Source organism: Streptomyces sp. NPDC051243, from assembly GCF_044455405.1.
Taxonomy (GTDB): domain Bacteria; phylum Actinomycetota; class Actinomycetes; order Streptomycetales; family Streptomycetaceae; genus Streptomyces.
Genome location: NZ_JBITES010000012.1, coordinates 226,523 through 284,193 on the forward strand (window position 1 = coordinate 226,523; position 57,671 = coordinate 284,193).

General features: G+C 70.8%; 46 protein-coding genes (2 of these 46 running past the window's edge). 33 read left to right on the plus strand and 13 right to left on the minus strand.

Going from position 1 to position 57,671, the window contains the following annotated elements:
• Positions 1–1,038, plus strand: the 3' portion of a protein-coding gene (locus tag ACIBAG_RS30075; protein ID WP_399109247.1) for a sigma-70 family RNA polymerase sigma factor. Its footprint begins 675 nt before the window's first position; 1,038 of the gene's 1,713 nt are visible here — the last part of the coding sequence; its start codon lies beyond the left edge, outside the window; its stop codon occupies positions 1,036–1,038.
• On the opposite strand, the gene ACIBAG_RS30080 is transcribed toward ACIBAG_RS30075, so the two are convergent.
• Positions 1,020–1,391: a winged helix-turn-helix transcriptional regulator gene (locus ACIBAG_RS30080; RefSeq protein WP_399109249.1), complete on the minus strand. Its 372-nt coding sequence runs from the start codon at positions 1,389–1,391 to the stop codon at positions 1,020–1,022. The two genes, ACIBAG_RS30075 and ACIBAG_RS30080, sit on opposite strands and share 19 nt — an antisense overlap.
• A 40-nt stretch (positions 1,392–1,431) precedes the next feature.
• On the opposite strand from ACIBAG_RS30080, the gene ACIBAG_RS30085 reads away from it, so the two are divergent.
• Complete coding sequence (locus ACIBAG_RS30085) at positions 1,432–2,034, plus strand: NADPH-dependent F420 reductase (RefSeq protein WP_399109251.1); 603 nt, start codon at positions 1,432–1,434, stop codon at positions 2,032–2,034.
• Positions 2,035–2,285: 251 nt separating this feature from the next.
• On the opposite strand, the gene ACIBAG_RS30090 is transcribed toward ACIBAG_RS30085, so the two are convergent.
• Together ACIBAG_RS30090 and ACIBAG_RS30095 are read right to left on the minus strand one after the other, a co-directional pair.
• The gene (locus tag ACIBAG_RS30090; RefSeq protein ID WP_399109252.1) at positions 2,286–2,969 is read right to left on the minus strand and encodes a glycerophosphodiester phosphodiesterase; all 684 of its coding nucleotides are present in this window, start codon (positions 2,967–2,969) and stop codon (positions 2,286–2,288) included.
• 17 nt (positions 2,970–2,986) lie between these two features.
• Complete coding sequence (locus ACIBAG_RS30095; RefSeq protein ID WP_399109254.1) at positions 2,987–4,048, minus strand: adenosine deaminase; 1,062 nt, start codon at positions 4,046–4,048, stop codon at positions 2,987–2,989.
• A 951-nt stretch (positions 4,049–4,999) separates the two neighbouring features.
• Here ACIBAG_RS30095 and ACIBAG_RS30100 point away from each other — a divergent pair.
• Complete coding sequence (locus tag ACIBAG_RS30100; protein ID WP_399109255.1) at positions 5,000–5,230, plus strand: DUF4190 domain-containing protein; 231 nt, start codon at positions 5,000–5,002, stop codon at positions 5,228–5,230.
• Positions 5,231–5,342: 112 nt separating this feature from the next.
• Here the strand turns inward: ACIBAG_RS30100 and ACIBAG_RS30105 are convergent, their stop codons facing one another.
• On the minus strand, positions 5,343–5,897 hold the full coding sequence (locus tag ACIBAG_RS30105) for an NADAR family protein (RefSeq protein WP_399109257.1): 555 nt from the start codon (positions 5,895–5,897) through the stop codon (positions 5,343–5,345).
• Between the two features lie 200 nt (positions 5,898–6,097).
• Here ACIBAG_RS30105 and ACIBAG_RS30110 point away from each other — a divergent pair, with 200 nt between their 5' ends.
• The 8 genes from ACIBAG_RS30110 (at position 6,098) to ACIBAG_RS30145 (ending at position 15,805) form a co-directional block, all read left to right on the plus strand.
• The gene (locus tag ACIBAG_RS30110) at positions 6,098–7,678 is read left to right on the plus strand and encodes a gamma-aminobutyraldehyde dehydrogenase (protein WP_399109259.1); all 1,581 of its coding nucleotides are present in this window, start codon (positions 6,098–6,100) and stop codon (positions 7,676–7,678) included.
• A gap of 70 nt (positions 7,679–7,748) precedes the next feature.
• Positions 7,749–8,996, plus strand: coding sequence for a spermidine/putrescine ABC transporter substrate-binding protein (locus ACIBAG_RS30115; protein ID WP_399109261.1), 1,248 nt, complete (start codon positions 7,749–7,751; stop codon positions 8,994–8,996).
• A complete protein-coding gene (locus ACIBAG_RS30120; protein WP_399109263.1) occupies positions 8,993–10,156 on the plus strand; it encodes an ABC transporter ATP-binding protein in 1,164 nt (387 codons plus the stop codon). The genes ACIBAG_RS30115 and ACIBAG_RS30120 overlap by 4 nt, the downstream gene beginning before the upstream one ends.
• Positions 10,156–11,085 (plus strand): ABC transporter permease, encoded by a 930-nt coding sequence (locus ACIBAG_RS30125; protein ID WP_399109264.1) that lies wholly within the window; start codon positions 10,156–10,158, stop codon positions 11,083–11,085. Before ACIBAG_RS30120 ends, ACIBAG_RS30125 begins: the two co-directional genes overlap by 1 nt.
• Positions 11,086–11,886 (plus strand): ABC transporter permease, encoded by an 801-nt coding sequence (locus ACIBAG_RS30130; protein ID WP_399109266.1) that lies wholly within the window; start codon positions 11,086–11,088, stop codon positions 11,884–11,886.
• 22 nt (positions 11,887–11,908) lie between these two features.
• Positions 11,909–13,336 (plus strand): NAD(P)/FAD-dependent oxidoreductase, encoded by a 1,428-nt coding sequence (locus tag ACIBAG_RS30135; protein WP_399109267.1) that lies wholly within the window; start codon positions 11,909–11,911, stop codon positions 13,334–13,336.
• A gap of 113 nt (positions 13,337–13,449) precedes the next feature.
• Positions 13,450–13,902, plus strand: a complete 453-nt coding sequence (locus tag ACIBAG_RS30140) for a hypothetical protein (RefSeq protein WP_399109269.1) — start codon at positions 13,450–13,452, stop codon at positions 13,900–13,902.
• A 112-nt stretch (positions 13,903–14,014) separates the two neighbouring features.
• Positions 14,015–15,805 (plus strand): chitinase, encoded by a 1,791-nt coding sequence (locus ACIBAG_RS30145; protein ID WP_399109271.1) that lies wholly within the window; start codon positions 14,015–14,017, stop codon positions 15,803–15,805.
• Between the two features lie 24 nt (positions 15,806–15,829).
• Here the strand turns inward: ACIBAG_RS30145 and ACIBAG_RS30150 are convergent, their stop codons facing one another.
• Both ACIBAG_RS30150 and ACIBAG_RS30155 read right to left on the minus strand, forming a co-directional pair.
• Positions 15,830–17,506, minus strand: coding sequence for a PucR family transcriptional regulator (locus ACIBAG_RS30150; RefSeq protein ID WP_399109272.1), 1,677 nt, complete (start codon positions 17,504–17,506; stop codon positions 15,830–15,832).
• Positions 17,507–17,601: 95 nt separating this feature from the next.
• Positions 17,602–19,695 (minus strand): ATP-binding protein, encoded by a 2,094-nt coding sequence (locus ACIBAG_RS30155; RefSeq protein WP_399109274.1) that lies wholly within the window; start codon positions 19,693–19,695, stop codon positions 17,602–17,604.
• Between the two features lie 206 nt (positions 19,696–19,901).
• On the opposite strand from ACIBAG_RS30155, the gene ACIBAG_RS30160 reads away from it, so the two are divergent.
• From ACIBAG_RS30160 to ACIBAG_RS30175, 4 genes are all read left to right on the plus strand, one after another.
• On the plus strand, positions 19,902–20,981 hold the full coding sequence (locus tag ACIBAG_RS30160) for a hypothetical protein (protein ID WP_399109275.1): 1,080 nt from the start codon (positions 19,902–19,904) through the stop codon (positions 20,979–20,981).
• A gap of 93 nt (positions 20,982–21,074) precedes the next feature.
• Positions 21,075–22,409, plus strand: a complete 1,335-nt coding sequence (gene gabT / locus ACIBAG_RS30165; RefSeq protein ID WP_399109276.1) for a 4-aminobutyrate--2-oxoglutarate transaminase — start codon at positions 21,075–21,077, stop codon at positions 22,407–22,409.
• A 221-nt stretch (positions 22,410–22,630) separates the two neighbouring features.
• A complete protein-coding gene (locus tag ACIBAG_RS30170) occupies positions 22,631–23,437 on the plus strand; it encodes a phosphatase PAP2 family protein (protein ID WP_399109429.1) in 807 nt (268 codons plus the stop codon).
• A gap of 163 nt (positions 23,438–23,600) precedes the next feature.
• Complete coding sequence (locus tag ACIBAG_RS30175; protein WP_399109278.1) at positions 23,601–25,046, plus strand: aldehyde dehydrogenase family protein; 1,446 nt, start codon at positions 23,601–23,603, stop codon at positions 25,044–25,046.
• A 118-nt stretch (positions 25,047–25,164) separates the two neighbouring features.
• Here ACIBAG_RS30175 and ACIBAG_RS30180 read toward each other — a convergent pair whose 3' ends face one another.
• On the minus strand, positions 25,165–28,005 hold the full coding sequence (locus ACIBAG_RS30180) for a glycoside hydrolase family 3 C-terminal domain-containing protein (protein ID WP_399109279.1): 2,841 nt from the start codon (positions 28,003–28,005) through the stop codon (positions 25,165–25,167).
• A 328-nt stretch (positions 28,006–28,333) separates the two neighbouring features.
• Here ACIBAG_RS30180 and ACIBAG_RS30185 point away from each other — a divergent pair, with 328 nt between their 5' ends.
• The 7 genes from ACIBAG_RS30185 (at position 28,334) to ACIBAG_RS30215 (ending at position 39,286) form a co-directional block, all read left to right on the plus strand.
• The gene (locus ACIBAG_RS30185) at positions 28,334–30,013 is read left to right on the plus strand and encodes an extracellular solute-binding protein (protein ID WP_399109281.1); all 1,680 of its coding nucleotides are present in this window, start codon (positions 28,334–28,336) and stop codon (positions 30,011–30,013) included.
• Entirely contained in the window at positions 30,013–31,065 is a 1,053-nt protein-coding gene (locus ACIBAG_RS30190) for an ABC transporter permease (RefSeq protein ID WP_399109282.1), read from the plus strand. Before ACIBAG_RS30185 ends, ACIBAG_RS30190 begins: the two co-directional genes overlap by 1 nt.
• Positions 31,062–31,988 carry a carbohydrate ABC transporter permease gene (locus ACIBAG_RS30195; protein WP_399109284.1) on the plus strand — a complete coding sequence of 309 codons (927 nt, stop codon included), beginning with the start codon at positions 31,062–31,064 and terminating at the stop codon, positions 31,986–31,988. Before ACIBAG_RS30190 ends, ACIBAG_RS30195 begins: the two co-directional genes overlap by 4 nt.
• Positions 31,989–32,096: 108 nt before the next feature.
• A complete protein-coding gene (locus ACIBAG_RS30200) occupies positions 32,097–34,298 on the plus strand; it encodes a 1,4-beta-glucanase (RefSeq protein ID WP_399109285.1) in 2,202 nt (733 codons plus the stop codon).
• Positions 34,298–36,277, plus strand: coding sequence for a beta-galactosidase (locus tag ACIBAG_RS30205; RefSeq protein WP_399109287.1), 1,980 nt, complete (start codon positions 34,298–34,300; stop codon positions 36,275–36,277). The genes ACIBAG_RS30200 and ACIBAG_RS30205 overlap by 1 nt, the downstream gene beginning before the upstream one ends.
• Positions 36,274–38,532: a glycosyl hydrolase family 95 catalytic domain-containing protein gene (locus tag ACIBAG_RS30210; RefSeq protein ID WP_399109289.1), complete on the plus strand. Its 2,259-nt coding sequence runs from the start codon at positions 36,274–36,276 to the stop codon at positions 38,530–38,532. Before ACIBAG_RS30205 ends, ACIBAG_RS30210 begins: the two co-directional genes overlap by 4 nt.
• A gap of 37 nt (positions 38,533–38,569) precedes the next feature.
• Positions 38,570–39,286: a hypothetical protein gene (locus ACIBAG_RS30215; protein ID WP_399109290.1), complete on the plus strand. Its 717-nt coding sequence runs from the start codon at positions 38,570–38,572 to the stop codon at positions 39,284–39,286.
• Between the two features lie 36 nt (positions 39,287–39,322).
• Here ACIBAG_RS30215 and ACIBAG_RS30220 read toward each other — a convergent pair whose 3' ends face one another.
• From ACIBAG_RS30220 to ACIBAG_RS30230, 3 genes are all read right to left on the minus strand, one after another.
• On the minus strand, positions 39,323–40,510 hold the full coding sequence (locus ACIBAG_RS30220) for a sulfotransferase family protein (protein ID WP_399109292.1): 1,188 nt from the start codon (positions 40,508–40,510) through the stop codon (positions 39,323–39,325).
• A gap of 108 nt (positions 40,511–40,618) precedes the next feature.
• Positions 40,619–42,670, minus strand: coding sequence for a TIM-barrel domain-containing protein (locus ACIBAG_RS30225; protein ID WP_399109293.1), 2,052 nt, complete (start codon positions 42,668–42,670; stop codon positions 40,619–40,621).
• A gap of 78 nt (positions 42,671–42,748) precedes the next feature.
• Positions 42,749–43,765: a LacI family DNA-binding transcriptional regulator gene (locus ACIBAG_RS30230; protein WP_399109294.1), complete on the minus strand. Its 1,017-nt coding sequence runs from the start codon at positions 43,763–43,765 to the stop codon at positions 42,749–42,751.
• Between the two features lie 494 nt (positions 43,766–44,259).
• On the opposite strand from ACIBAG_RS30230, the gene ACIBAG_RS30235 reads away from it, so the two are divergent.
• The 9 genes from ACIBAG_RS30235 to ACIBAG_RS30275 all read left to right on the plus strand — a co-directional run bounded on the left by ACIBAG_RS30235 (position 44,260) and on the right by ACIBAG_RS30275 (position 54,294).
• Positions 44,260–46,194, plus strand: a complete 1,935-nt coding sequence (locus ACIBAG_RS30235) for an acyl-CoA dehydrogenase family protein (protein WP_399109295.1) — start codon at positions 44,260–44,262, stop codon at positions 46,192–46,194.
• A 42-nt stretch (positions 46,195–46,236) separates the two neighbouring features.
• Positions 46,237–46,473, plus strand: a complete 237-nt coding sequence (locus tag ACIBAG_RS30240) for a helix-turn-helix domain-containing protein (RefSeq protein ID WP_399109297.1) — start codon at positions 46,237–46,239, stop codon at positions 46,471–46,473.
• Positions 46,474–46,656: 183 nt separating this feature from the next.
• Entirely contained in the window at positions 46,657–47,913 is a 1,257-nt protein-coding gene (dxr, locus tag ACIBAG_RS30245) for a 1-deoxy-D-xylulose-5-phosphate reductoisomerase (RefSeq protein ID WP_399109299.1), read from the plus strand.
• Between the two features lie 8 nt (positions 47,914–47,921).
• Complete coding sequence (locus ACIBAG_RS30250; protein WP_399109431.1) at positions 47,922–49,214, plus strand: M50 family metallopeptidase; 1,293 nt, start codon at positions 47,922–47,924, stop codon at positions 49,212–49,214.
• Positions 49,215–49,383: 169 nt separating this feature from the next.
• Positions 49,384–50,541, plus strand: coding sequence for a flavodoxin-dependent (E)-4-hydroxy-3-methylbut-2-enyl-diphosphate synthase (gene ispG / locus ACIBAG_RS30255; RefSeq protein WP_399109300.1), 1,158 nt, complete (start codon positions 49,384–49,386; stop codon positions 50,539–50,541).
• A gap of 214 nt (positions 50,542–50,755) precedes the next feature.
• Positions 50,756–51,604 carry a GNAT family N-acetyltransferase gene (locus tag ACIBAG_RS30260; RefSeq protein ID WP_399109302.1) on the plus strand — a complete coding sequence of 283 codons (849 nt, stop codon included), beginning with the start codon at positions 50,756–50,758 and terminating at the stop codon, positions 51,602–51,604.
• A 26-nt stretch (positions 51,605–51,630) separates the two neighbouring features.
• The gene (locus tag ACIBAG_RS30265) at positions 51,631–52,197 is read left to right on the plus strand and encodes a GNAT family N-acetyltransferase (RefSeq protein WP_399109304.1); all 567 of its coding nucleotides are present in this window, start codon (positions 51,631–51,633) and stop codon (positions 52,195–52,197) included.
• A 94-nt stretch (positions 52,198–52,291) separates the two neighbouring features.
• Positions 52,292–53,995, plus strand: a complete 1,704-nt coding sequence (locus ACIBAG_RS30270) for a proline--tRNA ligase (RefSeq protein ID WP_399109306.1) — start codon at positions 52,292–52,294, stop codon at positions 53,993–53,995.
• Positions 53,996–54,111: 116 nt separating this feature from the next.
• Complete coding sequence (locus ACIBAG_RS30275) at positions 54,112–54,294, plus strand: hypothetical protein (RefSeq protein WP_399109308.1); 183 nt, start codon at positions 54,112–54,114, stop codon at positions 54,292–54,294.
• 203 nt (positions 54,295–54,497) lie between these two features.
• Here the strand turns inward: ACIBAG_RS30275 and ACIBAG_RS30280 are convergent, their stop codons facing one another.
• The 3 genes from ACIBAG_RS30280 to ACIBAG_RS30290 are packed head-to-tail and all read right to left on the minus strand — an operon-like array spanning position 54,498 to position 56,493.
• Positions 54,498–55,397 (minus strand): aminoglycoside phosphotransferase family protein, encoded by a 900-nt coding sequence (locus ACIBAG_RS30280; RefSeq protein WP_399109310.1) that lies wholly within the window; start codon positions 55,395–55,397, stop codon positions 54,498–54,500.
• A 50-nt stretch (positions 55,398–55,447) separates the two neighbouring features.
• Positions 55,448–55,912, minus strand: a complete 465-nt coding sequence (locus ACIBAG_RS30285) for a ferritin-like domain-containing protein (RefSeq protein ID WP_399109311.1) — start codon at positions 55,910–55,912, stop codon at positions 55,448–55,450.
• Entirely contained in the window at positions 55,909–56,493 is a 585-nt protein-coding gene (locus tag ACIBAG_RS30290) for a hypothetical protein (protein WP_399109313.1), read from the minus strand. The genes ACIBAG_RS30285 and ACIBAG_RS30290 overlap by 4 nt, the downstream gene beginning before the upstream one ends.
• Positions 56,494–56,724: 231 nt before the next feature.
• Here ACIBAG_RS30290 and rimP point away from each other — a divergent pair, with 231 nt between their 5' ends.
• On the plus strand, positions 56,725–57,222 hold the full coding sequence (rimP, locus tag ACIBAG_RS30295; RefSeq protein WP_399109315.1) for a ribosome maturation factor RimP: 498 nt from the start codon (positions 56,725–56,727) through the stop codon (positions 57,220–57,222).
• 2 nt (positions 57,223–57,224) lie between these two features.
• Positions 57,225–57,671, plus strand: partial view of a transcription termination factor NusA gene (gene nusA / locus ACIBAG_RS30300; RefSeq protein ID WP_399109317.1) — the 5' end (the start) only. It continues 540 nt past the right edge of the window; only the first 447 of its 987 coding nucleotides appear in the window; its start codon is at positions 57,225–57,227; the stop codon falls past the right edge of the window.

A 57,671-nucleotide genomic window follows, 5' to 3' on the forward strand; every position in this document is an offset into this window, starting at 1 on the left:
AGGGGCTGCGGCTACTGCGGCGACACCCGCGAGTCCGTCGTACCGGCCGAACGCCTCCTCGTCGGCATCGCGCTCGTCCCGGTCCCCGTCGGCTTCACCATCTCCCTGGCCTTCGGCGGCAAGACGGCGGTCGCGGCGACGGCCACGGCGACGTCCGTCGGCTGGTCTGCGAAGGTCATGGCGGCCCTCACCCAGCCAGCCGTGACGGTGGCGGCAGGCGCGACCTTCGTCGCGGGCGGCGCGTACGTCGTCACCCAGACGCCGGACGGCCCGCCGCGCGCGGTCGCGCCCACGACGTCGAGCACGGCCCGCCCGCCGTCGCCCACCCCGTCCGCGTCACCCTCGGCCGTCCCCTCGTCGTCACCGTCGCCCTCCCCGTCGGCGACGAAGAAGGTCGAGCTGTACGGCACGGTCGTCGACGCCGTCGACCGGGCCCCGGACCCGAACGCCTGGCCCGCGGCCCTCCCGCACCGCCCCGAATCCGGCATCACCAGCACCGGCGGCCGGCAGGCCGTGATGCAGCACCGCGGCGACAGCGTGACCCTCAGCGGCCAGGGCTATGTCCTGGTGCGCTGGCAGATCTCGCCGCACTCACGGCCCGGCGCGCTCGTCATGCCGGCCTGGACCGGCCTGAAGGGCAAGATCTTCCATGTCGCCTCCGGCGGCGGCCGCCGGATGGATGACGTCGTCGGGGACGGGTCCGAGGCTTCCAACGGCTACGTCACCGGCATGGGCGGCCCGGACATCGGCTACACGGTCCTGCCGGACGGCGCTCAGCAGATGTGGCAGAACGAGTACTTCTACATCGACGGCACGGTCACCCTCACCCAGAACGAACGAGGCGCCGACTACGGCATCACCGTCTTCCCGACGACCTGGCAGGCGGCGAACGAGGATGTCCTGACCGGCCCCGACCAGGGCGCCATCCGCTACGGCCTGGTCCGCGACAACGGCAAGGACACCGCACCGGTCCCGCAGTACGTCACCCGCGGGACACCGGCCGATCCGGCGACGGTGCCTCAACGCTCCCGCGTGTGACGGCTTTCGGCGCGCTCCTGCGCCGCCATCACCTCGTCGCCGTGCTCGAAGGCCCAGGAGCCGAAGGCCTCGATGGGGCCGAGCAACGACCCGCCCAGTTCGGTGAGTTCGTACTCGACCCGAGGCGGCGCACCGCCGTACGCCCGCCGCGCGACGAGCCCGTTGAACTCCAGTCGGCGCAGGGTCTCCGTCAGCACTTTCTGGCTGATCCCGCCGATGCGGTCCCGCAGTTCGCCGTGCCGCACGGGCCCGTGCCGCAGTGCCCACACCACCACGGCGTTCCAGGTGTTGGCGAGCAGGTCGAAGGCGAGGCGGGCACGGCAGTCGGCTAGGAAGGGCTGGTCGGTGGTCACATACCGAATGGTGCCCGAGCGGTCTCCTACTGTCCTGCACATGCGAATCGGAATCCTTGGAACCGGGGAAATGTCGGACGCGCTGGGCTCGCGGTGGCGGCGGGCCGGGCACCAGGTGCTCGCCGGGAGCCGCTCGGCGGGCGGGCTGCGCGAGGCCGCTGAGTTCGGTACGGACGCGGTGCTGCTGGCGGTGCCGTACGCGGCCGTGGTCGAGGTGGTCGCCGGGCTCGAACCGGCCCTGCGCGGGCGGGTGTTGATCGACTGCACGAATCCCGTGGGGCCCGGCTTCGGGCTGCTCACCTCGGGCGGCCCGGCCGCGGCCGAGCGCATCGCCTCCGCCGCGCCCGCCGCGCACGTGGTCAAGGCCTTCAACCTCTGCCACGTCGACGTCTGGCGGATGACACCGCCGGTCTTCGACGGCCGCCCGCTGGCGGTGCCGCTGTGCGGGGACGACGAGGCGGCCCTGTCCGTCGTACGACGACTTGTGCGCGACCTGGGCTGCGAACCCCTGAACGCCGGGGGACTGGACCGGGCCGGGCTCGTGGAGGCGACGGCGGCGCTGCTGATCGGGCTGTGGGTGGGCGAGGGAGCGGACGCACAGGCGATCGCGCCGCCGCTCGCGTTCGCCGCGGGCCGGGGCTAGGCCCTGTCGTTTGGATCATCCCGGCGTCGCGGGCCCTGGCACGCGCTCCCCCAAGCTCTTCGAGCAGGGGGTACCCCCAGCCGCGTTGTCGTCACTCGCCGACTCCCCCACGCTCGAGCCGGCTTCGCCCGGCTCGCGCGGGGGCACCCCCATCGACCCCGGCTCGGGTCGGCTGAAGGGCGCCGCTCCTCACAGCCGGCCTGATCCAAACGACAGGGCCTAGTCGGGTACATGGCTGGGCCGGTACATGGCTATGCCGGGCGCAACCCCAGGAGGACGTCGACTCGGTTCGTTGTGATCGAGTCGACGCCGAGGTCCAGCAGGCGGCGCATCGAGCGGCGGGTGTCCGGCGTCCAGACCGAGAGCAGGTAGCCGCCGCGGTGGACGCGCTCGGCGAGGGCGCGGCCGACCAGGCCGAAGCGGTAGTTGAGCCAGCGCGGGCGCACCGCGTCCAGGAGCACGGGGCGCGGTGGGGCGAGGGTCGTCCAGGTCAGGGCGATCTCGGCGGCCGGGTCGGCGGCGCGTACGGCGAGCATGGCCCGGGCGCCCGCGCAGTAGTACACGCGGTCCTGGGCGCCGCAGGCGCGCACGACGTCCACGACCCGGCGGGCCGCCCGCACATCGGGCGTGCCCGGAAGGTCCAGCATCACCCGGCTCCCGTCGCACGCGGTCAGCGCCTCCTCCAGCGTCGGCACCCCACCCGCCGTGAGCCCCCGCACCTCGGCCGCCGACAGCCCGAGTACCGGCCGGTCCTGCTCCCACAGCCGCTTCAGCGTCTCGTCGTGCAGCAGCAGGGGCACACCGTCCTTGGTGAGCCGTACGTCGATCTCCACCGCGTCCGCGCCCAGGGCCAGCGCGGAGCGCAGGGAGTCGAGGGTGTTCTCGCGGACGCGGTAGGGGTCGCCGCGGTGGGCGACGGCGGTCACGTTCTGCATGAGGACATTGTGGTGGCTCAGCGTGCGAGCCAGTCGGCGGTGTACGTGTCGATCTCGGCCGCGATCCGGGTCTTGCCGGGCTGGTCGAGGAAGGACGCGTCCACCGCGTTCTTGGCCAGGTCGGCAAGACCCCGCTCGTCGAGGTCGAGGAGGCGGGCGGCGACCGCGTACTCGTTGTTGAGGTCCGTGCCGAACATCGGCGGGTCGTCGGAGTTGATGGTGACGATGATCCCGGCCTTCTCGAACTCCTTGATCGGGTGCTCGTCGATGGTGCGGACCGCCCGCGTGGCGATGTTGGACGTCGGGCACACCTCCAGCGGGATCCGGTGCTCGGCGAGGTGCGCGAGCAGCTTCGGGTCCTGTGCCGAGCTCGTGCCGTGCCCGATGCGCTCCGCGCGCAGGTGGGTGAGGGCGTCCCAGACCGTCTCCGGGCCGGTGGTCTCGCCGGCGTGCGGCACGGAGTGCAGTCCGGCCGCGATCGCCCGGTCGAAATAGGGCTTGAACTGCGGCCTCGGTACGCCGATCTCGGGCCCGCCGAGCCCGAAGGAGACCAGTCCCTCCGGGCGCACCCGGTCGTCCGTGGCGAGCCGCACGGTCTCCTCGGCGGCCTCGAGCCCCGCCTCGCCGGGGATGTCGAAGCACCAGCGCAGCACGGTCCCGAACTCGGCCTCGGCCGCCTTGCGGGCGTCCTCGATCGCGTCCATGAAGGAGCCCTCGTCGATACCGCGGCGGGTGGAGGAGAAGGGGGTGATGGTCAGCTCGGCGTAACGCACCTGCTGCCTGGCCAGGTCGCGGGCGACCTCGTAGGTCAGCAGCCGTACGTCCTCCGGGGTGCGGATCAGGTCCACGACGGACAGGTACACCTCGATGAAGTGCGCGAAGTCCGTGAACGTGAAGTAGTCGGCCAGGGCCTCCGGGTCGGTGGGGACCTTGGAGTCGGGGTGGCGGGCGGCGAGTGCCGCGACGATGCGGGGGGAGGCGGAGCCGACGTGGTGGACGTGCAGTTCGGCCTTGGGCAGTCCGGCGATGAAGGCGTGCAGATCGCGCGGGACGCGGGCGTCGACGAGACGGTCGGTCAAGGTTCCTCCCCGGAACGGCGTCCGCGGCCGGGTGTCGGGCGGCGGGCGCGGGTGATCGGCTGATCGGTGACTCGGGGTCATCGTAGGCCGGGCCCGCGAGGGCGGGGACGGGGCCTTAGCATGACGGCACGTACGAAAGAGGGGGGCCCGAGCATGTCCGACGATGCGGAGACGCCGGGGGTGGCGGAGACGGCGCGGGTATCGGGGGCGCCGGAGGTATCGGGGGCTTCGTCGGAGACGGGTCCGAAGGTGTCGCTCGGGAAGGGCGGCGACGGGGCGTCCGGGGCCTTGGGGGAGCAGGGGGCGATGGGTCCAGGTGGTGTGGCGCCGGGTTCGGGTGGTGTGGCGCCGGGGCGCGGTGGTGCCGGGTCGGGTCCTGAACGGGATCCGTGGGCGCCTCCTGTCGGGGGAGTGCGGGCGGAGTCGTCCGCGCCTGCGGGGGCTGGGCATGCCCCCGCCTCTTACGAGCCGCCGACCTGGCCCCCTCCGTCCGTGCATGACCGGGAGACCGTTGGGTCCGCGCGGCCCGGCGGAGTGACGTCCGAGCCGCAGGATGCCGTTCCGCCGGCCTCGCCGTGGACGAACCCGTCGGCAGCGGGTCCCTCGGCGGGGGCGGGTGCCGCGATGTCCGGGGACGGCCCGGCGGCCAACCCGTTCGCGCCGCCGGACGGCTCGGCGGTGAACCCGTTCGCGCCGCCGGGGGGCGCGTCTCCCACGGTTCCCATGGCTTCCGCGTCGCTCGGGGCGCCGGTGAATCCCTTCGCGCCTCCTGTGGGGCCCGGTCCCTACGCCGGCCATGGTGAGCCCGTGCCGCCGCCGCCCATCGGGCCCGATGGGCCGGGGAGGGTGCCGTACGGCTATCCCGGTGGTCACGGGTACCCGCCGGGGCTGGTGCCGGGTGCGGCGGGTTACTACGGGTGGCCCGGTATGCATGCCCTCCCCAGCAATGGCATGGGTACCGCAGGGCTGGTGCTCGGGATCATCTCGGCCGTGATCTTCTGCCTGTGGCCGGTGGCGATCGTCGTGGGGGTGCTCGCGGTGATCTTCGGGTCGATCGGTATGGGCAAGGCGCGGCGGGGTGAGGCGACGAACCGGGGGCAGGCGCTGGCCGGGGTCATCTGCGGGGTGGCGGGGCTGGTTCTCAGTCTGGTGATGCTGGCGTTCGTGATCGCTACGTCGTAGGAAGCGGCGGAGGGGCTGACCAACCAGCCCGTCGGGGGCCGAAGCGGGGGTCTGGGGGCGGCAGCCCCCAGGGGACGGGAACGGGTAGGGGCGCGGGGGCGAAACAAACCGCCTACCCCCGCAACCGCTCCCGCGCCTCCATCAACGCGAACCCCAGCAAGTTGGGCCCCCGCCACCGCTCCGGATCCCCGGCCCCCTCATCCCTCGCCGCCAACCCGATTCCCCACACCCGATCCACCGGACTCGCCTCCACCAGCACCCGATCCCCCGTGCCCAGCAGAAACCCCCGCAGCTCCGCATGCGCACCGAACTTGTGGACCGACCCCTCGACGACGATCCGGAACCGCTCCCTCTCCCACACCCCGTCGTCGAACCCCCGCACCAGCCGCCCGGCGTTCTTCGCCACCGACGGATGCCCGGCCTCCAGCACCCGCCGCTGCGCCTCCGCATCCCCGAACAGCCGCGCCTTCTCGGCCATCATCCAGTGCTCGGCGGTCGCGTACGCCACCCCGTCCACCGTGAACGGCGACGGCCACCACTGGCTCAGACAGCTCGCGCCCACCCGGCCGTCGGGCAGCGGCCGGTGCCCCCAGAAGTGCAGATACTTGACTCTCGCCCCCGCGCGGACCTCCCTGATCAGGGAGTCCCAAGAATCGATCTTCGCCATGCCACCGAGCATGGCACGCACCACCGACAGTCCGTCCCCTGTTTTTCCGCGCGACTCGACACCTGGTCGACAGATTCCGTCGCGTAACCAAAAGGCAACAACGGAATCACTTGTTGGAGCCCTGTACCTCTGTCAGGATCGGCACTCAAATCGAGCCTGAGCCACGCCGGCCCCACCACGGGGACACGGAGGAGAGCGACATGCAGAACCCGGGCACCGCCATCCCGGAAACCGCACGACCGGACACCACGACCCCGGCAACCGCCACCTCGGAACGATTCCCGGCCCAGGACCGCTTCGCGGACGGCGCGCAGTACATCGCGGGCCGACCGGCGAAGGGGACCTCCGGTCGTACGCACGCCGTCGTCGACCCTGCCACCGGCCGGGAGGTGTACACATACGAGCTGGCCGGCACCGAGGACGTCGACGCCGCGGTCGCCGCCGCGCGCGAGGCCTTCCCCGCCTGGTCCGCCGCCACCCCGGGCGAGCGCTCCGACGCGCTGCACCGCTTCGCCGCCGTCCTCGCCGAGCGCGCCGAGGACTTCGCCCGCGCGGAGTCCCTGCAGTGCGGCAAGCCGCTGAAGCTGACCCGGGAGTTCGACGTCCCGGGGACCATCGACAACACCGCGTTCTTCGCGGGTGCCGCCCGCCACCTCGCCGGCCAGTCCGCGGGGGAGTACTCCGGGGACCACACGTCGTACGTCCGCCGCGAACCCATCGGCGTCGTCGGCTCCATCGCCCCCTGGAACTACCCCCTCCAGATGGCCGCCTGGAAGATCCTCCCGGCGATCGCCGCGGGCAACACCATCGTGCTCAAGCCCGCCGAGCTCACCCCGCTCACCTCGCTCCTCTTCGCGCAGGCCGCCACCGACGCCGGGATCCCCGACGGTGTCGTCAACATCGTCACCGGGACCGGGAAGGAGGCCGGCGAGCATCTCGTCGGCCATCCCGACGTCGCCATGACCTCCTTCACCGGCTCCACCGCCGTCGGCAAGCGCGTCGCCGAGATCGCCACCGGCACCGTGAAGCGGATCCACCTGGAGCTGGGCGGCAAGGCGCCGTTCGTCGTCTTCGACGACGCCGACCTGGAAGCCGCCGTGCACGGCGCCGTCGCGGGCGCGCTCATCAACACCGGGCAGGACTGCACGGCCGCCACGCGCGCGTACGTGCAGAGGCCGCTCTACGACGCCTTCGTGGAGCAGACCGCCGCCCTCATGGAGAGCGTCCGGCTCGGCGACCCCTTCGCCCCCGGAACCGACCTCGGCCCGCTGATCTCGCACGTCCAGCGCGACCGGGTCGCCGGGTTCGTCGACCGTGCGCGTGCCTACGCGCGCGTGGTGACCGGTGGCGAGGCGCCGCAGGGCGACCTCAAGGACGGCGCGTACTACCGTCCCACCCTCGTCGCCGACGCGCCCCAGGACAGTGAGATCGTCCAGTCGGAGATCTTCGGTCCGGTTCTGGTCGTGCTGCCGTTCGACGGCGACGACGAGGGCATCCGCCTCGCCAACGACACCCCGTACGGGCTCGCCGCCTCCGCCTGGAGCCGCGACGTCTACCGGGCGAACCGCGCCACCCGCGAGATCAAGGCGGGCTGTGTGTGGGTCAACGACCACATCCCGATCATCAGCGAGATGCCGCACGGCGGCTACAAGGCCTCCGGCTTCGGCAAGGACATGTCAGCGTACTCGTTCGAGGAGTACACCCAGATCAAGCACGTCATGTTCGACAACACCGCGGTCGCCGCCAAGGACTGGCACCGCACCGTCTTCGGGGACCGATAGCCACCTCAGCGGGAGCGGCCGGCCGCCCGACCACGTCCGGCCGCTCCCCCTCCGAAAGGGCACCATGCGCATGGAGCAGTACGAGCCCGACCGCCTGAGCCCGGCCCAAGTGGCCGCCATGCGGCGCAGCTTCCGCAATGGCCGGGCCGCCATGACCCGGCGGTCACTGTTGCGCGCCTCAGCGGGCGGCGCACTCGCGGTCGGCGGCCTCGGGGCGCTGGCCGGCTGCGGCATCCCCGCGGCCGGCAACACCGAGGGCGGCGTCTCGGCCGAGGACCACTCGGCCGAGGAGAAGGTGGTCAACTTCTCCAACTGGACCGAGTACATGGACGTGGACGAGAGCGAGAAGCACCACCCCACGCTCGACCAGTTCAAGCAGCGGACCGGCATCTCGGTCAAGTACACCGAGGACATCAACGACAACGTCGAGTTCTTCGGCAAGATCAAGCCGCAGCTCGCCGCGGGCCAGGACACCGGCCGGGACATCATCGTCCTCACCGACTGGCTCGCCGCCCGCCTCATCCGCCTCGGGTGGGTCCAGAAACTGGACCCGGCCAACCTGCCGCACGCCTACGCCAACCTGTCGGCACAGTTCCGCAACCCCGACTGGGACCCGGGCCGCGCCCACTCGTACGTCTTCCAGGGCATCTCGACCGTCATCGCCTACAACAAGAAGGCGCTCGACGGCGTGGAGGTGAAGACCCTCTCCGACCTGCTCGACAACCCCAAGCTCAAGGGGCGCGTCGGCTTCCTGTCGGAGATGCGCGACAGCATCGGCATGACCCTGCTCGACATGGGCAAGGACCCGGGGAAGTTCACCGCCGACGACTACGACGCGGCGATCGCCCGTATCCAGAAGGCCGTCGACAAGGGCCAGATCCGCCGCTTCACCGGCAACGACTACACCTCCGACCTGAGCAGCGGCGACTTCGCCGCCTGTATCGCCTGGGCCGGTGACGTCGTCCAGCTGAAGGCGGACAGCCCGGACATCGACTTCCTGATCCCGGACAGCGGCTACATCACGTCGACCGACAACTTCCTCGTCCCGAACAAGGCCCGGCACAAGACGAATGCCGAGAGGCTGATCGACTTCTACTACGAGCCGAAGCCGGCCGCCGAGCTCGCCGCCTACATCAACTACGTGACACCGGTCGACGGTGTGAAGGCCGAGCTGGAGAAGATCGACCCGGATGCGGCGAACAACCCGCTGATCATCCCGGACAAGGCCATGGCCGCGAAGTCCCACGCCTTCCGCTCGCTGAGCTCGAAGGAAGAGACCGAGTTCGAAGAGAAGTTCGCGAAGCTGACTGGGGCGTGACCACCGTGACGAACAAGAACGAAACCGGCGGGGACGTCCGCCTCTCGGGCATCAGCAAGACGTACGACAACGGCTTCACCGCCGTCCAGCCGCTGGACCTGACCGTCCCGCAGGGCTCCTTCTTCGCCCTGCTCGGCGCCTCCGGCTGCGGCAAGACCACCACCCTGCGCATGATCGCCGGTCTGGAGGAACCTTCCTCCGGCACCGTCCACCTCGGCGAGCAGGACGTGACCGCGCTTGCGCCGTACAAGCGGCCGGTGAACACGGTCTTCCAGTCCTACGCCCTCTTCCCGCACCTCGACATATTCGAGAACGTCGCCTTCGGCCTGCGCCGCCGCGGCATCAAGTCGGTGAAGAAGCAGGTCGAGGAGATGCTCGACCTCGTGCAGCTCGGCGAGCAGGCCCGCAAGAAGCCGCACCAGCTGTCGGGCGGCCAGCAGCAGCGCGTGGCCGTGGCCCGGGCCCTCATCAACCACCCCAAGGTGCTCCTCCTCGACGAGCCCCTCGGCGCCCTCGACCTGAAGCTGCGCCGCCAGATGCAGCTGGAGCTCAAGCGCATCCAGACCGAGGTCGGCATCACCTTCATCCACGTCACGCACGACCAGGAGGAGGCCATGACCATGGCCGACACCGTCGCCGTGATGAACGCGGGCCGCGTCGAGCAGCTCGGCTCGCCCACCGACCTGTACGAGAACCCGCGTACGACGTTCGTCGCCAACTTCCTCGGCACCTCCAACTTCATCGAGGCCGAGGTCGACTCCAGGAGCGGCGACGACATCGTGCTGAAGGCGGGCGGGGGCAAGCTCGTCCTCCCCGAGGCGCGCTGCAGCGCACCCACCTCGACCGGCGGCAAGGTGCTGGTCGGCGTACGCCCCGAGAAGATCTCCCTCACGCATGCCGACGAGGCGGGCGAGATCCCCGAGGGCCGCAACCGGATCACCGGGAAGATCGCGGACTCCTCGTTCATCGGCGTCTCCACGCAGTACGTCGTCGACAGCCCGGTCTGCCCCGAGTTCGAGGTCTACGCCCAGAACATCGACCGCGACCCCCGGCTCGTGCCCGGCGCGGACGTCGTCCTGCACTGGAACCCGGCCCACACCTTCGGCCTCGACGCGGCCCAGGACATCGACGCGGGCACCGAGGAAGAGGCGGCGGTCTGATGGCGACCCTCACCGAGGCGCCACCGCCTCTCTCCCCGACGGCACCCGAGAAGAAGCCGCCCCGCAAGCGCGGCCGCCTCGTGCCGTACTGGCTCCTGCTCCCCGGCATCCTGTACCTGCTGGTCTTCTTCGCGCTGCCGGTGATCTACCAGGCCTCCACCTCCGTGCAGACGGGCTCCCTGGAGGAGGGCTACCAGGTCACCTGGCACTTCGCGACCTACTGGGACGCGCTGTCCGAGTACTACCCGCAGTTCCTGCGCTCGGTGCTCTACGCCGGCTCGGCGACGATCCTGTGCCTGGTCCTCGGCTACCCGCTCGCCTACCTCATCGCCTTCCGCGCGGGCCGCTGGCGGAACCTGATCATGATCCTGGTGATCGCGCCGTTCTTCACCAGCTTCCTGATCCGCACCCTCGCCTGGAAGACGATCCTCGCGGACGGCGGCCCGGTCGTCGGCGCCCTCAACGCGCTGCACGTCCTGGACGTCACCAGCTGGCTCGGCATGACCGAGGGGGACCGTGTGCTGGCCACACCGCTCGCGGTGGTGTGCGGTCTGACGTACAACTTCCTGCCGTTCATGGTGCTGCCGCTCTACACCTCGCTGGAGCGCATCGATCCTCGGCTGCACGAGGCGGCGAACGACCTGTACGCCAAGCCGGTCACCACCTTCCGCAAGGTCACCTTCCCGCTGTCGATGCCGGGCGTCGTCTCCGGCACCCTGCTGACCTTCATCCCGGCGGCCGGTGACTACGTCAACGCGGACCTGCTCGGCTCCACGGACACCCGCATGGTCGGCAACGTCATCCAGACCCAGTTCCTGCGAATTCTGGACTACCCGACGGCCGCCGCGCTGTCCTTCATCCTCATGGCCGCCATTCTCGTCATGGTGACGGTCTACATCCGCAGGTCGGGAACGGAGGATCTGGTTTAAATGACCTTCGTCAACTGGCTCAAGCGCAATCTCGTCGTCATCGCCGGACTGCTGACGCTCGCTTATCTCCTCCTGCCGAACATCGTCGTCACGGTGTTCTCCTTCAACAATCCGAAGGGCCGCTTCAACTACGAATGGCAGGAGTTCTCCACGGCCGCCTGGCAGGACCCGTGCGGCGTCTCCGGCCTGTGCGGCTCGCTGTCGGTCAGCCTCCAGATCGCCTTCTGGGCGACCCTCGGCGCCACACTCCTCGGCACGATGATCGCCTTCGCGCTGGTCCGCTACCGCTTCCGCGCGCGGGGTGCCGTGAACTCGCTGATCTTCCTGCCGATGGCGATGCCCGAGGTCGTCATGGCGGCCTCGCTGCTCACCCTGTTCCTCAACATGGGCGCGCAGTTGGGTTTCTGGACGGTCCTGATCGCCCACATCATGTTCTGCCTGAGCTTCGTCGTCACGGCGGTGAAGGCGCGTGTGATGTCGATGGACCCGAGGCTGGAGCAGGCCGCGCAGGACCTCTACGCCGGCCCCTTCCAGACGTTCATCCGCGTGACCCTGCCGATCGCCGCTCCCGGAATCGCGGCGGGTGCGATGCTCGCCTTCGCGCTCTCCTTCGACGATTTCATCATCACCAATTTCAACGCGGGCTCCACCGTCACCTTCCCGATGTTCGTCTGGGGCTCGGCCCAGCGCGGAACGCCCGTTCAGATCAATGTCATCGGTACGGCCATGTTCGTCGTCGCCGTACTGTTCGTCCTGGCCTCCATGGCCGTCAGCAATCGCCGCAACAAACAAAAGGCGTAAACCCCTGTAGGGAGTTGAAATCATGGCCCCAAGCGCCATGAGTCGTGGCAATAGATGGATCAAGGCACTCTCTGAAGCCCAGCCGGTCCCGTACTGGCTGGACGACCCCGGCAGGCCCCACCCCGAACCCGCCCTCACCACCGACGAGACCTGCGACCTGCTGGTCGTCGGCGGCGGCTACAGCGGACTGTGGACCGCGCTCCTCGCCAAGGAGCGCGACCCGCAGCGGGACGTGGTCCTGCTCGAAGGCCGCGAGGTGGGCTGGGCCGCCTCCGGCCGCAACGGCGGCTTCTGCGCCGCCTCCCTCACCCACGGTCTGCCCAACGGGCTCGCCCGCTGGCCGGACGAGATCCACAAGCTGGAGGAGCTGGGCGCCCGCAACCTCGACGAGATCGAGAAGGCGGTCGCCCGCTACTCCCTGGACTGCGACTTCGAGCGCACCGGCGAGATCGACGTGGCCACCGAGACGTACCAGGCGTGGGAACTGCGCGACTGGTACGAGGAATTGCGGGAGAAGGGTCTCGCCGAGGGCATCGAGTTCCTCGACGCCGAGGCGGTGCGGGCACAAGTCGACTCACCGACATTCCAGGCGGGCCTCCACGACCGACGCGGCGTCGCCATGGTCAACCCGGCCAAACTGGTGTGGGGCCTGAAGCGGGCGTGCCGCGACCTCGGCGTCCGCCTCTACGAGCACACCCCCGCCCTCACCCTGAAGCCGTACGGCGCCGGCATGGCCGTACGCACCCCTTACGGCCAGGTCCGCGCCCGCAAGGTCGCGCTCGGCACGAACATCTTCCCGAGCCTGGTCAAGCGCGTGCGCGCCTACACCGTCCCGGTCTACGACTACGCCCTGATGACCGAGCCGCTCACCGAGGAGCAGCTCGCGTCGGTCGGCTGGAAGAATCGCCAGGGCCTCGGCGACTCGGCGAACCAGTTCCACTACTTCCGGCTCTCCGCCGACAACCGCATCCTGTGGGGCGGCTACGACGCCGTCTACCCGTACGGCGGGCGGGTGCGCGCCGAGTACGACGACCGCCCGGAGACGTACGCCAAGCTCGCCGGGCACTTCTTCACCTGCTTCCCGCAGCTGGAGGGCATCCGCTTCACCCACGCGTGGGGCGGCGCGATCGACACCTGCTCGCGCTTCTCGGCGTTCTTCGGGACGGCTCATCAGGGCAAGGTGGCGTACGCGGCGGGATTCACGGGTCTGGGCGTCGGCGCGACCCGGTTCGGCGCGGACGTCATGCTGGACCTGCTAGCGGGGGAGCCCACGGAGCGCACGCGGCTGGAGATGGTCCGCAAGAAGCCGCTGCCCTTCCCGCCGGAGCCCTTCGCCTGGACCGGCATCGCGCTCACCAAGTGGTCGCTGGCCCGCGCCGACGCGCACGGTGGGCGGCGCAATCTGTGGCTGCGGGCGATGGACCGGCTGGGCCTCGGCTTCGACAGCTGAATGTGACTCAGTTCACTTTGAACTGGCGGCGAAAACCCGCGTAATGCTGCCCGGTGACCTCCCTCTTCCACGTGACGCGACCGGCGTCCACGAAGGAAAGGGAGGTCACCGTCATGACAGGGGCGAAGTCGGCGGTCGAGTGGCTGTCATCCGTGGCTCCGGACCCCGCGGCCTGCCGCTGGGAGTGGGAACGCAATCCCCTCGGGGTCGCGCTGCTGCCGGCCGGCAAGGCCTGGGACGTACTCATCCTGCCGGGAGAACTCGGCTACCCGACCCTCGACGTACTCAGCCGCATCATCGACCAACTCGGCCCGGTCCTGGTCGACTTCGGCGACGCACGCATGGGCTTCTTCGTGCCGCCCGGCACGGCCGCCCGCTGGCTCGGCACCGGCATCCGTACGGCCGGAGCGGGCACCTGGATCGTCGTCCCCTACCCGGGCCGCACCGCCGGAGCCGTCCGCTGGCTGATCCCGCCGGACGGCACCGGCACCCTCACCGACCCATCACTCCTCGAACTGGCCATGCACGAGGCGGCGGCGGGGCTGGCCGCGGAGAGGGAGGAGTAGCTGCGATCAGTCCTGAACTGCGAGAACCCTTGACAAGGCGGATTGGTCTGGACCAAATTGTGGGCGACGTCACGTGCCCCACCCTCCAATTCCCCCATGCCTGGAGGCACTTGTGGACCGCTCCAGACCTCTCGTCCTCCTCACCGCCGCGGCCCTGACCCTGCCCGGCCTCACCGCACTCTCGTCGGCCGCCCGTGCGGCCGACGCGGACCTCGCCCGCAACGGCGGCTTCGAGGCGGGTCTCGACGGCTGGACCTGCACGGCGGGGACGACCGTCAACTCACCTGTGCGTAGTGGCAGTTCCGCGCTGCAGGCGACTCCCGCAGGGTCCGACAACGCCCGGTGCGCGCAGACCGTGACCGTGAAGCCGGACTCCCAGTACACGCTGTCCGGATACGTCCGCGGCTCCTACGTCTACCTCGGCGCGAGCGGCACCGGCACCACCGACGTCTCCACCTGGACCCAATCCGCCACCACCTGGCAGCAGCTCACGACGACTTTCCGCACAGGCCCCTCCACCACCCGCGTCACCGTCTACACCCACGGCTGGTACGGCACAGGCGCCTACCACGCCGACGACATCTCCCTCGTCGGCCCCGGCGTCGACGCCGGACAGCCGCCCGCGGCGCCGACCGGCCTGAAGACCGGATCCGTCACCTCGTCCAGCGTCGCGCTGTCCTGGTCGGCGGTCAGCGGCGCGACGAGCTACGCGGTATACCGCGACGGCGCCAAGGTCCAGACGGTGACCGGAACTTCGGCGACCGTCGGCGGGCTTTCGCCCTCGACGGCGTACGGCTTCCAGGTCGCCGCCGTGAACGAGGCGGGCGAGTCCGCGAAGTCGGCCACGGTGACGGCCACGACCACCGCGGGCAGCGGTGATCCCGTCGACCTCCCGGCCCACGCCCTGGTCGGCTACCTCCACGCGAGCTTCGCCAACGGCTCCGGCTACACCCGCCTGGCCGACGTACCCGACAGCTGGGACATCATCGACCTGGCCTTCGGTGAACCGACCTCGGTCACCTCCGGCGACATCCGCTTCGACCGCTGCCCGGCCACCGAGTGCCCGAACGTCGAGAGCGACGCCGACTTCAAGGCGGCGATCCGGGCCAAGCAGGCGGCGGGCAAGAAGGTGCTCATCTCCATAGGCGGCCAGAACGGCCAGGTGCAGCTGACGACCACGGCCGCTCGCGACACCTTCGTCTCCTCGGTCTCGAAGATCATCGACGAGTACGGCCTCGACGGCCTGGACATCGACTTCGAGGGCCACTCGCTCTCCCTGAACGCCGACGACACCGACTTCAAGAACCCGAAGACACCGGTGATCGTCAACCTCATCTCGGCACTGAAGACCCTGAGGGCCCGGTACGGCGACGACTTCGTGCTCACGATGGCCCCGGAGACCTTCTTCGTCCAGCTCGGCTACCAGTACTACGGCACCGGCCAGTGGGGCGGCCAGGACCCGAGGGCGGGGGCGTACCTCCCGGTCATCCACGCCCTGCGTGACGACCTGACACTCCTGCACGTCCAGGACTACAACTCCGGCCCGGTCATGGGCCTCGACAACCAGTACCACTCCATGGGCGGCGCCGACTTCCACATCGCGATGACCGACATGCTGCTCACCGGCTTCCCGGTCGCCGGCAACGCGAACAACGTCTTCCCGCCCCTGCGCCCCGACCAGGTCGCCATCGGCATGCCCGCCTCCACCAACGCGGGCAACGGGTACGTCCCCCCGGCCGAGGTCACCAAGACCCTCGACTGCCTGACGAGGAAGGTCGACTGCGGCTCGTACACCACCCACGGCACCTGGCCCGCGCTGCGCGGCCTGATGACGTGGTCGATCAACTGGGACCGGTACGGCGGCTGGGAGTTCCAGCGGACGTTCGACGGCTACTTCGGCTGACGGCCGGCCCGGCCGGCGGCCGCGTTACTCCGCCGACGTCGCCTTCAACGCCAGCCAGAGCTCCATGCGCACGTCCGCGTCGTCCAGTGACCGCCCCAGGATCTCCTCCACCCGCCGCATCCGGTACCGCAACGTGTGCCGGTGCACCCCGAGATCCGCGGCCGCCGCGTCCCACTGCCCGTGCCGCGACAGCCAGGCCCGCAGCGAGGCCACCAGATCGCCCCGCCCGGTCGCGTCGTGTTCGTGCAGGGCCCGCAGCAGGCCGTCCGCGAACGCCTTCACCGCGTCGTCCGCGAGCAACGGCAGCACGGACCCGGCGGCCAGCTGCTCGTGCTCCACGCACACCCGGCCCCGCCGCCGGGCCACCGACACGGCCTGCTCGGCCTGCTTGTACGCGGCCGCCGCGGCGATGGGCCCGGCCGGTGCCGAGAGCCCGATCACCAGCTCGTCCTCGGCGGCGCCGGGCGCCTCGGGCGCGGCCCCCGCCCGCGCCGCCTCCAACGCCGCCGCGTACTCCGCGCACGCCGCCACCGCCGCACCCCCGTCCGCGGCGAGCACCACGACCCGAGCCGCCTCACCCTCGCCCTCCGGCACCACGAGCACCGCCTCCCCGGCCCGCGCCGCCGCGGACTCCACGACCTCGGCGAGCGCACCCAGTGGATCACCGCCCGACTCGGACGTGGCGGCCAGTACCGCGGTGGACGCCGTGGCGAGCGCCACCCGTGCCCCGGCGTCCACGACCCGCGCCGCCGACACCGGCGCCGCCTCGGCGACCATCACCCGGAAGGGCGCGTCCAGCAGTTCGCCGTACAGGTCCCCCGCCACGGCCCGCGCGTGATCCGGCTCCCCGGCGAGCAGCATCCGCAGCACGGCCGCCCCCACCCGCTGCTCGGCCGCGTGCAGCGACCGCGACCGCTCGGTCGTCAGCGTCAGCAGCGCGATCGCCGAGTGGACGGCGTACCGCTCCGCAGTGCCCGGCGCCGCCGCCGTTCCCACGGCGAGCGCGGCCCGCGGCCGGCGCCCCGTGCCGAGGGTGTGCAGCTCGACCCGGTCCTCGTGCTCGGGTCCGCCCACCACCGACGACGCCGGCGCCGGCCGCTCCCGCAGCCGCTCCACGTCCGCCGTGAGCCGCGCCGCCCGCCGCCCCGCCCACTCGGGCGCCGTCGCGACGACGGCGCCGGACGCGTCGTACAGCGCCGCCCAGCCGTTCACCTGCGACGCCAGCGCGGTCAGCAGCCCCTCCGGCCCGCCGGTCAGGGCCTGCTTCGTCAGCTCCCGTTGGGCCGCGAACCCGGCCGTCACCGCCCGGTACTGGTCCGCCGCGATCGCCGCCGACACGGCTTTGCTGATGGCGAGGAACGGCGTGCGGCGCGGTACCTCCAGCAGCGGCAGATCCTCTTCCTCCGCCGCGTCCACCAGCGCCTTGGGGATCTCCTCGTAGTTGACGCCGACGGCGAAGCCGAGCCCGACCACGCCCGCGCCCACCAGCCGCCGCACATAGCGGCGCATCGCCTCGGGGTCCTCCGCGTCCAGCTTGAGCGCGGTGATCAGCAGCAGCTCGCCGCCCTCCATGTACGGCACCGGATCGGCGAGCTCGCTCACGTGCGCCCAGCGGACGGGAACGTCCAGACGGTCCTCGCCCGCCCGCACGGTCAGCTTGAGCGCGGAGTGGTGGACGAGCGAGGCGAGGGTGGGGGGCATGAGGCCTTCATCGGGAGGTGATCGTCGTGATCTTTGGCCGCAGTGTATGAACGGCCTGTAACGATTCTGCCTCACCGTACGGTCGGCCCGTCACTTCATCCGCGCAGATCCACCAGCAGCGGCGGCGCGTGCTCGCCCTGGACGCTGGTCAGCGACAGCACCGCGTGTCCCGGCGGCACCCCGTGCGCCAGCTCGGACGCCGACCAGCGCTCACGCTCGACCTGCCGCACGGTCACCGCCCGCGCCGTGGGGGCCTTGCCGGTGATCACCCGCCGCAGCGCGTGCACCGCCTTCCCGGCCGGCGTCTCGGCGATGATCTGCCGGTCGGTGACGTCCCGCGCCTCGGTCCACTCCTTGCCCCACACCTCGGCGAAGTCCTGCCCGTCCCACGGCGTGACCCCGGCCAGCGCCATCCGGCACCCGGTGGCCCCGAGCAGCGGCCCGCGCAGCGGCCTCGGTACGTCGTCCAGGGTGCGCAGCGTGAGCACGGCGCCCGCATTGCCCGACCGCAGCCGCTGGATGCCCCGTACGGCCTCGGGCGTCACGACCCCCGTCGCGTCGTCCAGCACCAGGCAGGCGAACAGCGACCGGTCCTCCCGTACCGCCACACTCGCGGTGAACTGTGCCAGCACCAGCCGCGCCAGCATCCGCGAGGCCTCGGCGTGCCCGCGCGCGGGCAGGTCGATGCGGACCCGGACCGGGTGGTCGAGGGCCTTCAGCGAGAACGGCCGCGACTGCCCGGACGTGTCGAAGAAGCCCGCGAACGCGGGACGGTCCAGCAGCGCCACCCGGTCCGCGAGCACGCCCGACACATCACCGGGATGCCCCAACTGCCGCTCGCGCGCGTCCAGTTCCCGCAGCAGCGACTCCTGCCCCGACCCCTCCAGCGCCGTACGCAGCGCGCCGAGCGCCCCGGGCGAGCCGTCCAGCAGCTGCCGCAGCTCCGGCACGGACGGGAAACGGTCGTGCACCGCCCGGAACGGTCCGAGGAGCTGGGCCAGCACGGTCGTCGAGCGGCGGCTGTCGCTGCCCGGATGCGGGTCCGCGAGGTCACCGACGAGCGCCTCGGCGAGCACGGCCGCGGCCTCGTCGGGGTCGCTGGTGCCGCCGTACAGGTCCAGGTCGTAGACGGAGTCCGGATCCCCGATCCGTACGACGACGTCGTACGCGTCCGCCGGTCCGAGCCCCGCGCCCGCCGCGCCGACCACGACCACGGCGGCCCGCCCGGCCAGCGCGTGCAGGCACAGCGACTCGGCCAGCGGCCGCACCACGGTCCCCGTCTTGCCGGACCCGGCCGGTCCGACGGCGAGCAGCGAGGTGCCGAGCAGGTCGGGGCCGAGGCCGAGGCCGGTGCCGCGATAGGCGTACGGATTGCGCGGATCGTCGGCGGTCGTGCCCAGCCGCACCTGACCGCTGACCAGATCGTGCCGGGCGACCCGGGCGGGCAGGTCGCGCTCGCCCGACGGGTGCAGACAGGCGGCGGCGCCGTCCCTGAGCACGGCGCCGCTGAAGGTCGCGAGATCGTGCCGCCCGCTGCGCACGCCCTGCCAGGCACGGGCGATCCGCGCGTAGTCGACGTCGCGCATCTGCCCGGAACGGGCGTCGGCGGCGAGCCGCTCGGCGGCGTCGGAGGCCCCGGCGGCGCGCAGCGCGGGCCAAGACGCCGGGTCCTGCTCGGGGGTGGTCGGGGGTGCCTGTTGGGGCTCCCTGCGTCGGAGGTGGGGGGCGACGAAGCGGCGCCACACCTCACCCCAGCGGCCGAGTCGGCCGACACTGACCAGGATGCCCAGTGCCACAATCGCGGTCCACGCGTTGCCGAACACCACACGTGCGTAGGAATGGGGCTCCGTCCACGAAGCCGTCATCGCAGTCAGGGGCAGCAACCACCAACCGCCCAGATAGCCGTTGTACAGCAAGGACCAGATCAACCACCCCACCAAGAAGGCGATCAGCGCCCCGCTCAGCAACTGCAGTGTCGGAATCTCTTCAGGTTCCTCATCCGGCCGGGGCACATGCCCGAACCGCCACACGCCCGGTGCCGCGTCCGGCCGCGGGGCCCGCAGCCACGTCAGAAACGCCGACCCGTCAACGCCCGGCGGCAGCGATGGCATCGGCGGCACAGCGGAGCGTGATCGTGGCACGGGTGTCGCGTGCGTGCCCCGCGCGTCCTGCGTCCCGTCGCTGTCCATCGCCCTTGCCCCCTGACCAGCCGTTCCATCCGTGCCATCCACCATCAGCGAGTCAATCTAACGCCCTGCCCTGGGGAGTTCACCGCTTACACGGCCGACGCAGCGGACCGAGATGCTCCGGATATCGTCGTGGCCGGCCCCAGACGCGCGGAACAGGAGACGGAGACTCCCCGGTGACCGATCAACTGCCCATCACAGGAGACGACTTGACCGGAACTTCGGGCGTCGCCTGGGACGACGCGGCCACCCGGCGGGCGTGGTGGCGCCAGACGGGGCGGAGCCTGCTGATCGTCGGGGTGTGCGCCGCATGGTGGACCTGGTACTCCGCAACGACCGTCGCGGTGCGCGAGCGGGTGGCCTTGCTGACCGTGCTGTTCTTCGTCGCCTCGTTCATAGGCATGCCCCTCCACCTGCTCGCCGAGCTCCCCAACGCCTGGCGCGTACGCCGTCTTCTGCGCGCCCACCCGTGGCGCACCGTGGACGACCCGCGGCACGGCCTCTCGGGCCACGCGAGGGCCCGGAACGTGAACGACGCCTGGTTCGAGGTCCCCGACCCCGACAACCCCCGGCGCCGACTGCCCCTGATCATCCATGCGCCCCTGTGGTGGAGCCGGCGCATGGACCGCAAGGCCCCCGCGGACCGCAGGGCCCAGATCGCCCGGCTCTGGTACTGCGGCCTCCTCGACGACCAGGTCGTCATCGCCGCCTCCCGCACCACGGAGGACGCACCCCGCCGCCTGCGCCATCGCTATCTCCGGCACAGCCTGCTGCCGGACGACCTCGACCGGACGGACATCCCGCGCCCGGACCCCTCCGAAAGCGCGCTCTCCCACCCGGCGACGCGGCGCGTGCTGCGCCGCCGCCTGTTCACCCGGATCGCCGCGTTGCTCATCGTCTGGCCCGCCGTGCTCGCCGTCCAGATCGCCGAGATCGTCGCCGACGAGGGCCACGACATGATCGGGCTGGTCGTGATGGGCGCGCTGCTCGAGGTGACGCTCCTGCCGTTCCACATCTACCTGGTCGTCGCCACCCGCCGCACGGCCCGCACGCTGGCCGAGCACCCCTGGCGCCCCGTCGGCTGCGAGATCCGCAGCCGTGGCAGGCAGCAGCTGATCAAGGCCGAGGGGCGGACGCTGACGCCCAGCCCGTTCCGGGTGTACGTCGACGAGCGGGCGACCGGCCTGTGGCTGGCGGGCGGTCCCGAGGGACCCTGCGTCGTCTCGGTCCCCGGTGGCGCCAAGCCGGTCCGGGTCGCTATGTCCACCACGGACAAGCGGCGCCGCTGACAACGCCCACATGGAGCATGCCCACCCCTCGCTCCCCGCCCTAGCCTGCGAGAAAAGAGAAGACAAGCGTCCGTAACACCCCAGGAGCCCCTTATGAGCGCACTTCCTCAGGAGCGCCGCGTCGTCACCGCCATCCCCGGCCCGAAGTCGCAGGAGCTGCAGGCCCGCCGTACCGCCGCGGTCGCGCAGGGCGTGGGCTCCGTGCTGCCCGTGTTCACCGCGCGTGCGGGCGGCGGCATCATCGAGGACGTCGACGGCAACCGGCTCATCGACTTCGGCTCGGGCATCGCCGTGACGTCCGTCGGCGCGTCCGCCGAGGCCGTCGTACGCCGGGCCACCGCGCAGCTCGCCGACTTCACCCACACCTGTTTCATGGTCACGCCGTACGAGGGCTACGTCGCCGTCGCCGAGGCCCTGGCCGAGCTCACCCCGGGTGACCACGCCAAGAAGTCGGCGCTGTTCAACTCCGGCGCCGAGGCCGTCGAGAACGCCGTCAAGATCGCGCGTGCGTACACCAAGCGCCAGGCCGTCGTCGTCTTCGACCACGGCTACCACGGCCGCACCAACCTCACGATGGCGCTGACCGCGAAGAACATGCCGTACAAGCACGGCTTCGGTCCGTTCGCGCCCGAGGTCTACCGCGTGCCGGTCGCCTACGGCTACCGCTGGCCGACCGGTCCGCAGAACGCCGGTCCCGAGGCCGCCGCGCAGGCGATCGACCAGATCACCAAGCAGGTCGGCCCGGAGAACGTCGCCGCGATCATCATCGAGCCGGTGCTCGGCGAGGGCGGCTTCATCGAGCCCGCCAAGGGCTTCCTGCCGGCGATCCACCAGTTCGCCGCCGACAACGGCATCGTCTTCGTCGCGGACGAGATCCAGTCCGGCTTCTGCCGTACCGGCCAGTGGTTCGCGTGCGAGGACGAGGGCATCGTCCCGGACCTCATCACGACCGCGAAGGGCATCGCCGGCGGCCTGCCGCTCGCCGCCGTGACCGGCCGCGCCGAGATCATGGACGCCGCGCACGCGGGCGGCCTGGGCGGCACCTACGGCGGCAACCCGGTCGCGTGTGCCGGTGCGCTGGGCTCCATCGAGACGATGAAGGAGCTCGACCTCAACGCCAGGGCCAAGAGCATCGAGGCGACCATGAAGGCCCGCCTCACCGCAATGGCCGAGAAGTTCGAGATCATCGGCGACGTGCGTGGCCGCGGCGCCATGATCGCCATCGAGCTGGTCAAGGACCGGGCGACGAAGGAGCCGAACCCGGAGGCGACCGCCGCGCTCGCCAAGGCCTGCCACCAGGAGGGACTGCTGGTCCTGACCTGTGGCACCTACGGCAACGTGCTGCGCTTCCTGCCCCCGCTGGTCATCGGCGACGACCTGCTGAACGAGGGCCTCGACATCATCGAGCAGGCCTTCGCCCGCATCTGAGGTCACAGCAAAACCACTGGTGAGCGACGGGTCCCCGCACGGGGAACCCCATCCGCCCCAGCTCCGACACCGCTCGCGGTTCCGGGGCTGGGGCGGCTACCGTCAGAGCGTGTGAAGAAGGTGTGCGAGGTGGATGTCAGGACGCGATTCCGCCTGTCTTACGCCGTCGCCCTGTCGTAGGTTCTAACCAGATGAGAGATACACCCCGCCCAGAGGGGACTCTGGGTGACATCAGGCCGAGGCCTCCCCAGCTTCGACCTGGTCGTGCCCTCGCGCACACAACCGGGGCCTCCGGCTCCGGATCTCCTCACCGATCGGACAGTCGCCCGCCCCAAACCCCCCGGGGCGCGCGACCATCCGATCCGGACGGCCGCCTCGGAACCACCCCCCCTGTTCCGGGGCGGCCGACCTCCCTCTCCCTCCTTCTCGGGCTTCCGGCCCTTCTCTTCGCGCTCATCACCTGGCAGGTGGTGGCCGACGGCCCGCTGGTCGGCCTCGACGAGGCGGCCAGCCGGGCCCTGATCCACCCGGACCGCCGCTCCGAACTCCTCGCCGACCTGGGCAATGTGCAGGTCGCTGTGCCGGTGCTGGGCGCCGTCCTGGCGTACGTCACCTGGCGGACCCGACGCCGTGCCGGTACAGACCACTGGTGGTGGCCGGCCGCCGCGGCCGCCGTCCTCATGGCTCTGGTCCCGGCTCTGATAGTCCCCCTCAAGGAACTGACGGACCGCCCCGGCACCCCGGTCGTGCCACCCGGCACCGGCTACTACCCGTCCGGCCACACGGCCACCGCCGCCGTCGCCTACGGGGCCGCGACCATGCTGCTCCTCCCGTGGCTCAGCTCCCTGCCCGCCCGCCGAGCCCTCCTCGTCATCTGCGCCGCCCTCAACCTCGGCGTCGGCTTCGGACTGGTCCGGCGCGGCTACCACTGGCCACTGGACGTGGTGGCCAGCTGGTGCCTCTGCGCGGTGCTGCTCGCCCTGCTGTGGCTGTTCCTGAGCCGGGGCACTCCTGCCCGACGGCGGTAGCTCCAGCGGTCCTCCGCCGAGTCCCCCCGCGGTACTCCGCCAAATCGGTGCACCCTCGGGCCTCACCACTACACCCCGGACAAACGTCCCGCCGCCCCCGCACCCCTACCGTGGACCACGACACACCAGGACACCCCCAACGCGGAAGGGCCGGGACTCCACTATGACTTCCACCCACGCCTTCTGGCTCGCCGGCCGCCAGGTCAGCGGCGAGCCCAGCTTCGATGTCACCTCCCCGTGGGACGGGCGGGTCGTCGGCAAGGTGAGCGTGCCGACGGACGCGCAGATCGAGGAGGCCGTGGCCGCCGCGTACGCCGTACGGGACGAGTTCGCCGCCACGCCGGCCCATGTGCGCGCCGCCGCCCTCGACCACGTCAGCCGGCGGCTCGCCGAGCGGACCGAGGAGATCGCCCAGCTGATCTCCGCCGAGAACGGCAAGCCCGTCAAGTGGGCCCGCGGCGAGGTCGGCCGTGCCGTCTCCGTGTTCCGGTTCGCGGCCGAGGAGGCCCGCCGGTTCAACGGCGGTGAGGCCCAGCGGCTCGACACCGACCTCGGCGGTCAGGGGCGCCTCGCCTTCACCCGGCGCTTCCCCAAGGGTGTCGTGCTCGGCATCGCGCCGTTCAACTTCCCGCTGAACCTGTGCGCCCACAAGATCGCCCCGGCCATCGCGGCCGGCGCGCCGATCATCCTCAAGCCCGCCCCGGCCACCCCGCTCTCCGGGCTGATCATCGGTGACCTGCTCGCCGAGACCGAGCTGCCCGCCGGCTCCTGGAGCATCCTCCCGGTCCCCAACGACCGGATGCCCGCGCTCGTCCAGGACCCGCGTCTGCCCGTGATCTCCTTCACCGGCTCCGAGACGGTCGGCTACGCGATCATGGACTCGGTGCCGCGCAAGCACTGCACCCTGGAGCTGGGCGGCAACGGCGCGGCGGTCGTGCTCGCGGACTTCGCCTCCGACGAGGACCTCGACTGGGCCGCGACCCGCATCGCCACCTTCTCCAACTACCAGGGCGGCCAGTCCTGCATCTCCGTGCAGCGGGTGATCGCGGACGCGTCCGTGTACGACCGTCTCCTGCCGCGTATCGTCGCCGCCGTCGAGGCCCAGGTCACCGGTGACCCGAGCGACGCCGCGACCGACGTCGGGCCGCTGGTCAGCGAGGACGCCGCCAAGCGCGTCGAGACCTGGGTGGACGAGGCCGTGGCCGCCGGGGCCGCCCTCCTCACCGGCGGCAAGCGCGACGGCGCCTCCTACGCGCCGACCGTCCTCACCGACGTACCGTCCGACGTCACCCTCGCCTGCGAGGAGGTCTTCGGACCCGTCCTCACCGTGCAGAAGGTCGACGGGGAGGCCGCCGCCTTCGCCGCCGTCAACGACTCCAAGTACGGGCTCCAGGCGGGCGTGTTCACCCACGACCTGCAGACCGCCTTCCGGGCCCACCGGGCACTGGAGGTCGGCGGTGTCGTCATCGGCGACGTCCCCTCCTACCGCGCCGACCAGATGCCGTACGGCGGCGCCAAGCAGTCCGGTGTCGGGCGCGAGGGCGTGAAGTTCGCGATGGACGACTACACCTACGAGCGGGTGATGGTCCTCACCGGCCTCGCGCTCTGAGCGACCCCGAACCACCCCTAGCTAATGGGAACCATTTTCAGCTAGGATTCTCGAAGAGGCCCGGCACCGATGCCTTCCGGTGCCGGGCCCCTTCCATGTGCCGGCCTCGTCCGGACCCTCAACCGGAGAAGCCGACGCGCGCGAGCCGCACCGGGCCGCGCAGTCCGATGTGGAGGTCGCGGACGCCCTCGGCGATGATCCCGGCCCGCACGGTCGTGTAGCTGTACGGGCCGGCATCCGGCGCCGGCGACGTCAGTACGGCGAGCACCGGGCCCCCGTCCAGCGAGATGTCGACCGCCCCTTCGCCGGACACCGTCGCCGTCACCTCCGTCACGCCGTCACCGAAGTCGCAGTCCCGGTAGACCAGTTCGCCCGACCTGCCCTGCGCCGTCGTCACCGCGTCGCCCGACGTCTTCGTGAGGTCGACGATCGCGACGCCGTTCTGCTCGTCGAAGTCGGCCGCGTCCAGGCCCCGTTCCCGGACGGGACGCGGCGTTGCCGCCTCACCGTCCAGGATCACGGTCGTCCGCAGGCGGATGTCCTCGCTGGAGGCACCCGCCAGCAGCTCGTACGGGCCCGGCTCCCGGCGCCATCCGCCGCGGGCCACATCCCAGAAGTCGAAGGAGGACAGGGGGACTTCGAAGGCCAGCTCCCGCTGCTCACCGGGTTCCAGGCGCACCCGGCTGTGCGCCACGAGCTCACGGCGCGGCCGCGGCACCGCCGGGTTCACGGCGCGGGTGTAGAGCTGGGCGACCTCGTCGGCCGTCACGTCGCCGGTGTTCGTGACCGTGAAGGAGACCGCCACCGCATCGCGGTCCACCGTCGTCCTCAGGTCGGCGTAGGAGAAAGTCGCGTACGACAGGCCGTGGCCGAACGGGAACAGCGGGGTTCCCTCGAAGTACAGGTACGTCTGGCGGCCGCCGATCACGTCGTAGTCGAGGAGGTCGGGCAGGTCGGCGTCGTCGGCGTACCAGGTCTGCGGGAGGCGGCCGGCGGGGGAGACGTCGCCGGCCAGGATCCGGGCCAGGGCGGGGCCGGCCGCCTGGCCGCCGTGTGCCGTCCAGAGGATCGCCGAGGCGGCGGCGGGGTCGACCGCGTACGGGTACGCCGACACCAGCGCCAGCACCGTGTTCTGGTTGGCCGCGCGGGCGGCGCGCAGCAGGCGCTCCTGGTGGGCGGGGAGGGCAAGCGTCGTACGGTCCTCGGTCTCACGGCCGTTGATGTGCGGGTCGTTGCCGGCGACCACCAGGACCACGTCGGCCTCGGTCGCGACCCTGGTCACCGCCTCGTCGCCGCGCTCGACGACGGTCAGCTCGAAGATTTCCGGGTTCGTGTCGGCAACCTTGACGCCGTCCGCGGCGACGGAGACATGCCGGCCCGTGCCGAGATGCCGCAGGAGGTGTCCGTTCTCGTGGGGTTCCAGGCGGAAGGTCTCCTGGACGAACCAGCCTCCGGGCTGGTCGGCGGAGGCGCGGAGGTAGCCGTCCTCGGCGACCGAGAGGTAGCGGCCGTCGGGGGCGCGCAGGGTCAGCACGTCCTCGCCCCAGTCGACCAGGGCGAGTTCGGTGCCGGTGGAGTCGGTGGTCAGCGGGGGGAGATCCGTACGGCCGGTCAGCAGCGCAGGGTCGAGGGCGCCCTCGGCGCCACGCACCATGTCGGCGGCCTCCGGGGCGGGGGGCACGTGAAGAAACGTACCGGCAGCGGTCTTCAGGAGAACCCGGTCCACGCCCTCCGCGAACTCCACCCGCTCCGTGCCGAACCGCTCGTACAGGCCCTCCAGCGGGGTCGAGCGGTGGATGAGCGTGCCGCTGTACCAGTCGAGCTTGCACTCGTCGGCGAGCACGCCCACCACGGCGATCCGGGTGTCGGGCGCGAGCGGCAGCAGGCCGCCGCTGTTCTTGAGCAGGACGACCGCCTGCTCGGCGGCCTCCTGGGCGAGGGCCCGGTGGGCCGGGGTGTCGAAGTCCCTGGTGGGCGCGTGCGGGTCGTACTCCGGGTCGAACTCGCCGAGGCGGAAGCGCACCGAGAGCTGGCGGCGGACCGCCGTGTCGATGTCCGACTCGGTCAGCAGGCCCTGCTCCAGGGCCCCGCGCACCCGTGCGGTGATCTTCGAGTTGTCGGTGTTGTGGTCGGTGAAGCTGTCGACACCGGCCAGCAGCGCGGCGGCCGTGGCCTCCTCATGAGTGTCGAAGTAGTGCTCGGAATCGACCAGGTTGGAGGGCGCGCCCGCGTCCGAGCAGACCATCAGGTCGTCGTCGGTCCAGGTGCGCAACTGCTCGCGCAGATACGGGGAGACGTGGTTGGGGCGGCCGTTGACCAGGTTGTACGCCGGCATCACCCCGGCCACCGCGCCCGCCTCGACCGTCTCGCGGAAGGCGCGCAGGTCGTACTCGTGCAGGACGCGCGGGCGCACCGAACTGGACGTGGTGTCCCGGTTCGTCTCGTTGTTGTGCGCGAGCCAGTGCTTGAGGACGGGCGCGGTGCGCCAGTACGTCGGATGGTCGCCGCGCAGGCCGCGGGTGTAGGCGGTGGCGATGGCCGAGGTGAGCTTCGGATCCTCCGAGTAGCCCTCCTCGTTGCGGCCCCACAGGGGGTGGCGCAGCAGGTTGACGGTGGGGGACCAGACGTTCAGGCCCACCCGGTCGTCGCGGGCGCGCATCGCGCGGGTCTCCTTGGAGACGGCCTCGCCGACCCGTCGTACGAGATCGGTGTTCCAGGTCGCGCCGAGGCCGACGGCCTGGGGAAAGACGGTGGCCGGACCCATCCAGGCCACGCCGTGCAGCGCCTCCTGGCCGGTGCGGAAATCCGCGATGCCGAGCCGCTCGACGGCGGGGACGAACTGGTGCAGGAAGCCGATCTTCTCGTCGAGCGTGAGCCGCGACAGAAGGTCGTCGATGCGCTTCGCGAACGGCAGTCGCTGATCGCGGAAAGGCGGCGTGGGCGGCGTGTTTGCGGTCACGTGGGGATCCCTTTGCGATGGATCGGTTCAATGCTTTCGAAGCGCTTCGATGCTCATTCGGCGCAAGGGCGGGTGTCAAGGGATCGGCGCCATGACTTCAAGCGGTGCATAAGAAAAGGTCCCTTCCCGGGCCTCACAGGAATCTTGGGAACGACCCTTGTGCGCCCACTGGGCTTCACTTAACCTCGCAGCAACATCGAAGCGCTTCGACTACGAAAGTCGTGCCGCAGAGGTCGAAGAATCGCTTCAGCTCAGCCAGTTCCACTTACGACACCGCAGCCGACGGCCCACCGCCGGGTGTCCAGGTGCGCCACGAAGGGTTGACGCAATGACGCCGAACGCCGCCTCCGCCTCCTCCGGACCGAGCCGGAGAAGCTTCCTCGCCTCCACGGCGGTCGCCACCGCAGCGGTGGCGGGAGGGATGCCACTGCTCGCTGCCTGCGGCGGATCGGACAGTGGGAAGCGTGAAGGAGCCACATCGGGCAAGGAAGCCGACAAGCTGATCCCGACCTATGTCGCCAGCACGATCGCCAAACCGGACATCCCCTCGAAGAACGGTTCCGCGGCCGGCTACACCAGCAAGATCGACCTCGCGGCTCTCGCCGCCTCCGTCCCGGACAAGCTCGGTACCGGCGCTCCCCTCAAGATCATGTCTCCGCTCTGGGGCACCCCGCCGAAGCCCGGAAACCCCTACTACAAGACACTCGACGAGGTCGCCGGCACCAAGATCACCTGGCAGAACCAGGACGGCAACACCTACGGTGAGAAGCTCGGCGCCGTCCTCGCCTCCAGCTCCATACCCGACATGGTGGTCGTGCCGAGCTGGGAACTGGTCGGCAAGATCTCGAGCGCGGTTACCGCGAAGTTCATGGACCTCGGCCCCTATCTGGCGGGCGACAAGGTCAAGAAGTACCCGAACCTGGCCGCGATCCCCTCCGACGCCTGGCGCATGAGCATCTTCGGCGGCGCGCTGCGCGGCATCCCGATGCCCGCCGCCCCCGTACCCAACATCGTGCCCTTCTACCGCAAGGACGTCTTCGACAAGAAGGGGTACACCGTCCCCAAGTCGGCCGACGAGTTCCTCAGCTGGGCCAAGGAGGCCACCAGCGCCAAGGCCAAGGTGTGGGCCTGTGGTGACATGAGGTGGTCGGCGGCAGGCTTCTTCAGTGTCCAGCCTGCCGGGTCGCTCGGATGGAACATCGGGGGCGACGGCAAGCTGACGTATCGCATCGAGCATCCTGAGTACCTCGAACATCTGGAGTGGGTCCGCAAGCTGTTCGCCGCCGGTGTGGTTCATCCCGACGACAAAGCAAACACGGGCGATCCCACCCGGCGGTTCACCTCCGGGCAGACCCTGGTCGGCAACAGCGACATGTCCGGCTGGTACGGCATGACCGCCGAACAGGCCCAGTCCAACCCCGACTTCGAGATCGACGGCATGGACTACTTCGGCGCCGACGGCGGCACCCCGACGCTGTACGCCGGCCAGCCCGCCACCATCTGGTCGATGATCCGCAAGGGCGCCTCGAAGGAGACGATCGAGAACGCGCTGGCCGCCGCCAACTTCGCGGCGGCGCCCTACGGAACCAAGGAGCGGATGTTCGTCGACTACGGCGTCGAGGGCACCCACTACACGGTCACGGACGGCGTCCCCGTCAAGAACGACCGGGGTGTCCAGGAGGTGAACAACGCCTGGGTGCTGCTGGCGGCCCCGGCTCCCTACCTGGCCCACCCCGACTTCCCCGAGATCGCCCGCAAGCAGGTCGAGTGGCAGCAGCGGCAGGGTGCCTTCGTCAAGAAGACGTCCACCTACGGCATGAACATCGTCGAGCCGAGCCGCTACGCCACCCTCGCCAGCCAGTTCGAGCAGCTGGAGATCGACTTCGTGCGCGGCAACAAGAAGCTGTCCGACGTGCAGCAGGCCATCTCCACCTGGAAGTCCTCCGGCGGTGACAAGCTGCGCGACTGGTACAAGCAGCTCCTCGACAAGAACGGCAGTGGCAACTGATGTCCCTCACGGCCGGGAGCAGGCCCGACGGGACACGTCCCCCCGCGGCCGTCGAGGAACCGACGGCCGCGGTCGCGGCAGCCACCGTGAAGGAGAGCGTGCCGCGCGGGGCCGGCAAGGCGGGCAAGGTTCCCTTCCGGGTCCGGTGGCGCCGCGACCGCGCGCTCATCCTGATGACCCTGCCCGTCATCGTCCTGCTCGTGATCTTCAACTACGTCCCGCTGCTCGGCAACGTCGTCGCCTTCCAGGACTACGACCCGTACGCCGCCGGCAACGGCATCACGGCGATCTTCCACAGCCCCTGGGTCGGCGTGGAGCAGTTCTCGCGGATGCTGGACGACCCGCTGTTCTGGAGCGCCACGGAGAACACCGTCGTCCTGTTCGTGCTGCAACTGGTGCTGTTCTTCCCGGTCCCCATCGCCCTCGCGCTGGTCATCAACAGCGTGATCCGGCCCCGGGTGCGGGCCGTGGCGCAGGCGATCATGTATCTGCCCCACTTCTTCTCCTGGGTCCTCGTGGTCACCGTCTTCCAGCAGATCCTCGGCGGCGCGGGCATCATCGCCCAGACCCTGGAGAAGCACGGGTGGAGCGGCTTCGACCTGATGACCGACGCGGACCTCTTCAAGTACCTGGTCACCGCGCAGGCCGTGTGGAAGGACGCCGGCTGGGGGATCATCGTCTTCCTCGCCGCCCTGTCCGCCGTCAGCACCGACCTGTACGAGGCCGCCGCCATGGACGGCGCGGGGCGCTGGCGACGCATGTGGCATGTCACGCTGCCCGCGCTGCGCCCGGTGATCGCGCTGCTGCTGGTCCTGCGGGTGGGCGACGCGCTGAGCGTGGGATTCGAGCAGTTCCTGCTCCAGCGGTGGGCGGTCGGTGCGGGAGCCAGCGAGGTCCTCGACACCTACGTGTGGAACATGGGCATCCAGAACGGCGACTTCAGCTACGCGGCCGCGGTCGGCCTCGTCAAGGGAGTCATCGGAGTCTGCCTCGTCCTGGGTGCGAACAAGGTCGCGCACCTGCTCGGCGAGCAGGGGGTGTACAAGAAATGAGCCTCAACACGACACTCATCCGCAGCCTGAAGGCTCCCGCCCGCCCCGTGTGGGAGGAGCCGCCCAGCAAGGTGGGACTCACCGCCAAGGGCGCGTTCCTGGCCCTGTGCTGTCTGGGGGTCCTCGGGCCGCTGTGGATCGTGATCGTCACCAGCCTCTCGCCCAAACCGGTGATCGACCGGGTCGGCGGCCTGGTCGTGATTCCCCAGGGCATCACCTTCGTCAACTACACGGAACTGCTCAGCGGCGGCCAGGTCAGCCGGGCGATCATGGTCTCGGTCGGCGTCACGCTCTTCGGCACGCTGTTCTCCATGACGGTGTCCGTACTCGCGGCCTACGGGCTGTCCAGGCCGGGCACTGTGGGCCACCGGTTCTTCCTGATGACCATGATGGCCACCATGTTCTTCGGGGCCGGCCTCATCCCGACGTACCTTCTGGTGCAGTCACTGGGCCTCACCGACACCTATCTGTCCCTGATCCTGCCGAGTGCGGTCAGCGTCTTCAACATCCTGGTGCTGCGGGCCTTCTTCATGGGGATCTCCCCCGAACTCACCGAGTCCGCCCGCATCGACGGGGCCAGTGACCTGCGCATCCTGCTGACCATCATCATGCCGCTGTCGCGGGCGGTGCTGGCCGTCATCTCCCTGTTCTACGCGGTCGGGTACTGGAGCGCCTGGTTCAACGCCTCCATCTACCTCACCGACCAGCAGATGATGCCGCTGCAGAACGTGCTCATCCAGCTGGTCCAGAAGAACACCGAGGCCCCCAGCGGCCTCCAGCAGGCGGTCCGCACCGGTCAACTCTCCGCGCTGGGACTGCAGATGGCCGTCATGGTCCTCGCGCTGATCCCCGTCGCGGTCGCCTCCCCCTTCGTCCAGCGGCACTTCAAGAAGGGCATGCTCACCGGCGCCATCAAGGGCTGAGCCCGCGCCGCCCCCCGACGCTGCCGCGGCCGGCCTGCTCTGCACAGCGGCCCGCCGCGGCGGCCCTCACTCTCCCCTCCCCTGAGCCGCACAGAAATGAGGTATGTCATGCACGCGTCCCGCCCGAGCAGACGAGCGGTTCTCGCCGGGACCGCGGCCGCCGCCGCGGCCACCGCCCTCCCGTCCCTCGCGGGGCCCGCGCACGCCGCGGAGCCCACGGCCGCCGCTCAGGCGTACCGCTGGCGCAACGTCGTCATCGGCGGCACCGGATTCATCAGCGGCGTGCTCTTCCACCCCTCCGTGCGGGGCCTCGCCTACGCCCGTACCGACATCGGCGGCGCCTACCGCTGGGAGGACCGCCTCGGCCGCTGGACCCCGCTGACCGACCACCTAGGCTGGGACGACTGGAACCTGCTCGGCGTCGAGGCGATCGCCGTCGACCCCGCCCACCCGAACCGGCTCTACCTCGCCCTCGGCACCTACACGCAGTCCTGGGCGGGCAACGGTGCCGTGCTGCGCTCCGAGGACCGCGGCGCCACCTGGAAGCGCACCGACCTCACCGTCAAGCTCGGAGCGAACGAGGACGGCCGGGGCACGGGTGAGCGGCTGCTCGTCGACCCGCGCAGCAGCGACACCCTGTGGCTGGGCACCCGGCACGACGGGCTGCTCAAGTCCACCGATCGGGGGGCCTCCTGGCAGGCCGTGAGCTTCCCGGCGACTCCCAGCGCCACCGGCCAGGGCATCACCTTCCTCCTCGCCGTCGGCCGCACGGTCTACGCCGGGTGGGGCGACGGCGACGGCACCTCCCCGAACCTCTACCGCACAGCCGACGGCACCACCTGGGAAGCCGTCCCCGGCCGGCCCACCGGCACCGCCGCCAAGGTGCCGATCCGCGCCGCCTTCGACCAGTACACCGGCGAGCTGTACGTGACGTACGCCGACGCACCCGGGCCCAACGGCCAGTCCAACGGCAGCGTGCACAAGCTCTGCACCGCCAACGGCAAGTGGACCGAGGTCACCCCCGTGAAGCCGGGCGGCACCGCGCCCGACGGCTCGGCCGACACCTTCGGCTACGGCGGCGTGGCCGTCGACGCCCGCCGCCCCGGCACCGTCGTCGTCTCCACCAACAACCGCTGGGCCGCGATCGACACCGTCTTCCGCTCCACCGACGGCGGCCGCACCTGGACCTCTCTGAAGGACACGGCTGTCTTCGACGTCTCCGAGACCCCGTACCTCAAGTGGGGCGCGGACAAGCCCAAGTTCGGCTGGTGGATTCAAGCGCTCGCGCTCGACCCGTTCGCCTCCCGGCACATCGTCTACGGCACGGGCGCCACCCTCTACGGCACCCGGGATCTGAAGAACTGGGCCCCGCAGATCCGCGGCCTGGAGGAGACGGCCGTACGCCATCTGATCTCGCCCCCGGTCGGCGAGGCGCACCTGATCAGCGGTCTCGGGGACATCGGCGTGATGTACCACGAGCAGCTCACGGCGTCTCCGTCGCGCGGCATGGCGGCGAACCCCGTGTTCGGGTCGGCGATGGGACTCGCGCAGGCCGCGGCCAAGCCGTCGTACGTGGTCCGGGCGGGCTGGAGCAACGACGCCAACGGCGCCTACTCCAACGACGGCGGCAAGATCTGGGCACCCTTCGAGGCGCAGCCCGCCGTCGCCAAGGACGCGCCGGGTCCGATCGCCACCAGCGCCGACGGCAGCGTCCTGCTGTGGTCCTTCGGCACGGCGAACCCCGGATACCGCTCGACCGACAACGGCGCCACCTGGTCCGAGGTCGCCTCCTTCCCGAAGGGCGCCACGCCGGTCGCCGACCCGGCCGACCCGACGCGCTTCTACGCCTACGACACCGACACGGGCACGCTCCACGCCAGCACGGACAGCGGCGCGACCTTCACCGCGCAGGCGACCGGACTGCCCTCCGGAGACAGTCAGTTCGAGCTCGTCGCAGCGCCCGAGCGCTCCGGTGACCTGTGGCTGAGCGTGAAGGGGAACGGGCTGTACCGGTCCACCGACGGTGGGGCGAGCTTCACGAAGGTCACCAGCGCCTCGTCGTCCCACACGCTCGGCTTCGGCAAGGCCGCCGACGGCGCCGGCTACCCCGCGATCTACATGGTCGGCTCCACCGAGACCGTCATCGGCGTCCATCGCTCCGACGACGAGGCCAAGACCTGGGTGCGGATCAACGACGACCAGCACCAGTGGGGCTGGACCGGCGAGACGATCACCGGTGACCCGCGCGTGTACGGTCGCGTGTACCTCGGCACCAACGGGCGCGGCATCCAGTACGGGGACCCTGCCTGATGCCCGGTCTCAGTGACGCGACCCGCGGCCGCATCCTCTTCGGCGGCGACTACAACCCCGAGCAGTGGCCCGAGGAGACCTGGCACGAGGATGTCCGGCTGATGAAGGAGGCCGGCGTCAACTCGGTCACCCTCGGCGTCTTCTCCTGGGCGAGGCTCGAACCCCGGCCGGGGGAGCGGAACTTCGGCTGGCTGGACAGGCTGATGGACCTGATGCACGACAGCGGCATCGGTGTCGTCCTCGCCACGCCCACTTCCTCGCCGCCACCGTGGATGGGGCGCCTGCACCCCGAGACACTGCCGCGCGACGAGGACGGGCGCACCGAGTGGTGGGGCTCCCGCCAGCACTTCTCCCACTCCAGCGCCACCTATCGGCGCTACGCCGCCGCCATCACCGAGGACCTCGCCGCCCGCTACGGCAACCACCCCGCCCTGCGGATGTGGCACATCAACAACGAGTACTGCACCTACGACTGGGGCGACGAGGCCGAGGACGCCTTCCGCGGCTGGCTCCAGGCCAGGTACGGCACCCTCGACGTCCTCAACGAGGCCTGGGGGACCGCCTTCTGGAGCCAGGGCTACGGCGACTGGTACGAGGTCCTGCCGCCGCGCCGGGCGCACTACATGAAGAACCCCACGCAGGTGCTGGACTTCAAGCGGTTCACGTCCGACGCGCTGCTGGAGTGCTACCTCGCCGAGCGCGACATCGTCGCCCGGCACAGCCCGCACATCCCGGTGACGACCAACTTCATGGCGGTATGGCCGGGCCTGGACGCCTGGACCTGGGCCGGGCAGGAGGACGTCGTATCGATCGACATCTATCCGGACCCGCGTGATCCGTTCGGCGCGCAGTACGGCGCCCTGGTCCACGACATGACCCGCTCGCAGGCCCGCGGCGGGCCCTGGATGGTGATGGAGCAGGCCGCCGGGCCGGTGAACTGGCGCGGGGTCAACCATCCCAAGCCCGCCGGCCTCAACCGCCTCTGGTCCCTCCAGGCCGTGGCCCGCGGCGCCGACGCCGTCTGCTACTTCCAGTGGCGGCAGTCCCGGCAGGGCTCGGAGAAGTTCCACTCCGGGATGGTCAGTCACGCTGGGGAGCGGGGCCGTACCTTCCAGGAGGTCAAGCGGATCGGTGCCGAACTCGCCCTGCTGAGCGAGAAGGTGACGGGAACTCGGGTCGAGGCCGCCGAGGTCGCCGTACTCCTCGACTGGAACGCCTGGTGGGCGAGCCGGCAGGACGGGCAGCTCTCCGGTGAGGTCGACTTTCCGCAGGTCGTCCGCGCCTGGCACCGCGCCCTGTGGGAGGCGCACACTGTCGCCGACTTCGCCCACCCCGAGCACGACCTGTCCGCGTACAAGCTGGTCGTCGTCCCGCAGCTGTACCTGATGACGGACGCTGCCGTCGACAACCTCGTCGCCTACGTCCGGGGCGGCGGCACCCTCGTCGCCGGCTTCCAGACCGGTGTCGCCGACGAGGACGACCGCGTGCGTCCCGGTGGGATGGACCTACGGCTGCGCGAGCTGTTCGGCATCCGCGTGCTGCACGAGTGGTGGCCGCTCGACGCGGGCGAGAAGGCCGACGTCGAGGGCTTCCACGGCACGCTGTGGTCCGAGGAGATCGAGGCGGCGGACGACGTGGACGCCGTCATCCCTTACAAGGGCGGCGAGCTGGACGGACTCCCGGCCGTCCTGCGCAAGGGCCGAGCCTGGTACGTCTCGACCCTCCCCGAGCCGCATGCGCTGCGCACGCTGCTCGCCGACATCGCCGCCGAGGCGGGCGTACGGCCGACCCTCGCCGGGCTCCCGGCCGGGGTGGAGGCCGTACGGCGGGGCGGGCTGCTGTTCCTGCTCAACCATGGTCGCGACGGCGTCACCGTGCCGGTACCGGGCCGCCACCGCGACCTGCTGACCGGCGCGGACGTCGCCGACAGCGTGGAATTGGGCCGGTACGGGGTGGCTGTGCTGGAGTTGGCGCCATGAGACGTACGAGCATCCCCCGCAGTCCCGGCCCCAGACCCCCGGCGTCCGAGCCGACCGCCCCCGTGCGCGGCACCTGGGAACCCGCCCCCGCCACCCGCTGGGAGGACGCCTTCCTGAGCGGGAACGGCCGGCACGGCGTCATGGTGTTCGGTGATCCGAACGACGACCAGGTGATCGTCAACCACCACACCCTGCTCCGCCCCAACGGCGGCGAACACGCCCGTCCCCCCGCCCTCGCCGCCGAACTCCCTTCGCTCCAGGACAGATTGCTCGCCGGAGACGTCACGGCGGCCGAGCGCTTCACCGACGGGCGGGAACTGCAGTGGGTGCAGCCCTTCCACCCCGCGTTCCGGATAAGACTGCGCCGCCCTGCCGCCGACGCCTCCGGTTACCGCCGGTCCGTCGACTTCACCATCGGCGTCGCGCACGCACAGTGCGCGGGCTGGAGCAGCCAGGTCTTCGTCTCCCGCGCGGACGACGTCATCGTCCAGCAGGTCGAGGCGGCCGACCTCGTCGTCACCCTCGACCACCGGCTCCCGGGCGCCCCCGCCGCACTCGGGGTCGGCCAGAGCATTGTCCGCGCCTCCGACGGGGCCCTCCTCACCCTCCGCGTCCGCTACCCCGACAGCGACCGCGCCTACACCGGCATGACCCTGGTCGTGCCGGCAGGCGGTCGTACCGCGCTCGTCCCGCCGGGCGCCCGCGTCACCGGAGCTGCATCCGTCCTCCTCCTGACCCGGGTGGTGCGGCACACCGGAGAACTGGACACGGCGGCCCATGCCGACGCCCTGCGCGACCTGGTCTCGGAGTCCGGCGCGTACGCCCACCTCCTCGACCGCCACACCCCTCTCCACCGCGCCGCCTACGAACGCGTGACCCTCGACCTGGCCGCCGAACCCGCCGAACGCGCCCTGCCCGGCTCGGAGTTGCTCAGCCGCCCCAAGAGCCCGGCCCTCCTGGAACGCCTCTTCGCGGCCGGCCGCTACCACCTCCTGTCCGCCTCCGGCATGCTCCCGCCCCGCCTCACCGGCCTGTGGACCGGCGACTGGAACACGGCGTGGTCGGGCGCGTTCACCACCGACGCCAACCTCAACCTCCAGACCGCGTCGGCCGCCGCGGCCGCGCTCCCGGAGGTCACGGAGGCCCACGCCACCTTGATCCACGGCCAGCTGGCCCACTGGCGCGCCAACGCCCGCGCGATCTTCGGCACCCGTGGCGTCGTGGCCCCCGCCCACACCGACGGCGAGTCCGGGCACATCTACCACTTCAACCGCGAGTACCCCCTCCACCTGTGGACCGCCGGCGCCGACTGGCTGCTCAAGCCCCTCGTCGACCACGACGAGACACGCGGCGACCGTGACCCGCGCACCGCCGCCGTCCTCGCCGAAGTGGCCCAGTTCTACGAGGACTTCCTCACCCGGACCGACGCCGACGGCCACCTCGTCGTCGTCCCTTCCTACTCACCCGAGAACCGCCCGGCCAACGCGAGCTGGGGCACGATCAACGCCGCCATGGACCTCTCGGCGGCCCGCCACGCCCTGTGCACGGCGGCCGACTACCACCCGGACACCCCGGACGCCGACCGCTGGCGCGCCCTCGCCGACCGCCTCCCGCCGCACCGGATCAACGAGGACGGCGCCCTCGCCGAATGGGCCTGGCCGGGCCTCACGGACACCTACGACCACCGCCACCTCAGCCACCTCTACGGCGTCTGGCCGCTCGACGAGATCACCCCGTACGACACCCCGGACCTCGCGGCGGCCGCCCGCCGCGCCCTCGAACTGCGGGGCGCCGAGAACGACTCCGCGCACGGCCACCTCCACCACGCCCTGATCGCGGCCCGCCTCAGGGACGGCGACCGGGTCGCCCACGCCCTCGACCAGGTCCTGGGCGGCGACTTCTTCCACGCCTCCCTGATGAGTGCGCACTACCCCCACCGCGACGTCTACAACGCGGACGCCGCGCACACCCTGCCCGCCGTACTGATCGAGATGCTCGTGCAGTCGACCCCGGACCGCCTGGTCCTGCTGCCCGCACTGCCCCCCATCCTCCCGGAGGGCCGCCTCCGGGGCGTACGCACGCGGTTCGGCGCGGAGGTCGACCTGACCTGGACGCGCGACGGGGCGACGGCGGTCGTGAAGCCGTCCCGCACCGTCCGCGTCGAACTCCGGACTTCATCCGGCGGCGACGGCGACACGCAGCCGCTCGACCTCGTCGCCGGAGAAGACCACGTCCTCACGTTGGGGGCGTGGTAATCCCCCGCAACTCCCCCCACCCATGGAAAGGGACACCATGGCAAAGACCGCGTTGCGCAAGATAACCATGGCAGTACTGGCCCCGGCGATGGCCCTCGGCGCCACCGTCGGCCTCGCCTCCGCCCCCGCCTCGGCCGCCGTCTGGAACACCTGCGACCAGTGGGGCAGCACGAACCTGAACGGCTACACGCTCTACAACAACATCTGGGGCTCCGGCGCGGGCAGCCAGTGCACCTGGGCCAACTCCGGCACCAACTGGGGTGTCTGGGCCAACCACCCCAACACCGGCGGCATCAAGTCCTACCCCAACTCCACGAAGGCGATCAACAAGTCGATCGCGTCTCTCGGCTGGCTCACCAGCGACTACAACGTCAGCGTCCCGTCGTCCGGCGCGTACAACACGTCGTACGACATCTGGGACACCGACCACGACTACGAGATCATGCTCTGGGTCAACTACAACGGAGCCGTCGGCCCGATCGGCGGCTACGACAGCAACGTCACGCTCGGCGGCCACAACTGGAACGTCTACCGGGGCAGCAACGGGGCGAACCAGGTGTTCTCGTTCCTGCGGACGTCCGACTCCAACTCCGGCACGGTGGACATCAAGCCGATCCTCCAGTGGCTCGCCTACACCAAGGGCTGGATGTCCAGCAACGAGACCATCGGCGACGTCCAGTTCGGCTATGAGATCACCTCGTCGTCCGGCGGACTCAACTTCAACACCAACAACCTGACCGTCAACGGCGGCTGATCCGAACATCAGGGCCGGGGCCGGTCCGCGTCCTCCTCAGGCGCGGTCGACCTCGGCCCGCAGCGCGTTGTAGTCGGCGAAGGCCGACTCGACCTCGGCACGGGTCAGGCCGTAGCGGGCCAGGTCGTACCGGTGCGGGCGGCTCCCCTTCGGGCGGGCGACGGCCTCGGGCAGCCGGGCCGCCTCGGCGTCGGTCCAGCGGGCGCCGACGGCGTCGTAGAGCTTGGGGGCGCCGGTGGCGGGCTCGGCGGAGAGCCAGGAGTACGGCGCGTCCACCAGCGCCTCGCGGGGGATGGCGGAGCGGGCCCTCAGGCCGCGTTCCATCGCACGGCTCAGCAGGCCGGACCAGGTGGCTCCGATGCCGTGCAGGTCGAGAGGGCGGGTGCTGACCGCCATGCCGTGCTCGATCAGGCTGCAGAACGAGGTGACGGCGGTGACCGGGTCACGGTGGCACCACACGATGGTGGCGTCCGGGAACGCCGCGAGCAGCGCGTCCAGGTTGCCCAGGTGCAGGGGTGACTTGAGGATCCAGCGGCGGCGCGGGCGGCCGTACTGGAGGACCTGGAACACCTGTCTGAGGTAGCGGTAGTCGTCGGTGAAGTCCCGCTCGCGATACCACGCCGCGTAGTCGGGGATCACCGCCTGCGACAGCGGCATCAGCGCGTGCGGCAGGGCGAAGGTGCACTCCTCGGGGCCCTCGGCGGCCATCGCGTGGATGTCGCGGAAGCGCGGGGCGAACAGGTTGGTGCCCTGCGCCAGACGACGCCCCGCCGTGACCGCCTTGCGACGCTGCCGGGGCGGCAACTCCAGGTCCGGCGCGAGCAGTTCCCACAGCAGGGGACTTCGGTGCTCGTCCGAGAGCGACAGCACGGCGTGCGTGACCGTGGTCGCGGTCCGCGGCAGGCCCACCACGAACACCGGCCTCTCGATCGGCTCCCGCTCGATCTCCGGGTGCTCGGCGATCAGCCGCCGCACACGGGCCCGGTTGGCGAGATGCCTGCGGACGAAGGCCTGCGCGGACTGCCAGCCGACCGGGGTCAGGTTCTCGGCCTTCGCCCACCAGCCCAGCAGGGACCGGAAGTCGTCGACGAACTGCCGGTCACCGGGCGCCCGGCCGGCTTCCGCGGCGATCCTGTCGAAGACCCGGCCGGGATCGCGCCGGGAGCCGAAGCCGGGGCGCAGCAGCACGTTGGCGAGGGTGAGAGCGAGCGGAGACGAGGACACGCAGGGAACCTATCTCGTCGAACTCTCCGATGCCGTATGGAAGTTGGCCGAACATGCGGAGGGGGTGGCCGGAAGACCTCCACCCCCCGGCCACCCCCTCCCGCACGGCTACTCCGCTACAGGCAGCCGTGCCCCGTCCCGCAGGAACAGCGGGATGCGGTCCAGCGGGGCGTCGACCGTCACGGTCGTACCGCCCTCGTACGTCTGGCCGGTCCACGCGTCCGTCCAGCGCGCGCCCGCCGGAAGGTACGTCGTCCAGTCCGTCGCCCCCGCCGTCAGCACCGGGGCGACCAGCAGGTCACGGCCGAAGAGGTAGGCGTCGTCGACCGACCAGGCCGCCTGGTCCTCGGGGAACTCCAGGAACAGCGGCCGCATCACCGGCAGGCCCTCCTCGTGGGCCTCGCGCATCACGTCGAGGACATACGGCTTCAGGCGCTCGCGCAGCCGCAGGTACTTCTCCAGGATCGCGCCGGCCTCCTCGCCGTACGACCACACCTCGTTCGGACCGCCGGTCATGGCCGGGCCGAGCGGCATGCCGGGGTCGCGGAAGCCGTGCAGGCGCATCAGCGGGGACAGGGCGCCGAACTGGAACCAGCGGACCATCACCTCGCGGTACGCCGGGTCGTCCGGGTCGCCGCCGTGGAAGCCGCCGATGTCGGTGTTCCACCACGGGATGCCGGACAGCGCGGTGTTGAGTCCGGCCGCGATCTGGCGGCGCAGGGTCGCGAAGTCGGTGCCGATGTCGCCGGACCACAGGGCGGCGCCGTAGCGCTGGCTGCCCGCCCACGCCGAGCGGTTGAGGGTGACGACCTCCTCCTCGCCGGACGCCAGCAGGCCTTCGTAGAAGGTGCGGGAGTTCTCGGCGGGGTAGATGTTGCCGACCTCCAGGCCGGGGCCCGTCCAGTAGCGCAGGTTCTCCGGGAAGCCCGGCTTCAGCTCCGGCTCGCAGGCGTCCAGCCAGAAGGCCGTGATGCCGTACGGGTCGAGGTAGTTCTCCTTGACCTTCGACCACACGAACTCACGGGCCTCGGGATTGGTGGCGTCGTAGAAGGCCACCTGGACGGTCGACGCCACCTCCTTGTCGGGCCAGTCGGCGTGCGCCATCGGGCCGTACTGGGTGCCGATGAAGTAGCCGCGCTGCTCCATGACCGGGTGGTTCTCGGAGAGCGGGGAGACCGACGGCCAGACACTGACCACCAGCTTGATGCCGAGCTCGTCCAGCTCCCGCACCATCGCCGCCGGGTCCGGCCACTCCTTCGGGTCGAACTTCCACTCGCCGAGGTGGGTCCAGTGGAAGAAGTCGCAGACGATGGCGGAGATCGGCAGGCCCCGGCGCTTGTACTCCCGTGCCACGGCGAGGAGTTCGTCCTGGGTGCGGTAGCGCAGCTTGCACTGCCAGAACCCCGCGGCCCACTCGGGCAGCATCGGCGTACGGCCCGTCACCGCGCTGTAGCGGCGCTGGCCGTCGGCCGGGGTGCCCGCGGTGATCCAGTAGTCGATCTGGCGGGCGGAGTCGGCGACCCACCGGGTGCCGTTGTGCGCGAGTTCCACCCGGCCGATCGCCGGGTTGTTCCAGAGGAGGGTGTAGCCGCGGCTGGAGGACAGGACCGGGATGCCGACCTCGGCGTTGCGCTGGACGAGGTCGAGGACCAGGCCCTTCTGGTCGAGCCGGCCGTGCTGGTGCTGGCCGAGGCCGTACAGCTTCTCGTCCTCGTAGGCGGCGAAACGCTGCTCCAGGCGGTGGTGGCCGTTGCCCACGGCCGTGTAGAGGCGGGAGCCCGGCCACCAGAAGTGGGCGCGTGCCTCTGCGAGGAGCTCTGCGGAGTCCTCGGTGCGCAGGAAGCGGATCAGGCCCTCGGCGTTCACGTCGACGGTGAGCGCGCCGACGGTCAGCGAGCCCCGGCCGTCCTCGATCTTGACGGCGCTCTCGGTGGCGGGCGGCTCGTCCAGGAGCGCGCCGGGCAGCCCCTCCAGAACAGGGCCGCCGAGCCGGGCCCGTACCCGGACCGCGTCCGGACCCCACGGCTCGATGCGGAGGGTCTCCTGACGACCGCTCCACTCGAGTGCACCGTCCCGCTCGCGGAACGTGCCGACGGTAGGGGAGGACTGCGCGAGGCTGACCGTGCCTGGCAGGGGCTGGTTTTCGGCAGGCTGATTCACTGGGGCGCTCCTGAAGAGGGCGGCGGGTGCAGACATGGGGGTGCCCCGGGAAGGGCACGGCGGTGCAGGAATCGCGGATCAGTGGGTGGCGGCCGGCGCCGGGCCCGAACTCGCCCGGACCGTCAACTCGGGTGCGATCAGCAGGACTTCGTCGCTCCCACGCCCGTCGAGCTTGGCGACCAGCTGCTCCACGGCATGCCGGCCCATCTCCTGCGCGGGGATGGAGACGGACGTCAGCCGCACCGAGGCCTGGGTGGCGACCTGGTCGGGGCAGATGCCGACCACCGACACGTCCTCGGGCACGGCACGGCCCTGCTGACGCAACAGGGCGAGCAGCGGCTCGACCGCCGACTCGTTCTGCACGACGAACCCGGTGGTGCTGGGCCGCTCGTCGAGGATCCGGGCGAGGGTGACGGCCATCGCGTCGTACCCGCCCTCGCACGGCCGGTGCAGCAGCCGCATCCCCAACTCCTGGGAACGCAGCCGGAGTCCGTCGAGCGTCCGCTCGGCGAAGCCGGTGTGCCGTTCGTAGACGGCCGGGGCCTCTCCTATGACAGCGATGTCGCGGTGCCCCAGCATCGCCAGATGCTCCACACACAGCGCGCCGGTCGCCTTGAAGTCGAGGTCGACGCAGGTCAGCCCGGTGGTGTCGGCGGGCAGCCCGATCAGCACGGACGGCTGGTCGGTGCCGCGCAGCAGCGGCAGCCGCTCGTCGTCCAGCTGGACGTCCATCAGGATCATCGCGTCGGCGAGCCCGCTGCCGGTGACGCGACGCACGGCGTCGGGGCCCTCCTCGCCGGTCAGCAGCAGGACGTCGTAGCCGTGGGTGCGGGCCGTGGTGGCCACCGCGATGGCGATCTCCATCATCACCGGCACGTACATGTCGGTGCGCAGCGGGATCATCAGCGCGATGATGTTCGACCTGCTGCTTGCCAGGGCACGGGCACCCGCGTTCGGGTGGTAGCCGAGCTCGCGGATGCTCTGCTCGACCCGCTGCCGGGTGGTCGCCGAGATCGACCGCTTGCCGCTGAGGACATAGCTCACCGTGCTCGCCGAGACTCCGGCGTGCTGGGCGACCTCGGCGAGGGTGACCATCCAGCTCTCCAAGCTTTGTGAAGCGCTTCGACAGTGCGCGTTGGGTACAGGGGCGGGTGTGAGGGTGGTTCGACACTAGCTCTGGCGGGCGTGGGTGTCCATAGTTTGTCGAAGCGCTTCGACACCTTTTCCCGTCCAGGTTCTTTTCCGTGTGTACGAACTCGTACGACGGTGTCGGCGCCGGGCGGGCGACCTCCCGCAGGGCCGGCGGCCACTGAGGTGTCGTACAGGAACCGTCCCCCGGAAGGACCCCCCGATGCAACACCGCGGACCGCGCGGCCTGTCCAAGAAGCGGAAGGGCACGCTCGACCTCGACTGAACGGGCGCGCTGGGCCCTGGCATCACCCTCCCGTCGTCCGCCCGGCAGGCAGGCGGGAGGGTGATGTCAGGGCCCAAGGGGTGGTGGGGTGGCCCGTAATCGGGTACATACGATCGGGTAGCACCCGTCGGTAACCAAACGGCCCAAGATCCCGATTCGCGGCGAGGTGAGCCTCATGTCCGCAGCACCCACCAAACCCACTGTCAGTGAGCGTGAGGCCCGCCAGGTGGCGGAGGCGGCCCGGCAACAGGAGTGGCGCAAGCCCAGTTTCGCCAAGGAACTGTTCCTCGGCCGCTTCCGCCTCGACCTCATCCACCCCCACCCGATGCCCACCGACGAGGCCGCCCAGCGCGGCGAGGAGTTCCTCGCCAAACTGCGCGACTTCGTCGAGACGAAGGTCGACGGCGCCCTCATCGAGCGCGAGTCCCGGATCCCCGACGACGTGATCAACGGGCTCAAGGAGCTCGGCGCCTTCGGCATGAAGATCGACACCAAGTACGGCGGGCTCGGCCTCACGCAGGTCTACTACAACAAGGCCCTCACCCTGGCCGGCTCGGCCAGCCCGGCGATCGGCGTCCTGCTCTCGGCCCATCAGTCGATCGGCGTACCGCAGCCGCTCAAGCTGTTCGGCACCCCGGAGCAGAAGGAACGGTTCCTGCCGCGCTGCGCCCGCACCGACATCAGCGCCTTCCTCCTCACCGAGCCGGACGTGGGCTCCGACCCGGCCCGCCTCGCGACCTCCGCGGTACCGGACGGGGACGACTACATCCTCGACGGGGTCAAGCTGTGGACGACCAACGGGGTGGTCGCCGACCTCCTCGTCGTCATGGCACGCGTGCCCAAGTCCGAGGGCCACAAGGGCGGCATCACCGCCTTCGTCGTGGAGACCAACTCGCCCGGCATCACGGTCGAGAACCGCAACGCCTTCATGGGCCTGCGCGGCATCGAGAACGGCGTCACCCGCTTCCACCAGGTCAGGGTCCCGGCCGCCAACCGCATCGGCCCGGAGGGCGCCGGCCTGAAGATCGCGCTCACCACGCTGAACACCGGACGTCTCTCGCTCCCCGCCTCCTGCGTCGCGGCCGGCAAGTGGTGCCTGAAGATCGCCCGCGAGTGGTCGGCGGCCCGCGAGCAGTGGGGCAAGCCGATCTCCCACCACGAGGCCGTCGGCTCGAAGATCTCCTTCATCGCGGCCACCACCTTCGCCCTGGAGGCCGTCACCGACCTCGCCTCGCAGATGGCCGACGAGGACCGCAACGACATCCGCATCGAAGGCGCCCTCGCCAAGCTGTACGCCTCCGAGATGGGCTGGCTCATCGCCGACGAGCTCGTCCAGATCCGCGGCGGTCGCGGCTTCGAGACCGCCGACTCACTGCGGGCCCGCGGCGAGCGCGGCGTCCCCGCCGAACAGGTCCTGCGCGACCTGCGCATCAACCGCATCTTCGAGGGCTCGACGGAGATCATGCACCTCCTGATCGCCCGCGAGGCCGTCGACGCCCACCTCTCGGTCGCCGGCGACCTCATCGACCCCGAGAAGTCCCTCCAGGACAAGGCGAAGGCGGGCGCGAACGCCGGCGTGTTCTACGCCAAGTGGCTGCCGAAGCTGGTCGCGGGCCAGGGCCAGCTTCCCTACTCCTACGGCGAGTTCAAGCGCCAGGTCGACCTCTCCCCGCATCTGCGCTACGTCGAACGCACCTCCCGCAAGCTCGCCCGCTCCACCTTCTACGGCATGTCCCGCTGGCAGGGGCGGATGGAGACCAAGCAGGGCTTCCTGGGCCGCATCGTCGACATCGGCGCCGAACTGTTCGCCATGAGCGCGGTCTGCGTCCGCGCCGAGCACCTGCGCGGCCAGGGCGAGCACGGCCGTGAGGCCTACCAGCTCGCCGACGCCTTCTGCCGCCAGGCCCGCCTGCGTGTGGAGGAGCTCTTCGGCCGCCTGTGGTCCAACACCGACGACCTCGACCGCAAGGTGGTCAAGGGCGTGATGTCGGGCACGTACGAGTGGCTGGAGAGCGGCATCGTCGACCCGTCGGACGACGGCGGCGTATGGATCGCGGACGCGACGCCGGGCCCGTCGCAGCGGGAGAACGTGCACCGGCCCATTCGCTGAGGCGCGGGCAGCCGAGGCGATCAGGCGGAAGAGAGTCCACCCATGCGATCCGGTATCCGGCCCGACTGGGTGGACGCCCGCCTCCGTGCGCTCGGAGCGCGTATCCGCGTCGTGCGCGAAGCCCAGAAACTCACTCAGCAGGATCTGGGCAGGGCGACAAAGCTCGGCAGCAGGCGGGTCGACCACATCGAGCACGGCGCCGTCGACACAACCCTCGATGAACTCCTGCTGATCGCACATGTTCTTGACATTCCGCCCGCGGACCTTGCGGCCCACTGAGTGGCAGCCGGCCCGAAAGCGCCGAGGCGACGTCGGGCCCGAGTCAGCGGGAGAACGTGCACCGTCAGATCGGGTGGCCGATCCCCCGAGAGGTCACTGCCCGCAGTGACCTCTCACCATCCTGTAACCCACTGAAGGGGACACCCTGTCCTCCCCGAAAGCCGTTCCGGCCACAATGGGGGAATGAGCGACAGTCCAGCCCCCCTCGCCGACCCGCATCTCGTCTACGACCCCGTGGCGGGCGACGGCCCCAAGGACGTGGTGATCCTCGGCTCCACGGGCTCGATCGGCACCCAGGCCATCGACCTCGTGCTGCGCAACCCCGACCGGTTCCGGGTCACCGCCCTGTCCGCGAACGGCGGCCGGGTCGCCCTCCTCGCCGAGCAGGCGTACCGGCTGAAGGCACGGACCGTCGCGGTCGCCCGCGAGGACGTCGTACCGGCCCTGCGCGAGGCACTCGCCGCCCAGTACGGCACGGGCGAGCCGCTCCCGGAGATCCTCGCCGGACCGGAGGCGGCCACCCAGGTCGCCGCCTCCGACTGCCACACCGTCCTCAACGGCATCACCGGCTCCATCGGCCTCACGCCCACCCTCGCCGCCCTGGAAGCGGGCCGCACCCTCGCGCTCGCCAACAAGGAATCCCTCATCGTCGGCGGGCCGCTGGTCAAGGACCTCGCCAAGCCCGGCCAGATCATTCCGGTCGACTCCGAGCACGCCGCCCTGTTCCAGGCGCTGGCGTCCGGCACGCGCGCGGACGTACGCAAGCTCGTGGTGACGGCGTCCGGCGGCCCCTTCCGCGGCCGTACGAAGGCCGAGCTCGCGAACGTGACCGTCGAGGACGCCCTCGCCCACCCCACCTGGGCCATGGGACCGGTGATCACGATCAACTCCGCGACCCTCGTCAACAAGGGGCTGGAGGTCATCGAGGCGCACCTGCTCTACGACATTTCCTTCGACCGCATTGAGGTGGTCGTGCATCCCCAGTCGTATGTTCACTCGATGGTTGAGTTCACGGACGGATCCACGATCGCCCAGGCGACGCCCCCCGACATGCGCGGGCCCATCGCCATCGGCCTCGGCTGGCCGGAGCGCGTCCCCGACGCCGCGCCCACCTTCGACTGGAGCAAGGCGTCGACGTGGGAGTTCTTCCCGCTCGACAACGACGCGTTCCCGTCGGTCGATCTGGCGCGTCACGTGGGTGAGCTCGCGGGCACGGCACCCGCGGTGTTCAATGCGGCCAACGAGGAGTGCGTGGAGGCGTTCCGGGCCGGCGCTCTGCCGTTCAACGGGATCATGGAGACCGTGACGCGGGTGGTGGAGGAGCACGGCACACCGAGTGCGGGAACTTCTCTCACCGTCGCGGACGTCCTCGAAGCGGAGACCTGGGCGCGCAGGCGGGCCCGGGAACTGGCGGCACACACGGCGGAGGCCCGTGCATGACGACCCTGATGTTCATCCTCGGCATAGTGCTGTTCGCGGTCGGGCTGCTCTTCTCGATCGCCTGGCACGAGCTGGGCCACCTGTCCACGGCCAAGCTGTTCGGCATCCGAGTGCCGCAGTACATGGTCGGCTTCGGCCCGACCATCTGGTCGCGGAACAAGGGCGAGACCGAGTACGGCATCAAGGCGATCCCGTTCGGCGGCTACATCCGCATGATCGGCATGTTCCCGCCCGGCCCCGACGGCAAGCTGGAGGCCCGCTCCACCTCGCCCTGGCGCGGCATGATCGAGGACGCCCGCTCGGCCGCGTTCGAGGAGCTCAAGCCGGGTGACGAGACCCGCCTCTTCTACACGCGCAAGCCGTGGAAGCGGGTCATCGTGATGTTCGCGGGCCCCTTCATGAACCTGGTCCTCGCCGTCGGACTGTTCCTCACGGTGCTGATGGGCTTCGGCGTCCAGCAGCAGACCACCACGGTCAGCTCGGTCTCCCAGTGCGTCATCGACCAGAAGGAGAAGCGCGAGGACTGCAAGGCGTCCGACGCCGAGTCCCCGGCCGCCGCCGCGGGCATGAAGGCCGGCGACAAGATCGTCTCCTTCGGCGGGGTGCGGACCGAGGACTGGAACACCCTCTCCGACCTCATCCGCGACAGCGCCGGCAAGGACGTGCCGATCGTCGTCGACCGCAAGGGCGAGGAACTGACCCTGCACGCGAAGATCGCCACCAACTGGGTCGTGGCGAAGGACAGCAGCGGGGCGTACATCGAGGGCAAGTACGTCCAGGCCGGCTTCCTCGGCTTCAGCTCCGCCACCGGCGTGGTCAAACAGGACTTCGGTGACTCGGTGACCTGGATGGGCGACCGGGTCGGCGACGCCGTCGACTCCCTGATCGCCCTGCCCTCCAAGATCCCCGCACTGTGGGACGCCGCCTTCGGCGACGGCCCGCGCGAACCGGACTCCCCGATGGGCATCGTCGGCGCGGCGAGGGTGAGCGGCGAGATCGCCACGCTGGACATCCCGGCATCGCAGCAACTCGCGACGTTCGTGTTCCTGCTGGCGGGCTTCAACCTCTCGCTCTTCCTCTTCAACATGCTCCCGCTGCTGCCACTCGACGGCGGCCATATCGCGGGCGCCCTGTGGGAGTCGCTGCGCCGCAACACGGCGAAGGTGCTGCGCCGCCCGGACCCCGGTCCGTTCGACGTGGCGAAGCTGATGCCGGTGGCGTACGTGGTCGCCGGGATCTTCATCTGCTTCACGCTGCTGGTGCTGGTCGCGGACGTCGTTAACCCGGTCAGAATCTCCTAGTCATACGGCGTTCGAGGCGGCCCGGGATGCTCTGTCCCGGGCCGCCTTCCATTGAGTGGGTTTACGGACCGTGATGTGCTCGGGTGAGCCCCCGTGCCGTAATCTCGAAGCCTGGAGCCCGCTGCTGACGGGACCGGACCTTGATCCACGACTTGGGGTTGCACAGCAGATGACTGCGATTTCTCTCGGCATGCCGTCCGTTCCGACCAAGCTCGCCGAGCGCCGGAAGAGCCGGCAGATCCAGGTCGGATCCGTGGCGGTCGGCGGGGACGCGCCGGTCTCGGTCCAGTCGATGACGACGACCCGTACGTCGGACATCGGCGCCACCTTGCAGCAGATCGCGGAGCTGACGGCGTCCGGCTGCCAGATCGTGCGCGTGGCCTGCCCCACGCAGGACGACGCGGACGCGCTCGCGACCATCGCGCGCAAGTCTCAGATCCCGGTGATCGCGGACATCCACTTCCAGCCGAAGTACGTCTTCGCGGCGATCGAGGCCGGCTGCGCCGCGGTCCGGGTCAACCCCGGCAACATCAAGCAGTTCGACGACAAGGTCAAGGAGATCGCGCGGGCCGCCAAGGACCACGGAACCCCGATCCGCATCGGCGTCAACGCCGGCTCCCTGGACCGGCGCCTGCTGCAGAAGTACGGCAAGGCGACGCCCGAGGCCCTGGTCGAGTCGGCGCTGTGGGAGGCGTCCCTCTTCGAGGAGCACGACTTCCGGGACATCAAGATCTCGGTCAAGCACAACGACCCGGTCGTGATGATCGAGGCGTACCGCCAGCTCGCGGCCCAGTGCGACTACCCCCTCCACCTCGGCGTGACGGAGGCGGGCCCCGCCTTCCAAGGCACGATCAAGTCGGCCGTCGCCTTCGGCGCCCTCCTCTCGCAGGGCATCGGCGACACCATCCGCGTCTCCCTCTCGGCTCCGCCGGTCGAGGAGGTCAAGGTCGGCAACCAGATCCTGGAGTCCCTGAACCTCAAGCAGCGCGGCCTGGAGATCGTCTCCTGCCCGTCCTGCGGCCGCGCCCAGGTCGACGTCTACAAGCTGGCCGAAGAGGTCACCGCCGGCCTCACCGGCATGGAGGTCCCCCTCCGCGTCGCCGTCATGGGCTGCGTCGTCAACGGCCCCGGCGAGGCCCGCGAGGCCGACCTCGGCGTGGCCTCCGGGAACGGCAAGGGCCAGATCTTCGTCAAGGGCGAGGTCATCAAGACCGTCCCCGAGTCCAAGATCGTCGAGACCCTCATCGAGGAGGCCATGAAGCTGGCCGAGCAGATGGAGGCGGACGGCGTGACGAGCGGGGAGCCGTCGGTATCGGTTGCCGGGTAGTGAAACTCAGCCCGTCTGGGGGTGCCCCCTCTGGGGGAGTTTGAGGACGAGGCCCGTTCGGGGCCGAAGCGGGGGTCTGGGGGCGGCAGCCCCCAGTCGACGGCAACGACAACGCCGGGTACCTCCAAGCAGGCGGCACCAAGGCAGGGCGGCGCGGCTCAGCTTCCGCAGGTACAGTGCGGAGACCAGCAGTTCCCCCGGAGGGCCCCCGCACGTGTTGACCCAGACCACCTCACGGGTGCTCGAACCGAGTGACCTGGACGCCGCGCTCGCCGTCCTCGACCGCGAGCCGGTCGCGAACGCCTTCGTGACGTCACGGGTCCAGGTCGCCGGCCTCGACCCCTGGCGCCTCGGCGGCGAGATGTGGGGCTGGTACGAGGGCGGCATGCTGACGTCCCTGTGCTACGCGGGCGCCAACCTCGTCCCGATCTGCGCGACCCCGCGAGCGGTACGGGCCTTCGCCGACCGGGCCCGCCGCGCGGGCCGCCGCTGCTCCTCCATCGTCGGCCCCGCCGAGTCCACCGCCCAGCTGTGGCGCCTGCTGGAACCCGGCTGGGGCCCGGCCCGTGAGGTCCGCTCCCACCAGCCGCTGATGGTCACCGACCGTATGCCGGCGGACATCACCCCGGATCCGTACGTCCGTCGCATCCGCAAGGACGAGATGGAGACGATCATGCCGGCCTGCGTGGCGATGTTCACCGAGGAGGTCGGCGTATCGCCCATGGCCGGCGACGGCGGCCTCCTCTACCAGGCCCGGGTCGCCGAACTCGTCGGCTCCGGCCGCTCCTTCGCCCGCCTCGACCAGAACGGCAAGGTCGTCTTCAAGGCGGAGATCGGCGCGGCGACGGACCGGGCCTGCCAGATCCAGGGGGTCTGGGTGGCCCCCGAGTACCGGGGCCAGGGCCTCGCGGCTCCCGGCATGGCGGCGGTACTGCGTTACGCCCTGGCGGACGTGGCCCCGGTGGTGAGCCTGTACGTCAACGACTTCAACACGGCGGCGAGAAGGGCGTACACGAGGGTGGGCTTCCAGGAGGTCGGCGCCTTCATGAGCGTCCTGTTCTGATCCGAACCCCCCTGTAGGCTCCCCACATGCGCCTTCCCGGTCACGGACACCGCCGCCAACCCGACGACATCGTGATCGGCCCCCTGGACCTCTCGGCCCGAGTCGACGAGGCCCTCGCCGTCCAAGCCGTCGCCTTCGGCCTCGGCCTCGACGAAGTAGCCGTACGCCGCCAGATCGTCCTGCGCCACATGACCTACCGCGGCGCCCGCGCCCTCGGCGCCACCACCGCCGGGCGCCTGGTCGGCTTCGTCTACGGCATGCCCAACGACCGCACCCACTGGTGGTCCACCGTCGTGGAGCCCTACCTGCGGGCCCAGGGCCACGACGCCTGGCTCGACGACTCCTTCGTCATCACGGAACTCCACGTCCACCCCCGCTACCAGAACCGCGGTATCGGACGTTCCCTGATCACCACGATCACCGACGGCGCCGCCGAACCCCGCTCGATCCTCTCGGCGATCGACACCGACAGCCCGGCCCGCGGCCTCTACCACTCCCTGGGCTACACGGACCTCGCCCGCCAGGTCCACTTCCCCAGCGCCCCGAAGCCGTACGCCGTGATGGGCGCCCCCCTCCCGCTCCGCCGCCGGTAGGCGATCGCTGCGCCGCCCTTAACCGATTTCCACCGTCCCGTACCGCCCGGCTAACCTCCTGCCATAACCGACACCCGGCAGGAGTACGAGAACGATGGCGAACGCACCGGTCCAGCGCATGTCCCAGTTGATGGCGAAGACGCTGCGCGACGACCCGGCGGACGCCGAGGTCCTCAGCCACAAGCTGCTCGTCCGCGCCGGCTACGTCCGCCGCACGGCAGCCGGTATCTGGTCGTGGCTGCCCCTCGGCAAGCGGGTCCTCGCCAACGTGGAGCGCATCGTCCGCGAGGAGATGGACGCCATCGGCGCCCAGGAGGTACTGCTCCCCGCGCTGCTGCCGCGTGAGCCGTACGACGCGACCGGCCGCTGGGACGAGTACGGCCAGGAGCTGTTCCGCCTCAAGGACCGCAAGGGCGGCGACTACCTGCTCGGCCCGACCCACGAGGAGATCTTCACCCTGCTGGTGAAGGACCAGGCGTCCTCCTACAAGGACATGCCGGTCATCCTCTACCAGATCCAGCACAAGTACCGCGACGAGGCCCGCCCGCGGGCCGGCATCCTGCGCGGCCGCGAGTTCCTGATGAAGGACTCCTACTCCTTCGACGTGGACGACGAGGGGCTCGCCCACTCCTACGCCCTGCACCGCCAGGCCTACCAGCGCGTCTTCGAGCGCCTCGGCCTCGACTACCGCATCTGCGCCGCGACCGCCGGCGCCATGGGCGGCTCCAAGTCGGAGGAGTTCCTCGCCCCGGCCGGCGCCGGCGAGGACACCTTCGCGGACTGCCCGAACTGCGACTTCGCGGCCAACACCGAGGCGATCTCGTACGAGCTGAAGCCGGTCGACGCCGAAGGCGTGGCCGCCCTCGAGGAGATCCCCACCCCCGACACCCCGACCATCGAGACCCTCGCCGCCCACCTCGGCGTCCAGGCCTCCGAGACCCTCAAGAACCTCCTGGTCAAGGTCGACGGCGAGATCGTCGCCGTCGGCGTCCCGGGCCACCGTGAGGTCGACATGGACAAGGTCGAGGCCCACTTCGCCCCGGCCGTCGTCGAGATGGTCACCGAGGCCGACTTCGCGGGCCGCCCCGACCTGGTCCGCGGCTACGTCGGCCCGCAGGGCCGGGGCGAGAAGGTCCGGTACCTCGCCGACCCGCGCGTGGCCCCCGGCACCTCGTGGATCACGGGCGCCAACAAGGAGGGCGTACACGCGAAGAACGTCGTCGCGGGCCGTGACTTCGAGGTCGACGAGTACGTCGACGTCGTGGTCGTGCAGGAGGGCGACCCCTGCCCGAACTGCGGCACCGGCCTCAAGCTCGACCGCGCCATCGAGATCGGCCACATCTTCCAGCTGGGCCGCAAGTACGCCGACGCCCTCAAGCTCGACGTCCTCGGCCAGAACGGCAAGCCGGTCCGCGTGACCATGGGCTCCTACGGCATCGGCGTCTCCCGCGCGGTAGCCGCCCTCGCCGAGCAGACCGCCGACGACAAGGGCCTGTGCTGGCCCGCCGAGGTCGCCCCGGCCGACGTGCACGTCGTCGCCGCGGGCAAGGCCCTGCAGACCGAACTCGCCCTCGACGTCTCCGAGAAGCTGGCCTCGGCCGGCCTGCGCGTCCTGTGCGACGACCGGGCCGGTGTCTCGCCGGGCGTGAAGTTCACGGACTCGGAGCTGATCGGCGTACCGCAGATCCTGGTGGCCGGACGGCGCGCTGCCGAGGGCGTCGTCGAGCTCAAGGACCGCAGGACCGGTGAGCGCGAGGAACTCACGGTGGACGAGGCGATCGCCCGCCTGACCGCGTAACGGAACCCTTCAGAAAGTTCTCCGGCGGACCGAAGACGCCGCACAGCTTTCCCTCAGGCCGTTCCCCGACCGTGGTGACGTGACACAGCGTCACGTCACCACGGAGCGGAACCCTCTTGCGTACCAGCGAACGGGGTGCCGCGGCAGCGGTCCGCAGAGGAGCGCGGCGCACGGCGGCCGCCACGGCGGCGAGCGGGCGGCACGGGGACGAGCAGGGCCACCTCCTCGGGCAGCTCGGCTTCCGACAGCACCTCGTCGAGCGGTTCGGACGGTTCGAGCAGCGACTCCTCGATGGATGAGTGGGGCTACCCGATCGTGGACGGCACCCGAGTCCCGCCCCGCTCGGTGAAACGGGCCCGAAGGGCAGCGTTCGACTGCCCGGCCCTGGCTCTCGAACCGGCGGCGAGGGCAACGCCTTGAGGGGCGCGGGGCTGTGGCGATATGCGGCTCCGCCGCGTGTGCGCGACCAGCCCCCACCGACCCGCCGGCACATCACAACGCTCTAAAGCCACCCGGCGAATTCCAGCAACAACTCGGCGTCCTGGACCCGCCCCACCCGAAGCGCCCGCACCCCGGACTCCACAGCGCGAAACAGCGTCCACCCCCGAAGCCGTTCCTGATCCACATCCAACGACTCCGCCAGCCGCTTCACCCGCCGCCGAGTCGTCGCCGCCCCCGAAGGCGAGGCGATCAGATCCTCCACCCGATCCCGCACCAACCGCGCCAGATCGAACGCACACTCCCCGACCACCGGATCCGGCCCCACCGCCAGCCACGGCATCCGCTCCCCGGCCAGCACCTTGCTCTGCCGAAACGTCCCATGCAGCAGCCGCTCCTCAGGCGGCGCGGCCACCAACTCCTCCCGCGCACCGAGCGCGGCATCGACCAGCACCGCCACATCGCCGAAGGCATCCGCAGTCGCCCGCATCGCCTGGGCCTGCCGCCCGGTCCGCTCCGCCACCGTCTCGAAAACATGCCCGGTCGGCGGTTCGACCCACAGCCGCCGCAACGTCCCCGCCGCCTCCAGCAGCGCCTTCGCCTCGGGCAACGACCGCACCGACAGATCCGGATGCAGCCGCTCCAACAGCAGCACGCCCTCCGTCACCCGGGGTTCGAGAAGCTGTACGGCGCCCATGCCGCCCCAGTGCGCCAGCGCGGCCCGCTCGCTCTCCGGGCGGAAGCGGGGCGGAGCCAGCTTGAGCACAGCCGGGGTGCCGTCGGCGCGCCGCACCAGCACGACAAGGCTGCTGCGGCCGCCGGGCACCTGCACGCGCTCAACGGTCAACTCGCGTAGCGCGACGGCCCGGCCGGCCGCCTCCGGCAGCTTCTCCAACCAGTCGTCACCGTCCGGTGCCGTCTCACCGAGCGCCCTGACCAGACGCTGCGGCGGTTCGAAAGCCATGCGCGAGTCGTTCCCTTCCCGTACTGCCCGTACGTGCTCTGCGGCCCCCGTCACGCGCTGGGCGCCGCCGATGCCGACGTGATGCCCGCCCGCTCGGCGAGCCCAGGGAAGGCTACGCTCTCGCCCCGCCAGCGCACCGCCCGCACCGCCGCCTCGCGCAGGGCCTCGGCGGCGGTACCCCGCAACTCGCCCTCGGTCGCCCGCACCAGGTCGGAGTACACCCCGGCCACCCGGTCCTCCAGCTCGGCGGCCAGCCGGACGGCCGCGGCCGAGTCCGCTACCGGGAACGGCAGCGCGTACGCGGCGCTCGCGGCGACCGGCTCGGCGCCCAGGTCACGCACCTCGCGCGCCAGCGTGTCCCGCCGCGCCCGGTGCGCGTGGTACGCCGCGCGTGCTTCCGAGCGCTGTCCCTCGCGCACAAGGCCGCCGACGACCCCGTACCCGTACACGGCCGCGTGCTCGGCGGCGAGGGCCGCCTGGAGAGCCGTCAGCCGCTGCTTCCTCACCTCGCTCACTTGGCCCCCTCCGCCAGCAGATACGCATGCACGGCCCCGGCCGCCGCCACGGAGGCCAGCAGCCTGGCCAACTCGCCCGGCACCTCGAGCAGCGCCTTCGACCGCCGGTCCGCGAGCGTCCGTTCGGCGGCGGCCAGCTCGGCCAGGGCGTCCTTCTCGTTCGCGGGCACGGCGGCCGACGGGGACGCCGACGGCGACACCTTCCCGGCCTGCGGTGCCTCCGACGTCGTAGAAGAGTCTGTGGACGGCTGGGAGGTTCCGGGGGACGCCCCGGCCGAATTCCCGCCGAACGCCTCCGCATGCCGTACGGCCTCGTCCCGCAACGGCCCCACCAGCTGCGCCAGCGCCGGATGGACGGCGAGCACCGCGTCGTACCGCTCGACCAGGCCCTCGCTGTCGCGCGCCGCACGCGCGCGTGCCCGCTCGCTGGGCGACGGGCCGCCGCTCGAGGTGCCGGCGGAATCCCCGGAGTTCTCGGACCCGGAGGAGCAGCCCACCAGCAGGGCGGCCCCGGCGGCCGAGGCGAGCAGGGTTCTTCGGCGCGGCCCCGAGGGGGAGCGCGGCGGCGAGGGGTACGGCACGGCAGACGTCCTCGGGGAACTCGTACGAAAGCACTTACGAAAGCAGCTGGGGAGCAGCCACGGAGCCAGTGGGCCGCGGGCCCGTGATCACCGTACCCGCGCAACCGGACGGCACCACTCACCGGCACCGTTCGCGTGCGGGTGGACGGCAACACTCCCTGTGACCCGATACCCTTTGACCAGACACGCGACCCATCCCACAACAGCACACGCGGCCGAGGAGTCACCCGGATGAGCACCACCCAGAGCGAGAGGCTGCGAGAACTGCTGGAACCGCTCGTCAGCTCCCAGGGACTCGATCTCGAAGAGATCGCAGTGGACTCCGTCGGACGCAAGCGTGTGCTGCGCGTCGTCGTCGACTCCGACACCGGGGCGGACCTGGACAAGGTCGCCGATGTGAGCCGTGCGCTCTCGGCGAAGCTCGACGAGACGGACGCGATGGGCGAGGGCGAGTACACCCTCGAGGTCGGCACCCCGGGCGCGGAGCGCCTCCTCAAGGAGCACCGGCACTACGTGCGCGCCGTCGACCGGCTGGTGAGATTCCAGCTGGCCGAGGGCGGTGAGCTGGTGGCCCGAATCATGAAGGTCGACGACGAAGGCCTCGACCTCGAAGTGCCCGGAGTGAAGGGCCGCAAGGCCACCAGCCGCAGACTCGGCTTCCCGGAGATCGACAAGGCGCGCGTGCAGGTCGAGTTCAACCGCAAGGACAAGAAGGAAGAGGAGGCGTAGCCGTGGACATCGACATGAGTGCCCTGCGGGGCTTGGTACGGGAGAAGGAGATCTCCTTCGACCTGTTGGTCGAGGCGATCGAGTCGGCCCTCCTCATCGCCTACCACCGCACCGAGGGAAGCCACCGCCACGCGCGCGTGAAGCTCGACCGGGAGTCCGGGCACGTGGTGGTGTGGGCGAAGGAAGACCCCGAGGACCTCGAAGAGGGCCAGGAGCCCCGCGAGTTCGACGACACCCCGTCCGACTTCGGCCGTATCGCCGCCACCACCGCCAAGCAGGTCATCCTGCAGCGGCTGCGCGACGCCGAGGACGACGCGACGCTCGGCGAGTACGCCGGCCGCGAGGGCGACATCGTCACCGGCGTGGTCCAGCAGGGCCGCGACCCGAAGAACGTCCTCGTCGACATCGGCAAGCTGGAGGCCATCCTGCCGGTGCAGGAGCAGGTCCCG

Excerpts from the sequence above, each read along its gene's own strand:
- ACIBAG_RS30140 (WP_399109269.1), top strand. The coding sequence starts at position 13,450 with ATGACAGGGGCGAAGTCGGCGGTCGAGTGGCTGTCATCCGTGGCTCCG.
- dxr (WP_399109299.1), top strand. The coding sequence starts at position 46,657 with ATGAGCGACAGTCCAGCCCCCCTCGCCGACCCGCATCTCGTCTACGAC.
- gabT (WP_399109276.1), top strand. The coding sequence starts at position 21,075 with ATGAGCGCACTTCCTCAGGAGCGCCGCGTCGTCACCGCCATCCCCGGC.
- ACIBAG_RS30150 (WP_399109272.1), bottom strand. The coding sequence starts at position 17,506 with ATGCCCCCCACCCTCGCCTCGCTCGTCCACCACTCCGCGCTCAAGCTG.
- ispG (WP_399109300.1), top strand. The coding sequence starts at position 49,384 with ATGACTGCGATTTCTCTCGGCATGCCGTCCGTTCCGACCAAGCTCGCC.
- ACIBAG_RS30205 (WP_399109287.1), top strand. The coding sequence starts at position 34,298 with ATGCCCGGTCTCAGTGACGCGACCCGCGGCCGCATCCTCTTCGGCGGC.
- ACIBAG_RS30135 (WP_399109267.1), top strand. The coding sequence starts at position 11,909 with ATGGCCCCAAGCGCCATGAGTCGTGGCAATAGATGGATCAAGGCACTC.
- ACIBAG_RS30240 (WP_399109297.1), top strand. The coding sequence starts at position 46,237 with ATGCGATCCGGTATCCGGCCCGACTGGGTGGACGCCCGCCTCCGTGCG.
- ACIBAG_RS30230 (WP_399109294.1), bottom strand. The coding sequence starts at position 43,765 with ATGGTCACCCTCGCCGAGGTCGCCCAGCACGCCGGAGTCTCGGCGAGC.
- ACIBAG_RS30190 (WP_399109282.1), top strand. The coding sequence starts at position 30,013 with ATGTCCCTCACGGCCGGGAGCAGGCCCGACGGGACACGTCCCCCCGCG.
- ACIBAG_RS30270 (WP_399109306.1), top strand. The coding sequence starts at position 52,292 with ATGGCGAACGCACCGGTCCAGCGCATGTCCCAGTTGATGGCGAAGACG.
- ACIBAG_RS30110 (WP_399109259.1), top strand. The coding sequence starts at position 6,098 with ATGCAGAACCCGGGCACCGCCATCCCGGAAACCGCACGACCGGACACC.
- ACIBAG_RS30175 (WP_399109278.1), top strand. The coding sequence starts at position 23,601 with ATGACTTCCACCCACGCCTTCTGGCTCGCCGGCCGCCAGGTCAGCGGC.
- ACIBAG_RS30250 (WP_399109431.1), top strand. The coding sequence starts at position 47,922 with ATGTTCATCCTCGGCATAGTGCTGTTCGCGGTCGGGCTGCTCTTCTCG.
- ACIBAG_RS30185 (WP_399109281.1), top strand. The coding sequence starts at position 28,334 with ATGACGCCGAACGCCGCCTCCGCCTCCTCCGGACCGAGCCGGAGAAGC.
- ACIBAG_RS30200 (WP_399109285.1), top strand. The coding sequence starts at position 32,097 with ATGCACGCGTCCCGCCCGAGCAGACGAGCGGTTCTCGCCGGGACCGCG.
- ACIBAG_RS30195 (WP_399109284.1), top strand. The coding sequence starts at position 31,062 with ATGAGCCTCAACACGACACTCATCCGCAGCCTGAAGGCTCCCGCCCGC.
- ACIBAG_RS30280 (WP_399109310.1), bottom strand. The coding sequence starts at position 55,397 with ATGGCTTTCGAACCGCCGCAGCGTCTGGTCAGGGCGCTCGGTGAGACG.
- ACIBAG_RS30210 (WP_399109289.1), top strand. The coding sequence starts at position 36,274 with ATGAGACGTACGAGCATCCCCCGCAGTCCCGGCCCCAGACCCCCGGCG.
- ACIBAG_RS30115 (WP_399109261.1), top strand. The coding sequence starts at position 7,749 with ATGGAGCAGTACGAGCCCGACCGCCTGAGCCCGGCCCAAGTGGCCGCC.
- ACIBAG_RS30235 (WP_399109295.1), top strand. The coding sequence starts at position 44,260 with ATGTCCGCAGCACCCACCAAACCCACTGTCAGTGAGCGTGAGGCCCGC.
- ACIBAG_RS30105 (WP_399109257.1), bottom strand. The coding sequence starts at position 5,897 with ATGGCGAAGATCGATTCTTGGGACTCCCTGATCAGGGAGGTCCGCGCG.
- ACIBAG_RS30085 (WP_399109251.1), top strand. The coding sequence starts at position 1,432 with ATGCGAATCGGAATCCTTGGAACCGGGGAAATGTCGGACGCGCTGGGC.
- ACIBAG_RS30125 (WP_399109264.1), top strand. The coding sequence starts at position 10,156 with ATGGCGACCCTCACCGAGGCGCCACCGCCTCTCTCCCCGACGGCACCC.
- ACIBAG_RS30130 (WP_399109266.1), top strand. The coding sequence starts at position 11,086 with ATGACCTTCGTCAACTGGCTCAAGCGCAATCTCGTCGTCATCGCCGGA.
- ACIBAG_RS30215 (WP_399109290.1), top strand. The coding sequence starts at position 38,570 with ATGGCAAAGACCGCGTTGCGCAAGATAACCATGGCAGTACTGGCCCCG.
- ACIBAG_RS30155 (WP_399109274.1), bottom strand. The coding sequence starts at position 19,695 with ATGGACAGCGACGGGACGCAGGACGCGCGGGGCACGCACGCGACACCC.
- ACIBAG_RS30100 (WP_399109255.1), top strand. The coding sequence starts at position 5,000 with ATGGGTACCGCAGGGCTGGTGCTCGGGATCATCTCGGCCGTGATCTTC.
- rimP (WP_399109315.1), top strand. The coding sequence starts at position 56,725 with ATGAGCACCACCCAGAGCGAGAGGCTGCGAGAACTGCTGGAACCGCTC.
- ACIBAG_RS30265 (WP_399109304.1), top strand. The coding sequence starts at position 51,631 with ATGCGCCTTCCCGGTCACGGACACCGCCGCCAACCCGACGACATCGTG.
- ACIBAG_RS30090 (WP_399109252.1), bottom strand. The coding sequence starts at position 2,969 with ATGCAGAACGTGACCGCCGTCGCCCACCGCGGCGACCCCTACCGCGTC.